Genomic DNA, 57,671 nt, shown 5'->3' with positions numbered 1-57,671 from the left:
CAGCGGCTTGCCTGCCCTGAGTTCCGGTGGCGTGGCCCTGGTCTATAGCGTGGTGGGCGACACCTTGACCGCCAAGGCCGGTGCAGTCGATGTGTTCACCTTCAGCCTCAGCGCCGCGGGTGCCTACAGCTTTACCCTGCTGCAGCCCCTGGATCACCCAGCGGGCAACGACGAAAACGACATCACCCTTAACCTGGGTACGCTATTGCAGGCCACGGATAAGGATGGCGATACGGTGACGGCTGCCGCCGAGAAACTGGTGATTACCGTCGATGACGATACGCCCACCGCAACCGGCGTCGCCGAGGCCGGGACCGTCGATGAAGACGGCCTGGCCAATGGCATCGCCGGCGGTGTCGGTGACGTGCCTGGCGAAGCCACCACGGCCAGCGGCAACGTGACGGGTATCTTCCAGTCCGGCGCCGACGTGCCACTGAGCTATTCCCTGTCGAGCGATACCAGCGGCTTGCCAGCCCTGAGCTCCGGTGGCGTGGCCCTGGTCTACAGCGTGGTCGGCGATACCCTGACGGCCAAGGCCGGTGCAGTCGATGTGTTCACCTTCAGCCTCAGTGCCGCGGGTGCCTACAGCTTTACCCTGCTGCAGCCGCTGGATCATCCAGACGGTAACGACGAAAACGACATCACCCTCAATCTGGGCACGATGCTCCAGGCCACGGATAAGGATGGCGATACGGTCACCGCCGCTGCCGAGAAACTGGTGATTACCGTCGATGACGACACGCCAACCGCAGCAGGAACCGCCGAGGCTGGCACTGTCGATGAAGACGGTCTGGCCAATGGCATTGCCGGTGGTGTCGGAGATGTGGCAGGCGAAGCCACCACGGCCAGCGGCAACGTGACCGGGATCTTCCAATCCGGGGCCGACGTACCGCTGACCTACTCCTTGTCGAGCGATACCAGCGGCCTGCCAGCCCTGAGCTCCGGTGGCGTCGCGCTGGTCTACAGCGTCGCGGGTGACACCCTGACCGCCAAGGCTGGCGCTGTCGATGTGTTCACCTTCAGCCTCAGTGCAGCCGGTGCCTATAGCTTCAGCCTGCTGCAACCGCTGGACCATCCAGCGGGCGACGATGAAAACGACATCAGCATCAACCTCGGTACCTTGCTGAAAGCCACCGACAAGGACGGCGATACGGTAACGGCCGCCGCCGAAAAACTGGTGATTACCGTCGATGACGACACGCCAACGGCGAATGGCACCGCCGAGGCCGGCACCGTCGACGAAGACGGCCTGGCCAATGGCATTGCCGGTGGTGTCGGTGACGTGCCTGGCGAAGCAACGACGGCCAGCGGCAGCGTGACCGGGATCTTCCAGTCCGGTGCCGACGTACCTCTGACCTACTCCTTGTCCAGCGATACCAGCGGCCTGCCAGCCCTGAGTTCGGGCGGAGTAGCCCTGGTGTACAGCGTCGCCGGCGATACCCTGACGGCCATGGCTGGCGCAGTCGATGTGTTCACCTTCAGCCTCAGCGCCGCGGGTGACTACAGCTTCAGCCTGCTGCAACCACTGGATCATCCGGCCGGCAATGACGAAAACGACATCACCCTCAATCTGGGCACGCTATTGCAGGCCACGGATAAGGATGGCGATACGGTGACAGCCGCCGCCGAAAAACTGGTGATCACCGTCGATGACGATACGCCAACGGCGAATGGAACCGCCGAGGCTGGCACCGTCGACGAGGATGGCCTGGCCAACGGCATTGCCGGCGGTATCGGCGATGTGCCGGGCGAAGCCACCACGGCCAGCGGCAATGTGACTGCAATCTTCCAGTCCGGTGCCGACGTGCCGCTGACCTACTCCTTGTCGAGCGATACCAGCGGCCTGCCTGCCCTGAGTTCCGGTGGCGTGGCGCTGGTCTACAGCGTCGCGGGTGACACCCTGACCGCCAATGCGGGCGTGGGTGGCGCCGAGGTATTCACCTTCAGCTTCAGTGCCGCGGGTGCCTACAGCTTTAGCCTGCTGCAGCCGCTGGATCACCCAGCGGGCAACGATGAAAACGACATCACCATCAACCTCGGCACGATGCTCCAGGCCACGGACAAGGATGGCGATACGGTGACGGCCGCCGCCGAAAAACTGGTGATCACCGTCGATGACGACACCCCCACCGCCAATGGCGCCGCCGAGGCTGGCACCGTCGATGAGGACGGCCTGGCTAATGGCATTGCCGGTGGCGTCGGCGACGTGCCTGGCGAAGCCACCACTGCCAGCGGCAACGTCACCGGTATCTTCCAGTCGGGTGCCGACGTACCGCTGACCTACTCCTTGTCGAGTGATACCAGCGGCCTGCCGGCATTGAGTTCCGGTGGCGTCGCGCTGGTGTACAGCGTGGTGGGCGATACCCTGACCGCCAATGCGGGTGTGGGTGGCGCCGATGTATTCACCTTCAGCCTCAGTGCCGCGGGTGCCTACAGCTTCACCCTGCTGCAGCCGCTGGATCATCCAGCCGGTAACGATGAAAACGACATCAGCATCAATCTGGGAACCCTGCTGCAGGCTACCGACAAGGACGGCGACACGGTGACGGCCGCCGCCGAGAAACTGGTGATTACCGTCGATGACGACACGCCAACCGCAACCGGAGCCGCCGAGGCGGGCACTGTCGATGAAGACGGCCTGGCCAATGGTATTGCCGGTGGCGTCGGCGACGTACCTGGCGAAGCCACTACGGCCAGCGGCAATGTGACGGGCATCTTCCAGTCGGGTGCCGACGTGCCGCTGACGTACTCCTTGTCGAGTGATACCAGCGGCTTGCCAGCCCTGAGTTCGGGCGGTGTGGCGCTGGTCTACAGCGTGGTGGGCGATACCCTGACCGCCAATGCGGGCGTGGGTGGCGCCGAGGTATTCACCTTCAGCCTCAGCGCAGCCGGTGCCTACAGCTTTAGCCTGCTGCAGCCGCTGGATCATCCCGCCGGCAATGACGAGAACGACATCAGCATCAACCTTGGCACCCTGCTACAAGCCACGGACAAGGACGGCGATACGGTGACGGCCGCCGCCGAGAAGCTGGTGATCACCGTCGATGACGATACGCCAACAGCGAATGGAGCCGCCGAGGCCGGCACCGTCGATGAAGACGGCCTGGCCAATGGCATCGCCGGTGGTGTCGGTGATGTGCCTGGTGAAGCGACCACGGCCAGCGGCAGCGTGACGGGCATCTTCCAGTCCGGCGCCGATGTACCGCTGACCTACTCCTTGTCGAGTGATACCAGCGGCTTGCCAGCCCTGAGTTCCGGTGGAGTGGCACTGGTGTACAGCGTCGCCGGCGATACCCTGACGGCCAAGGCTGGCGCAGTCGATGTGTTCACCTTCAGCCTCAGCGCCGCGGGTGACTACAACTTCAGCCTGCTGCAACCGCTGGATCATCCGGCCGGCAATGACGAGAACGACATCAGCATCAACCTCGGCACGATGCTGCAGGCCACCGACAAGGATGGCGATACGGTCACCGCCGCCGCCGAGAAACTGGTGATTACCGTCGATGACGACACGCCAACGGCAGCCGGAACCGCGGAGGCCGGTACTGTCGATGAAGACGGCTTGACCAATGGCATTGCCGGTGGCGTCGGCGACGTGGCTGGCGAGGCCACAGTGGCCAGCGGCAACGTCACCGGCATCTTCCAGTCCGGGGCCGACGTACCACTGACCTACTCCTTGTCGAGCGATACCAGCGGCCTGCCTGCCCTGAGTTCGGGTGGGGTGGCGCTGGTCTATAGCGTGGTGGGCGACACCCTCACCGCCAATGCGGGCGTGGGTGGGGCCGATGTGTTCACCTTCAGCCTCAGTGCCGCCGGTGCCTACAGCTTCACCTTGCTGCAACCGCTGGACCATCCAGCCGGTAACGATGAAAACGACATCACCCTCAACCTGGGAACCCTGCTGCAAGCCACCGACAAGGATGGTGACACGGTGACAGCCGCCGCCGAGAAACTGGTGATTACCGTCGATGACGATACGCCAACGGCAGCTGGAACCGCCGAGGCCGGCACTGTCGACGAAGATGGCCTGGCCAATGGCATTGCCGGCGGCGTCGGTGACGTGCCTGGCGAAGCCACCACGGCCAGCGGCAACGTGACCGGGATCTTCCAGTCCGGGGCCGACGTACCGCTGAGTTATACCCTGTCGAGCGATACCAGTGGCTTGCCAGCCCTGAGTTCCGGTGGTGTGGCGCTGGTGTACAGCGTCGCCGGCGATACCCTGACTGCCAAGGCGGGTGCAGTCGATGTGTTCACCTTCAGTCTCAGTGCCGCGGGTGCCTACAGCTTTACCCTGCTGCAACCGCTGGATCACCCTGCAGGTAACGATGAAAACGACATCACGATCAACCTGGGAACCCTGCTGCAAGCCACCGACAAGGATGGCGATACAGTGACGGCCGCCGCCGAGAAACTGGTGATCACGGTCGATGACGATACGCCAACCGCAACCGGAACCGCCGAGGCCGGCACCGTCGACGAAGACGGCCTGGCCAATGGCATCGCCGGTGGTGTCGGCGACGTACCTGGCGAAGCCACCACTGCCAGCGGCAACGTCACCGGCATCTTCCAATCCGGGGCCGACGTGCCACTGACCTATAGCTTGTCAAGCGACACCAGTGGCCTGCCAGCCCTGAGCTCCGGTGGAGTGGCACTGGTCTACAGCGTGCTGGGTGACACCCTGACCGCCAAGGCCGGTGCGACCGATGTATTCACCTTCAGCCTTAGTGCCGCGGGTGCCTACAGCTTCAGCCTGCTGCAACCGCTGGATCATCCGGCCGGTAATGACGAAAACGACATCACCATCAACCTCGGTACCTTGCTGAAGGCCACCGACAAAGACGGCGACACGGTGACCGCTGCCGCCGAGAAACTGGTGATTACCGTCGATGACGACACGCCAACCGCCAATGGAACCGCCGCGGCCGGCACCGTCGATGAAGACGGCTTGGCCAACGGTATCGCCGGTGGTGTGGGCGACGTGGCTGGAGAAGCCACCACGGCCAATGGCAGTGTCACCGGCATCTTCCAGTCCGGGGCCGACGTGCCACTGACCTATAGCTTGTCGAGTGATACCAGCGGCCTGCCAGCCCTGAGTTCCGGTGGAGTAGCACTGGTCTACAGCGTCCTGGGCGATACCCTGACCGCCAAGGCCGGTGCGACCGATGTATTCACCTTCAGCCTTAGCGCAGCCGGTGCCTACAGCTTTACCCTGCTCCAGCCCCTGGATCATCCAGCGGGCAACGATGAAAACGACATCACGATCAATCTGGGTAGCTTGCTGAAGGCCACCGACAAGGACGGCGACACGGTGACGGCCGCGCCCGAGAAGCTGGTGATTACCGTCGATGACGACACGCCCACCGCCAATGGCACCGCCGAGGCCGGCACCGTCGATGAGGACGGCCTGGCCAATGGCATCGCCGGGGGTGTCGGGGATGTGGCCGGTGAGGCCACCGTGGCCAGTGGCAGCGTGACCGGCATCTTCCAGTCCGGGGCCGATGTACCGCTGAGCTATTCCCTGTCGAGCAATACCAGCGGCTTGCCAGCGCTGAGTTCCGGCGGGGTGGCGCTGGCCTACAGCGTCCTCGGCAACACCCTGACCGCCAAGGCCGGCGCGACTGACGTGTTCACCCTCAGCCTCACGGTAGCGGGGGCCTACACCTTCACCCTGCTCCAGCACCTGGATCACGCGGCGGGCAACGACGAAAACGACCTCACGATCAACCTGGGCACACTGCTGCAAGCCACCGACAAGGACGGCGACACGGTGACGGCCGCAGCCGACAAGCTGGTGATCACCGTCGATGACGATACGCCGACCCTGGCCTTCGGCAACCTGATCGGCACCGGGACCCAGCATGCGCAACAAGGCTACTGGAACCTGGGGCCTGGCGCCGACGGGCTGGATGCGAACGGCCTGGATATCTCGCTGGTAAACGGCCAGTTCACCCTGGTCCGGCCGGACGACACGACCACCACCGGCACCGGTACGCTGGTCGAGCAATCGCCGTCACCGGACGCCAATGGCGCTTACCAGTTCGCCGGGGCCTTGACCGGTGATTTCGACAACAACGCGGCCACGGCGGACACCACCGTCCACTACACCCTGAGCGCCTACGCCAACGGCACCTATGCCCTGGACCTGGAGGAAGGCTTCCGCTCGACTATCGTCCTCAGCAGCGCCGACGGCGCGCTGGATGCCGGTGGCCCGGACCCGGTACGCACTCTGACGATCGGCACCGAGGATATCGTGTTCTTCGGCGCCAACCCGCTGGCTCCGGCAAGCGGCGCGAACAGCATCCAGACCGGCATCGGGCTTGGAGCGTCCGACCCGACCGAAGCGCAACTGCAGACCAACCCGCTGCCATCGTTCATCGGCACCGCAGCCTTGAACGTCAGCACGGCCGGCATCGGCATCGCCAACAACCTGTTCCAGGGAGACAACCAGGCGGCGATCGGCGCAGCCGATGAAAGCTTCGTCGTCAATCCGGAAAGCCTGCTGACGAGCATGAAGGTGTTTATCGACAACTCCGTGGGCGGTTACAACACGGCAACTGAGGACCTGTACTACAGGGTCTTCTACGAAGATGGCACCTTCTCCAACCTGATCGAGGTCAACACCCTGACGCCGGAGGCCGGTGGGCAGGTGTCCTTCACCGTCGAGAAGTCGGCCACCTCCTTGATCGATGCCGTTCAGCTGACGATGGCCCGGGGCGAGATCAAGATCCCGACGATCCTGTTCACCCACGAGACCGAGAGCCTGGCCAGCGACGTCAAGCTGGCGTTCAACGCGACGGTGACGGACAAGGATGGCGACACCGCGACCAGCGCGTTCGACGCCAACCTGTTCGCCAACGACCCAGCCGACGCCCTTTTCGACTTCAGGTTGGTGGGCACCACGGGTGAGCGGGATGCCTTCAACATCGACCTGTCGGTCGCCGAGAACCAGTACCAGGTCACCGGCTTCGATGCGGGAGCAGGCCAGCGCGATGCGGTGGTGCTTATTGGTGACCCGGGCGCCACTGTGCAGTCGATCAACAACGCCGGCGCCGACAGCATCGTGACGGTGGCCGAGACCGGCGGGCAGATCACGACCATTACCCTGGTCGGGGTCGATCTGCTTAATACCGATATCGTAATGGGCAGCGTCTGAAACCTTCGCGCATGCGAACCGATGCGAGGGTGGCCTGGAAACCACCCTCGCTTTTTTTACCGGTCCGAAATTCCTCGATCGCATCCGCGAAAAATGCCCAGGCAGCCCAAGGCCCACAGAGCACGGCGACATGCCTGCGTATGCATGGGACAGGAAATGATGAGCACAACATCACCCTCGACCCGGACATCCAGGCCGACGACAAGGACAGCGACAAGGACAGCAAAGGGGCTGCCTTGTCTTTGATCACCTCATTCCAGTTCCACCCAGGTGGAGTCGGGCGGCTCTTCGTTGTCGGTGAGCCCGTGCTTGAGCGCATACATCAGCAAGTCGATGCGGTTGATCAGGTTGAGCTTCTGATAGATGTTGCTGAGGTGGTTGTGCACGGTGTGCTCACTGATGCCCAGGTGCTCGGCGATGCTCATGTATTTGGCGGACGGGTCGCCGACGATGGCGCGAATCAGTTCCCGCTCGCGCAGCGTCAGCCGTGCCTGCTTCGCCTGTTCCAGGTTGCATCGCAAGGGTACATGCCTGCTCGCGGCATAGCCGGAAAGCCCGCCGGACCAGGCCCGGTCCAGCCCGACGTCGTGATGGTGGACCTTGATGATGGCCTGGACGATCGACTCCGTCGGGTCCTCCGCCAGCACGATGCCGCGCGCGCCCGCCTCGATCGCCTGGGCAACCGGGACGGATTCGTACAGGCCCTTGAGCACCAGCAGTTTCATTTCGCTGTTGTGGGTGAGCCCCGCGACGACTTCCAGCGGGTTCAGCGCATCCGGAAAGAAACTGAAGAAAATCACATTGGGACGCAACTGATCGGCAAGGTCCAGCGCATTGGTGTAGGTGGTGGCCTGGCCGCTCACCTCCATCCGGGGCCTCCTCGCATTGATCAAATCATGAAGCCCCATGAGCACCAGGGGGCGGCAATCGATCAGCATCACGCGTATCGTTTTTTTATGGTCTGGCATGTCTTCCTGCCTCCCCTTGAAAAACGATGACCTTCATACGCGTTGGCCTTCCTTGATCGGCCACTCGCTCTTGAAGGACGGATGCGAGCGCCGACAGGCTCTGAAAGTGCCCGCCCGGCTCTTGGCGACCCGGGGTACAGGCAGAAGTTGCGGAGGTTTCCCAAAGCCGGACAAATCTATCGAAGCAGCATAAATAAGAATAACTATCAATAGCTTGCACGTACCACAGGGCGTCCGCGAGCCCTCAACTGAGTCTAGGCCAGCCCACTGCGCTGCCTGCCACCCCATCCGTCGGTCTTCGACTCAAGCCTTCCGGGCCGATGTTCCCCAGGGGCGCCCTGCCCCCCACAAATCAAGCTCTTAGGCTCGCCGCGGGCGACCTACGGGCAGAATCGAATCCAACCAGGCTCGTCAATTAACGGACGAATGGCGCGCAGCCAAGTACACAAGCAATGAAAGCGTCAATTTATCGACGAGGCCAGCAGCGCCATGAATCGCCAGCTCAACGTCAATCCCCCGCACAAGCGACTGCCTGTGCCGGACAAAAAAGTCTCGGCAACCTGGCAAACCGGCTGGGTGGACAAAAAACCAATGATCTTCGAGGTGCAGATGTCGTCCCCCTCAGGGGCACCTCATTTGCCGTTGGGCCAGACGCGACCAGCCCCGGATCTCTCCGGCTCCGGGGCTGTAGAACGCAGCAGGCAAATGGCCAGGCGGCCCCGTTACTCCTGGTCCTCGATCCCAACGCCCATGGCCTGGCCGGCGCTACCGGGGCTCAGCCAGGCATTCACATTCTCGACGCTTTCTACCGGTGGTTTGCCCGCCCAGCGATTGAGGGTGAAGACATTGCTGAGGAACTCGTATTGGGTCTTGAGCAGGTCGCGCCGGGCGCGGAACTCGTTGCGTACGCTGGTCAGTACATCCACGGCATTGACCATGCCATAGCTCAGCCCCTTCTCCGCCGCCACCCTGGACAGCTGCGCCGAGGCCAGCGCCGAACGGCTGGCGTCGATCTTTTCGCCGTTCGAATTGGCGGTCAGGTAGGCGCTGGTGATCTCCTTGACCACCCGCCGCCGGATCGCTTCCAGCTCCTGCTCGGCGACCAGCTGGTCCTGGTAGAGCCCACGGACCCGCGCCGAGGTCGAACCGCCGCTGTACAGCGGCACCTGGACGCCGATGCCGGCGACATAGCTGTCGGTGCGTGGCGCCAGGGTATTGTTGTAGCCCTCGTTGGTCTGCTGCGCGCTGAGGTTCAGGCTCACCGTCGGGTAATGCCCGCCCTTGCCGCTGCGCAACGCTGCGTTCGCGGCTTCGGCGCCGCTCTCGCTGGCCTTGAGCGTCGGGTTCAGCTCCATGCCCTCGCGCACCCAGGACTCCAGGCTCTGCGCCGAAACCCGCAGCTGCGCGTCATTGCGAATCCGGTTGAGCTTCTCCTTGACCGGCCGCCCGACCAGCTCCGCCAGCGCCTCGCGACTGATGCTGGCCTGGTTGCGGGCATCCAGTTCCTGGGCCGCGAGCAGGTCCACCCGGGCCTTGAGGTCGAGCTGGTCGGTAATCATCGCCAGCTGCTTTTCGTACAACGCATTGACCCGGTCCAGGCTCTTTTGCGTGGTTCGGCGTTCCGCCCGCACCAGCTCCAGCTCATCCTCGGCCGCCAGGGCAGTGAAGTAGCGCCGCGCCAGCTCCACCGTGGCCTCGGCCTGGGCGTCCAGCGCTTGCGACTCGGACTGCTTGGCCAGGCTCTTGAACTTCTGGTAGTTCTCCCACGCGGCCTTGTTGTAGAGGTACTGGCGCAGCACCAGACTGTAGCTTTCGCTATCGAAGCTGCGCTCTTGTATCAGGTCGTTTTCCTGGTGGATCCGGTTCGTCCCGGCATTCAGCGACAGTTGCGGCAACAGCGCCCCCAGCGCCTCGCGTTGATGCTCCTTGCCCGCCTGCGCTTGCGCATAGGAGGCCAGGACCTGTGGATCCTCCAGCCGCGCCTCGCGATACAGCTGCATGAGGTCGGTGGAATAGGTCGAGGCATTGACCCCGGTTGGCGTTACCGCAGCGGTTTGCGCCAAGGCGGCCCCCGCTGCCAGCATGAATGCACTCCCTAGCAGAACTGACGACTCTCCCACGGTCACTCCTCGATCATTGATTGAGACATCACATCCCGGGCCGGCTGCATCAGGTACTGCAACAGCGTGCGCTGCCCGGTGATGATCAACACGTCCGCCGGCATCCCCGGCAGCAACTTGCGTTCACCCAAGGTGCGCGCACCGTTCTCGGTGACCCGGACCCGCGCCAGGTAATAGGCGGTCCCGGTCTTTTCGTTGGTCAGCCGGTCGCCCGAGACGCTGCTGACCTCGCCTTCGATCACCGGCGTGGTCGAGCTCTTGAACGCGCCGAAACGGATATCGGCGCGCTTGCCGATGCCGATGCGGTCGATGTCCACCGGCGCCACCTGGGCCTCTATGACCAGTTCGGAAACCGACGGCACTATGTCCAGCAGGGGCGTCGCCGAACGCACGACGCCGCCGATGGTGTGTACCGTCATGCCAATCACCATGCCCGCGTCGGGGGCGCGGATGACGATGCGGCTGAGGCGGTCTTCCAGGGCCGAGTTCTTCTCTTGCAGGTCGTAGATCTTGGTCTGCACCTCGGCCAGCTGCTTGGCCACGTCGGAATTGAAATCCTTGTCGACCTGGAGGATCTGCAGCTGGGTTTCGTTGATCTGCAGGCGGGTCTTGTCGATGGTGGAACGGTGATCGGCCACCTCCGACCTGAGCATCCCCAGCTTGCGGTCCTGCTCCAGCAGGCGTTGCTTGTCGACGAACCCTTCCTTGAGCAGCTCGGACAATTCGCCGATTTCACCGCTGTAGGATTTCTCCAGGCGCACCTTGACCGCGATCATCGACTCCAGGCCCTTGATCTGCTGGTGCAATTGGCCGATGCGCTCGCGCAGCACCGAGATCTGGCCCAGCCGCGAGCCGCGCCGAGCGTTGAATACCTGGGTCTCGCCCTGGCGCGCTTCCTCTCCTCGCACACTGGCGGATTCGGGCATCTGCCCAAAGTCGATCGTCGGCAACCCGTCGCGTTCGGCAATCAGCCTCGACTCCATGGCCCTGGCCGCGACCAGCAGGCCTTGGGTCGCCTCGTATTCGGAGCGCAGCTGGGCATCGTCCAGGATGATCAGCGGATCATCCCGCTTGACGATGTCGCCATCGTGGGCCAACACCGATTTGACGATGCCGCCTTCAAGGTGCTGGACCGTCTTGCGATAAGTCTGCACTGTGACCACTCCCGGCGCGTACGCGGCACCGTCCAGGGGCGCGAGCGCCGCCCAGGTGCCGAACAGGCCGAAGGTCACGCCGACAATGCCCATCCCCAGGCGGTGGGCCTTGCGATCGGACACCGGCAGGTCGGAGAAGCTCTCGATTTGACGATCAGGCATAGGATTCACCGCCATCGTCCTTGCGGGCATCGATCGACGCCACATTGGTAGCCACCGGTACGGGCCCGGCGTGTTTCGGGACCGGCGGTTGCTGCCCGCTGAGTTCGGCCAGCACTTCCTCGCGCGGTCCATAGAGCGCGACAACCCCGGCTTTCATCACCAGCAGCCGGTCGAGTTGCGACACGATATTGGTGCGGTGGGTAATCACGAACAGGGTCGCGCCGGTGTGCTTGATCTGCTGGATGGCCGCCGCCAGGGCGCGATCGCCGACTTCGTCGAGATTGGAATTGGGCTCGTCGAGAATGATCAACCGCGGGTTGCCGTACAGCGCGCGGGCCAGCCCGATGCGCTGGCGCTGCCCCGCCGAGAGCATGACGCCCTCGCTGCCGATGACGGTGTCGTAGCCGTCGGGCAACAGCAGAATCATTTCGTGGACGCCAGCGGTCCTGGCGGCCTGGATGACTTTCGCCGAATCGATCTCGGCGAAGCGGGCAATGTTCTCGCCGACGCTGCCCTCGAACAATTCAATGTCCTGGGGCAAGTAACCGATATGCGGGCCAAGCTCTTGCTTGTCCCAGGTGCTGATGTCCGCGCCATCCAGCCGGACCACCCCATGCTGCGGCGGCCAGACGCCGATCAGCGCCCTGGCCAGGGTCGACTTGCCCGAGGCGCTCGGACCTATGATGCCCACCACGCAACCGGCCGGTACGCTGAAGCTGATGTTCTTGAGGATCGGGGTGTTCGAGCCAGGTGCCGCGACAATCAGGTTCTCGACCTGCACGTTGCCCTCAGGCGCGGGCAACGACAGACGCTCGGGTTGCGCCAGTTGTTTGCCGAGGATGTCGTTCAGGCGGTTGTACTGCGAACGGGCCGCGATAAAGCCCTTCCAGCTGCCGATCATCAGGTCGATCGGGGCCAGCGCCCGCCCCAGCAGCACGGCCCCAGCGAACACCAGGCCGGCCCCCACCTGATGGTCCACCGCCAGGTACGCCCCCAGGCCCAGCACCAGGGATTGCACCAGCAGGCGGAAAGTCCGCGACAGCGTCGTGACCAGGCCTCCCCGGTCGCTCGCCAGGGATTGCAGCAGCAGCACGCTTCTCTGCCGACGGCCCCAACGATCCATCAGGGTTTCCAGCATGCCCATGGACTCTATGACTTCGGCGTTGCGCAGGTTCTTGGTGGTATAGAGGCTCGCGCCGATATGCTCCTTGTTGGCCTGGGCCAGCACCGGCGCCGTCAGCTTCTCATTGACGAAGGCGAGCACTATCAACAACAGGGCACTGCCCGTCGCGACCCAGCCGAACCAGGGGTGGAACAGGAACATCACCGCGATATAGATCGGCAACCAGGGCGCGTCGAAAAAGGCGAACAGGCCGCTGCTGGAGAGAAACTGTCGCAACCCCGTCAAATCGTTGAGCGACTGGGCCGAAGCATCCATGCCGCCACTGTCCAAAGCCCGTTTGAAACTGGCCTTGTAGACCTGGCGACTGAGCAGCACATCCAGCCGGGTACTGACCCGCACCATGATGCGTGAGCGAATCCATTCGAGGGAGCCGAGGGTGATCACCAGCATGGTCATGATCAGCGTCAGCATGGCCAGGGTGGTGAGACTGCCGCTGGTCATCACCCGCCCATACACCTGGAGCATGTAGAAGGTCGGGACAAGCATCAGCGCGTTGATGAAGAAACTGAAAAAGCCGACAAAAACAAAGCTGTCTCTGCAGACCTTCAACGCACTTTTCAGACTGTTTTCAGGTGGGCTTTGCATTGAAACCTCTGCTCGAAAGGCCAGCCTTTGTGGAGCTTAGATCATGCCGAACAGCTGCGTGCGGCCATTGGCCGATTCGCCTCGGGCAGCCGCCATCGCGCCGGTAACGGCCCGGCGCGCGAGCGCGCGCAAGAGCCTCGCGACCTAGCGACCTGATGGCTCTAGCACGGGCTTTTTGCGCCATCATTGGCGAGTGGGAGGTGGCTGGAGCAGAAGCGCCGCAGGATGCCGGGACAGGTTTTCCTGGCACGCGACAAGTTCGTCGCGCACCCCGCTTCGCCCGGGAGAATCCGATTGTCGGTAGCGACAGGTGCAGTGCACGCAGCGCCTGGGTATCCCGATTAGTCTAGTTACTGGATTGGCCGGCCGGCCTTGCGATGACCAGCGGTGCGCTTGCAGTGGGTATCGGGTGTGCTGGAGGGCTAGCTTTTGTGCGCACGCGGCTGATTTCGATCGGAGGGTTGTGGGCCAGAGATTGCTTATCTGCCCCATCCAAGAAGCCGCTCTATCGGCAATTTGGTGATGGCAAAGCCTGCCAGCAGCAACATCGAATAGAGGATCAACTGTCGAGAGATTGGCGTGCCTTCGTACCAGGCGCCGATAAGGACGGCAAATACCGGGAAGATGATGAACACGAACGACAGAATTACCGGGCTCAAGCGTTTGAGCAGGAAAAAATAGACAATGAAGCCGCCCACGGAAGCCACCAGACCGAGATAGGTCAATGCCAGCCAGGAACGCTGCGTCACGCTGGCAAGGTCGGGATGTTCCAGCGCCAAGCCAGTCATAAACAGTCCCAGCCCGGCAATGCCGATCGGCAGCGTATTGAATGTGATAACCCCTATCTCGGCTCCTCTCTGCTTGGTAATGACATAGCAGAGGGCGTGCATCACAGCCGCAATCAGGATAGCGATCACTCCAAAAAGCTCCGAGTAATCGAGATGCAGTCCCTGTGTCTTGATAATCATGAACAGGCTGCCGAAGCCAATGGCTATGCCGACAACTTGCGAAAAAAATATCTTTTCTCTCAGGAAGATGGACGAGAAGATCAGGATGAAGACCGGCATGCTGCTGAACAGAAGTGCCGTCAGCCCGGAAGCGACATACTGCTCGCCGTAGTTCAGCAGGTAATACGGCACGCTGAAGTAGCACAGGGTGACGAAGATGAAAAACCCGAAGTTCTTGCGGGGGAAAAATATCGATTCGCGCCGTATCAACGCAAACCCCAGGAACAGCGGAAAGGCGATCAAAAAACGCAAACCTGCAGATGTCAGTGGTGGCACGCTTTCCACCGCTATCTTGATGCCAAGCCATGTAGTCCCCCAACTGAGACAGACCACCAGAAAGAGCAATGTGGTCACCAAGCCCGCCATCCATCTCCCTGCTGCAGGCTGATCCTGCACTTCCATGCTGATTGACATGTTTTTATTCGGCTCTTAAGGTAAATTCTTTAAGATTGATCCGATTCATTTATAAGAATGATCTTATCAACTCAATATATTGATTCAATATCAGGTTAATTTGAGGGAAATATGTCTGTCAAACCCGTTATTGACACCGATTCAATCTTCAAGAATGCCCTGCAAGATGGTCCAGGGCCTAAGTACATGCGACTTGCTCAGGGCATAGAGCAGGCCATCAATAACGGCGCTATCGGACAAGGCCTCAAACTTCCGCCACATCGCATCCTTGCCGATAAGATTGGCGTTACTGCCGGAACAGTCAGTCGCGCCTATTCAGAATTGGAGCGCATGGGACTGGTCATGGCGCGGGTGGGTGACGGCACCTTCGTTCGTGCACGCGAGCAGGAACGCCCTCGCGATGCCGGCTTTCGCAATTTCATCGAGGCACCGGATGAATGCCACGATATGAGTCGCAACATGCATATCCCCGGTATGGAAGCCACGCTACTGGCGCGCACGATGGCGGAGCTGTCGGGAGATGTAGAACGACTGCAGGAATTGATGCTCTACACGCCAGACATGGGTATTCAGCGCCACCGACAAGCGGGTGCCCAATGGCTGGCGCATGGCGACTTCAGGCCATCGCCCGAGCAGATCCTCTGCGTGAATGGCAGCCAGCACGGTCTACTGACCGTCCTCATTGCGATGCTGCGTGCTGGAGACACTCTGGTCACAGAACACCTCACCTACCCGGGCCTCATCAGCGTCACTCGATTTCTGGGTATCAAGGTCCTGGGTATAGAAATGGATGAGGAAGGGTTGGTCCCTGCATCGCTTGCTGAGATTTGCGGCATCAATCGAGTCTCCGCGTTGTACTGCACGCCGACGATACAGAATCCGACTACCGCGATTCTCAGCCCTGAGCGCCGTAAGGAAATTGCGCAGATATGCCGCGAGCACAATGTGCTGATCATCGAAGATGAAACCCATGGCGTGCTGATGCAGGACAGGCCAATGCCAATCGGCATGTACGCACCTGAGCGTGGGATCATCATCAGCAGCTTGAGCAAAGGAGTAGCCGCGGGGCTTCGCACAGGCTATGTCCATGTACCGCAGGCACTGGTAGGGCGCCACGCCGCTGCGATCCGCAACAGCTGCTGGATGGCTTCGCCACTGCCCCATGAGATCGCCTGCCTCTGGATTGAAGATGGCACTGCACACTCACTGCTGCATCAGCAGATAGCGGAAATAGAGCGCCGTAAGCGGACGGTGGAAAAGCTGTTGCAAGGACTGACCTACAGAACCCATCAATACAGCCCACATTTCTGGATCGAGGTACCTGCTCCCTGGCGCGCATCGGAAATCGAGCACTCGCTACGCCAGCGCAATCACCTGATCTCGATCGCCGATGCATTCAGCATCGGTAAAGGCACAGTTCCACAATTCGTCCGCGCGAGCGTCAGTAACGCCTCTGGCGGTGATCAGGCCCTCCATGATGGGTTCGCGATGCTCGCCCAGGTGCTGCGCCACGGAGTCACTCAAGAGTCGCCAATGCTCCTATAGGGTGATGCCTGGTTCCAACCGGGCGATCAACGTGACGAGACAAATACCTGCTGGTGATGAACATAGGCAGAACCTCCCCGCTCCCCTCTCTCCCATCAGGCTTTCGAGCAAGCAGGCGGTGCCCAGTCCCCCATGTCGGGATTGCTGCACACGTCGTTGACCATGGTCTGGCCACGAGCAGCGACTTTCTGGCCTTCCGCGCGCTTGGCCGAGGCTTGCTGCAAGGTGCGCTCAGTGGTGACGGCTTCTTTGGGCACATTCGTCTTCGTCGCCGGCTTGGCGCTAGCCTTCTTGCTGGTCGACGCCTTCTTGTCGGTGGCGGCTGGAGGCTTCACGGCGGCCACCTGGGCGACGTCCTGGCGTTGCACGCCGACCGTCTGCAGGTCTTTCTCATAGGCCTGGGTGTAGACATCGATGCTCTCGCCGGCACGCCCATCCGCGGCGGCCATCAGCGCGTTGGTTTCCTTCAGGCCGCTGACGATCTCGGCCAACCGCAGGCGCCCTTCGCTGTCGCTGATCTTCTTCGCCTTGCGCGCATTGAGCAACGAGGTGAATTCACGCTGGTAGCAGTTCTGCGCGGTACTGGTGTAGCTGATGCTGCGGTCGATTTCGCCGGTACTGTGGTCGATGTCGCTGGCGTAGGAAGCAATGCGCGCACGGTCGTCGCTGATCTGTTTCTGGCGTTCGGTGTAGTAGCCGGTCGCCCCGCCGACCAGGGCCCCGGCGGCAGCGCCTATCAGGGCATTGCGGCCGGCATCGCCGCTATTGCCGACGAAGGCCCCGGCCAGGCCGCCGAGCAGGCCACCAGTAATGGCGCCGGTGGCCACCGACTTGGTCATCGACTTGTCGGAACTGCGCAGCTGGCTGACCGGCTCATAGCATTGCGGGTAGTACTCGACCTTGGTCTGGGCCGCGACCTTCGAGCTTGGAGACCCGAAACTCGCGCAGCCGCCCAGCAGTAGCGCGCAGCAGATCGCGGTAGGTAACGGCAGGATACGAGCCGAAATGGAAGCGCAGTTCTTGAGTGAAATATCCATGGTCGTGTCTCTCCTTTTTTGTGGGTCAATTCCGTTTCGGCTGCTGCGCAGAGCGGGCTCCGTCCGACGTGACCAACCTCAGCTGCCGCTACATCCAGCCTAGCTGGTCTGCGCTGCCGCCGACGGCCATTCGGCAGCCTGTTCAGGGCGCAAGCAGCTCCTTCAGGATCGTCTCCGGGTCTGCCCGGCGCTGCTGGCGAAACTGCCCCACATGCCTGACGAAAACCGTGGCACGGGCTACCAGGCTTTTTCCCAGCACCGGTTTGTGATTGAGCTCTTCCCGGGTCCGCTGGAACTGCGTCTGGATCACCTCGTCGGTGTAGCGCGTTCCGGTCGCCAGGTTGTCGATGTAGATCGCCAGGGCGCCATCGAGCGCACTGCGCCCATTGGCGATGGCCGTTTCATAGAGCTTGGCGGTGGCTTCGTCCTGGGCGGCCCGCGCTTGATCGCGGTCCTTCTTCAGGTTGGTCAGGCGAATGTTGTAGTTGTTGACGGTCTCGGCCACCAGGGCCGCCGACTGGATCAGGTTGCCCGCGGCCTCCTCGCGCTGCCGGGCGATCAGCGACACATTGCGCTTGAGCTCTTCGTTCACCCGCGCCAGGCGGGCCTGCAGGTTCGGGTCGGTGCTGCTGGCGATAAGACTGTCCAGTAGTTGGGTCGGATCTTCGGCAGCGTTGATTTCATCGGTCAGGCCTGCCAGGCGGCCCTCCTTCTGCCACTGCTCGAACAGCTCCTCGTAGCGTGAGCGCGGTGCCGACAACGCGCCCAGGGCCACCCGGAAACCGGTGGTGGCGTTGCGCTGTTCGCTGCCGTCGGCGGCGAACAGCGGGTACTCCCGACGCATGCCGGTGAACAGCGTCAGCTCGCCCTCCAGGTAGTTGCCGCCCTTGACCACGAAGCCGCCGTAACTGCCCTGGCGGCGACCGGCGTGGACCAGCTGGAAGGACTCCTGGACCATCTCCGCGGCATTGCCGATCACATCGAACAGTCCCAAGGGATTGGGGTTTTTCAGCCCGACCGGCAACAGCCGCGCGCCCTGCCCGGTGCCCCCGGCGACCTGGCTGAACACCGCCCAGTCCCCTAGCGGGCCATCGCTGTCGCTGCCTTGCACCTTGCGCGGGAACAACCGCGCCTCCAACGCCTGGCGGCTGACCGCCTGGCCACCGCGGGCGGCGAATTCCCACTCCACTTCGGTCGGCAGGCGGACGAAGCCCATCCCGCCGTCCTCGGCCGCTTTGCCGCGGCCGCTGACCGGCAAGCGGTCGCGGTGGTACTTGAGCAGCCAGGCGCTGTACACCGCGGCAAAGCGCTCAGCCTCCAGGCGTGACAGCTTGACCTTGGGCAGGCGCGCAGCCATGTCGCTCATGGGGGCGCAGGCCGGGGCCTCGCCCTGCCCCGCCAATGCCGCCTCCTGGGCCATGACCAGGGCGTATTGGCGTTCGGTGACCTCGTATTTGCCGACGAAATAGAACATCGGCTTGAGCAGGCTGTCGGCCCCGCTCTTGGGCAGGGCTGGGGCGATTCGAGCTTGCCAGTCGGCCGGCAGGTCGTCGAGGACGAACTGACCGTTGATGTAGTCGCGCCGGTAACCGGAGATAAAGGACTGCCGGTAGCCCGGATCCTCGTCGCTGAAGGGATAGCCGAGATTGACCTCACGGTCGTCCAGGCTGCCCTTGGCGAGGACATAGACGTAGCGGAACACCAACTCGCCTTCGCAGGGCAGCGGCAGGCTGAGGTCATCGGGCAGCGGTTTCGGGTTATCCGCGGGGGCAGCACTCTCCGCCTGCACGGTGCCGGCCAGCGCCAGCATGACTAGAGCCTTCAGCCAGATTAGAGCCCTCAGCCAGACCAGAACCCTCAGCCAGTTAGACATCGCGCAGTCCTTCCGATGCTTCGATCCGCGCCACGCGCCAGCCACCGGAGGCCGCCGCCAGCAGGCAGCAGAGCAGCGTCAGCAGCAGCGCCAGCAGGTAGTGGCTCGGCAGCAGCCGGCAGGCGTACTCCCCCGCCGCCGCTGCAAACAGCCGGTTCAACCCGGTTTCGGCGATGCCGTACAAGCCCCAGGCCAGCAGCAGGCCGAACACCCCGGTGTACAGCGCCTGCAGCACGACGAAGGCGACCAGGGCGCCTGTCGAAAAGCCCAGCAGGCGCAACACCGACAAGGCCCTGCGCTTGCGCTCGACGGCGGCCAGGGCGCTGGCGGTCATCGCCGCGAAGGCCCCGGCCAGCGCCAGACTGGCTATGATCCAGAACACCAGGGTCAGGTTGCGGCTGAGGGAGCGCACCTGGGCGATGGCGTCGGCCTGGGTCGCGACCTCCAGCCCGTGCTCGGCGAAATACCGGCGCAGGCGCTCCACGCCGTCCAGGTCCGCGGCGTAAAGACGAAACCCCGGATACACCCGCGCCGTGTTCGCTTGTGGCTCATGCCCGGGCCACGCCAGGCCGTCGCGGTAGTCTTCGGCGGCTTCCAGCAGGGCCAGGGGCGCGAACAGCGCATCGCGCTGGAAGGCCGCGAGCGGCAAGACCCCCTGCACCCGCAGGCGGGTGCGCTGGTATTCCTGTCGCCCGGCTACCTGACGGCCGAACGCGGCGCTCAACACGTCTCCGCCCTGGACCCCGAGTTTCTCCGCCGCCCGCTGGCTGAGCAGTACCTGGTCCGGTGCCTGGAGCAGCAGCGTGGGCGCCACCAGCGGGTCGCCCGCGGCGGTGGGGATCATCTCCACCGTCAGCGCCTGGCCGGCCGAGTCCGGGTAGAGGTCAGCGGTCGCGGCGATCTGTCGGGTACGGGGCACGACGAAGGCCACTTCGGGACGAGCAGACAGTTCGGCGATGGCCTGGGCGCTGAAGCGCCCGCCGCCCATGGGCACGACTTCGCGCACGGTGGGGTCGCGCTCCAGGCGTTCGGTCAGGGTGGTGACCAGGCCGAACTTGAGGCCGAACAACACCAGCAAGGGCGCGAGCACGGCGACCAGAGCCAGGACCGCGCACGCCGACAGGCGCACCTCGGCGCGGTAGTCGTGCCAGGCCAGCAAGGCCATCAGGGTAAGGCGCATCAGCCACCTCCCGCCAGCGTCGCGGTGACCCCGCCATCCGCGCCGCGCTGCACCTGCAAGGGATGCAGCTGCAACCCGGCGCGCCGGGCCAGCGCCTCGTCATGGGTGGCGACCAGGATGCACACGCCGCGCTCCTCGGCCTGAGCCACCAGCAGTTGCATGACCCGTTCGGCGTTCAGCGGGTCCAGCGAGGCGGTGGGCTCGTCCGCCAGCACTATGCTCGGCCCATGGGCCAGGGCCCGGGCGATGCTGACCCGCTGGCGCTGGCCCACCGACAGTGCTGCCGGCAGCTTGTGCAGTTGGTCGGCGATTTCCAGCTGCTCGGCCAGGCGCCTGACCGTGGCATCGGCCGGCAGGCCGAGCAGCGAGCGCGACAAGCCGATGTTGCGCTGCACGTCGAGAAAACCCAGCAACCCGCCCGTCTGCAGCACATAGCCCATGACCCGGCTGCGCAGCCCGGCCAGCACATCCTGGCGGCCGCTGCGCCAGAGCCCGGCGACATCCAGCACAGGGTGGTCGACGCTGCATTCGAAGACCCCGCCCGGGTCCGGCGACAGCACCAGGGCCAGCAGGTCCAGCAGGGTGCTCTTGCCGCTGCCGCTGGAGCCCACCAGGGCCAGGCGCTGGCCCGGCCGCAGGTCGAGCTGGGGCACCACCAGGCTGTAGCGCTGTGGCCCCTCGCCGCGGGTCTTGCGGATATCCCTGAGCTTGAGCATCAGGGCAGCGTCGCCAGGGGCACGCGATACAGCGCATCGCCCGGCTGGGCCTCGCCGAAGCGGACCCAGTTGGCCATGTCGTTGTGGAAGGTTTCGTACAGGCGGATCTTCGACTCCAGCTCGTCGATGAAGTCCTGCTGCTCGGCCACGCTCAGGGACAGCCAGAGGTCCTGGGTCATGGTCAGCGATTTGCTGCGATACGGCAGGCCCTCCAGGTACTCGCCGAGGATGCCGCCTTCGACCAGGTTGCCGCCCTGCTTCAACCGCGTCGGATCGCGGCTCATGTGGGCGCTGGCGCTGGCGATTTCCTGGAAGAAATCCTTGGGCGAGGTCTGGGTCCGGCGGGCCGCATCGACGATCAGTTTCAGCGACTGCTGCAGGTCGTTGAGCTGCAGCTTGGTCAGCAGCACGCAGACCTGGAAGGCCGGCAGCGAGGGGTTGGTCAGGTCGTGGTCGGAAGTCCAGGCGGTGATCAGCTGCGGTGCGCGGACGGCTGACCGGCGGCCGAGAAAGTCCATCTGCATGGCGTAGCCGATGGCCGTGGCCTTGCTCGCGACGCTCGGCGCCCCCTGTGGCGGCGCCAGGCTGGGCACCTGGTTGTTGCGCGCCTGATGCACCTGTTCGGCGAATACCGAGCCGATCTCGGTGACGGTGTCGCCGAAGCGACCGACATCGCCGCCAGCCACCGGAATGTAGAGGTCGCCGATCTGCGGGTTGGCGTCGGCGGTCAGGCTGCGGTACTGCTGCTCGGCGAAGTCATGGTTTTTCCGCCCGGCCTCGGTGCGCAAGTGCAGCGCATAGATCTTGATCCGTTTGCTGAGGGCTGCCTCGCGTACCTCGGCTTCGTTCATCTGGGTGCGCCCCAGCGGATCGTTCTTGCGCAGGGCACCGGCGTCGGTGACCAGCAGGATCAGCCGCCCGGCATAGGGGCTCCAGTCCATGCCCTCGACCGCCTCCATCACACCGGCGAAGGCATCCTCATTGAAGGCGTGGCTGGACACATTGGTGGCCTTGACCTGGCCCGCCAGCTCGAGGAAGCGCTGTGGATCGCGGCCCTCCTCCAGGCTCACCAGGGGTCGCGCCACATATTCCAGGCCCGGGGTCTTCTCGACATTGCTGCGAAACCCCACCAGGCCGAAGCTGACGCTGTCCAGGTCGCCACGGCTGGCGATCTGCTGGTGCAACGCCTGCACCACCTTGCGCACCCGGTCGATGTAGGGCTGCATCGACACCGAGGTATCGACCACCAGCACTATCGCCGTGCGGAAGGCATCGCTGCTGGCTTTGCCCGCCCCCTCGGCCTTGCCCGGGGCCGTGTCGCCGGGGTCGATGGAGGCCACGTTGAGCAGTTGCACCGGCTGGCCGTTGGCATCGAAGCTCTCCCGGGCCTCGAAAATCGGCAGCAGGTAGAACTGGTCCTGGGGAATGGCGCTGGCCGCAGGCTCCAGCGCGACGATCTGCGGGTCCACGCTGCCTTGGTTCTGGGCCTTGAGCAGTGCGCTACGGGCCTGGGCCGTGTCTGCCAGAAACCGCTCGAGGGTGCTTGCTTCGCGCAGGAACATGACCGGCGAACGACCGGAGCGCTCGGTGAACTTCAGCACCAGGCTCTGCTTCCAGTCGCTGACCTGCTCGGCCGGCAACCAGCCATCGCGCTGGCCATCGCTGGCGGCGCCGACCTCCAGCCAGCTGCCGCCCGCCACCGCCTTGCGCTGATAGACATACAGCACCGAGAACGCCGGCAGCGCCGCACCGCTGGCCGCCGCCCCGGGCTGGCCGGACAGGTGCGCGCCGGGCTTGCTCAGCACCCGTTGGAACAGGGTTTTCTTGCCCGGCATCAGCAGCGGACGGTCGCCGCCATCGGCGTTGGTCGCCAGCGGCGGTTGCGCTGCGCTGGCCGTCTTGGCGGGCGAGTCCTGCACCACGCCAGCCGGCGTTTTTTTGGCCTCGACCTGGCCGCCTTGCGGTTCCGCCGGCGGTGCCGAGCGCAGCCACCAGTAGCCCCCGCCAGCCAGGGCCAGTGCGCCGGCCACCGCCACACCGAGCAGCGCCAACGACGGCCTGCGCGACCCGGCCGGCGACTTGGCGTCGAGGCTTGCGGCCGGTGCGGGCCTGGCCGTGGCGGCCGGCTCGGGCTCGGGCTCCGGCGCGGCGAGCGGCGGCATGTCGAGGGAAACCGGCGTCAGCCCGCCCAGGTCGGTCGCCCCGGATTGGCCGGCCGCCGCAGCAGGCGGCAACGGCAGCGGGCGGATCTGCGTCGCCTCGGTATCGGCCGGCCCGGCGGGCGGCAGATGGTCCAGCGCGGCGATCAGGGCATCGGCATCGGCAAAGCGCTCGGCCGGGTCCTTGGCCAGCAGCTTGCGCAGAATACCCTGGTAACGGCCGTGGGCCATGGGCAGTTCGGGCAGCGGCTCGGTCAAGTGGGCCAGGGCCGTGGACAGCGAGTCGCTGCCGGTATAGGGCAGCTTGCCGGTGAGTATCTCGTAGAACACCACCCCCAGGGCGTAGAGGTCGGCGCGGCCGTCGATCTGCTGGCCGCGGGCCTGTTCCGGACTCATGTAGCTGGGTGTGCCCACGGCAAAACCGGCCTGGGTGAACTGGGTGCGGTCCTCCAGGGACTTGGCGATGCCGAAGTCCGAGAGCACCGCCGAACCGTTGGCGCGAAACAGGATATTGGCCGGCTTGACGTCCCGGTGCACCAGCCCCTGGGCATGGGCATAGCCCAGGGCCAGGGCAATCTGGCGCAGGTAGACCAGGCCCTGCTCCGCGCTGAGGCCCTCGGCAATCCGCTCCTTCAGGGTGCCGTTCGGCAGGTACTCCATGGCCATGTAATAGAAGTGGCCGACATTGCCGATGTCGTAGATGGTCACTGTGTGCGGGTGGGAGAGCCGCGCCAGGGTCTTGCCCTCGCGCAGGAAGCGCTCGCAGAAGCTGCGGTCGGCGGCCAGCGCGGCGGCCATGACCTTGAGCGCCACCTTGCGCTCCAGCGAGCGCTGGGTCGCCAGGTAGACGGTGGCCATGGCGCCCTCGCCCAGCTCACGCTCGATCCCATAGCCCGGAATGTCCATGTCCAGACTCGAGCGTTCTTCAGTCGATGCGTTCTCAGTGGGCATTGACGACTACCGCCGTGATGTTGTCGGGAGCGCCCCGGGTCAGCCCCAGGTGCACCAGGCTGCGGACCACCTCATAGGGGCTCGCGTTGCCCAGCACCTCGCGCAGTTCATGGTCCTCGACGGTCTTGGTCAGCCCGTCGCTGCACAGCAGGAAGCTGTCGCCGGGACGCACCTCCAGGTCCACGGCCGAGAGTTCCAGCCAGTCCTGGGTGCCCACGGCGCGGGTGACGATGTTGGCCATGGGGTGCTCGCGCGCCTCGTCCTCGCTGAGCAGCCTGCTGTCCAGCAACTCCTGGACATAACTGTGGTCGTGGCTGATGACCTCCAGCTGGCCCTCGCGCAGGCGATACAGGCGGCTGTCGCCGGCCCACAGGCAGGTGGCGTTGGCGCCGCGGGCGGCCAGCAGCACCAGGGTGCTGCCCATGATGCCGACCCCGCGCTGTGCGGTTTCCTGGCGAACCGCCGCGTTGGCCTGCTCCAGCCCCGCCCGCAACGCCTGGACATAGGCCGGCAAGGAGGGCTCGGGCGGGATGGCGCGCAGCGTATCGACGATCAGGCTGCTGACGAAATCGCCCGCCGCATACCCGCCCATGCCATCGGCCACCACCCAGAGGCCGGCTTGCACGGCATCCAGACAGGCGTCCTCGTTGACCTGACGCACCATGCCGACATGGCTGTGGCTGGCGGATTCGTAACGCGTTACGGCTGACGACATGCCCTGGCTCCCGAAATGGTCCTGCTTCCCAAAATCAGCTCCAAAAATCAGCTCCCGAAATCGAACTGCAGGGTGTGCGCAAGCGACGCGCAGCCGCCCTCGCCCAGCAGAAAACCGCTGAAATCCTGCGCCGCCGGCAACCCCTGGCAACGCAGCAGGCCAGCGGCGACCCGTCCGGAGCCCTTGCCCCACCAGAGGCTCGCGCCCTCGCAGGCGTGCTGCATCAGCACCGCCCCCCGCGCCGCCGCCGTAGTGGCGACAAAGCGCATCTGTCCCTCCTGCGCCTGCCTGCACAGCGCCGGCGCGCTACACACCGGACTGCCGAGGGCCGGCACCGCGGCCTCGAAGGCCTCGACGTCGGCCTCAGGCTCCAGGGTCGAAAGCAACAGGACCTCGGCGGCTTCGAACCAGTCATCCGGGCCGGCCACCAGCGCGCCCAGATCGGTGTCGGCCTCCAGCAGCAGCGCTATGGTCAGCGGGAAGTAGCGCCCGACCCGGTCGACACTGGGCATCATCACCCCCACCGCCGCCTCACTACCGAGCAGGCCCGGCGCCACGGCAAAGCGCCACAGCGGGCTGACCAGGTAGGCATCCAGCCAACCCGGCCCCAGCTGCGCCTGGCTGGTGGCCATGCCGGCGGAAAGCCAGGCATCCCAGCGCTCGATAAAGGTCGGCGACAGGCCGCGGTGGATGAAATCCCCGCGGCCGGCCAGCTTGCCGTAGAAACCCGGGCTGCTCACAAGCGCTCCGGCAAGCTGAAGCCGGACACCAGCCGGCCCTTGAACGGGTTGAACGCACTGCTGGCGCGCAGTTCGCAGGAGATGCTCGCCGTGTCGACGCGCATGCGCAGGGTGAAGCGGTCCGGGGCGTTGCCCTGGGTCAGGTCGGACTGTTCCAGCAAGCGAAACCAGGCCCAGGGCCCCTCCAGGGTCAACCCCGAACGGCCGGTGCTGGTAGGCGGCGTAACGGACAGGCGCACCACCCCCAGGCTGTTGGGGCTGGGCCATTGCATCGCCATCGGCCGGCTGGGGCCATGGTCGTAGCTGAGCTGCTGGCCGTCCAGGTCGAGCAGGAACTGGCTGATGGAGGCGTCCATGGCCACGGGCTTGAGTTCGAAGCGCACCGTCGGCTGGGTGCCTCCAGAGCGGAAGTAGGCATCGCGAATGGCCGCGGCGCGTTGGAAGGTTTGCAGCACGCCCGGGCCTATGCCGAGCTTTTCCGCGGCCCCCGGCTGCCAGCGCCAGTTGCTGGTCGAGGTGTTGACGTAGGGCTGCAGGTACTTGCGAAAGTAGTTGTCCATCACCCCGCCCACGCCGAAGAAGTTGCCGAAGTCCTCCAGGGTGGCCTCCCGCGAACTGGAGTTGACCAGGGGGTAACGGCCGGCCAGGGACTGGCGGTAGACATTCACCACCTCGCTGACCCAGGCCGCGTTCAGCTGGGTGCGGATGCTGCCCATCATGCTGCCGGTGGTGGCGCTGACCACCGAGTTGACCAGCTTCTGTACCAGTGGCGGCTGGCGTTCGGCGCCAAGCTTGACCCGCGATGCCGTGGCCACCGCCTGGTTCTTCGCCTCGCCGAGCAAGGCCTCGCCGCTGGCGCCGCTCATGGCGCTGGCCTGCACATAGAGCTCATTGAGCTGGGCCAGCAGATCGTCGATCGGCGCTGGCCCATCCCCTTGGGTGGCCACCAGGCTATTGAGCTCGGCGAAGCGCGCGGTGATGGGGTCGACCTGAGAAGTTGCCGACGAATCTTCCTCGGCCGTTTGGCCGACCAGCGAGCCGAGCTGCTGCTTGAGTTTGTCCACGGTGCCGTCGGCGGCCTTGAGCTTCTCGGCCAGCAGGCGATCCTCTTGTTGCAGGTTGGTTTCCCTGGCCACCGCATCGAGCAGTTTCTTCAGTGGCGAGTTGGGCCCGGAGAGCACCCGCAGCACATCGGCGGCCTGGGCGATGCTGTTGATCGCGACGAAGTCGAGATCGCCGAGCAGGGTTTCCCATTGGTTGAGGAAATCCTGGAAGTACAGGGCACGCACCTCCAGGGCCAGGCTGGCGACATCCTGGTTGTCGTTCAGTGGCCGGCCGAGTACCCATTGTTCCTCGGCCAGGGCGCCGGACTGGCTGAGGCTGGCGACCATGAACGCCTGACGGTAGCCGCGGTAGGTATAGAAACCGGACAACGGATCGTTCAGCGGCTTGCCGCTCTTGCGCGTGAACACCAGGGCGGCATCGCGCCCGGCCGCTTCGCTGAGGCGGAAATCCGCGATGCCCTCGGGCAGTTTCTGGCGTTTCACCCGGTTGTAGACCCGCTGCGCCACGGACATCTGCTGCAACTGCCGACGCAGGTCGGCCAGCAGTGCTTCATCCAGCCTCGCCGGTGGCGGCTTGTGGGCGAACAGCGCATTGAGATGCTCCGCCAGGGCCAGCCGCTGTTCCGGGGCCAGGTCGCGCGGCAGGCTGTGGTCCCAGTCGAGGTTGATCCAGGTCTTGATGGCATCGGCGTCATAGTGCTCGGCGCTGGCCAGCATCAGGTAGGCCTTGAGGCCTTCGTAGAGAAACTCGGTGTTGCCGCCGCTGCGCAGCTGTTCCTCGATACGTGTCAGCAGACGCGGCGCCAGCACCGCGATCAACAGCTTGCGGTACACACTGGCGGCTTCGGCGCCGAGCATGTCGCCCTGGTACAGGCCAAAGCCTTCGGCCCAGGACAGCGGATAGTCGGCGACATGGCGGATGGCGTTGAGCAGTGGCAGCACGGCGAGTACCTCGCGCTGCGCCGGACTGAGGGATTCGACCTGCCCCTTGAGTGGCGCCAGGCGAGAGTCCACCTCGGCGATATAGGCCTGGTTGGCGCGGTAGCTGGCGACCCAGACGGCCGTCACCGCAAGCAATACCACGGCACTGGCGGCCAGTACCCCACGGGTGATCCAGCGCTGCCGGCGCTCGACCTTGGGGTTGCTACCGACCAGGCCACGCTCGCCGAAGGCGACATCGCGGAACAAGCGGGTGATGAAGTAACTGCGACCTGTGCCGGTCTGGCGCGCCAGGTGCTGGCGATCCAGGTTCATGCTTTGCGCCATGCTGCCGATCAGGCGGTCGATGGGGCTGCCTTCCTGGGTGCCGCTGGTGAAGTAAAGCCCGCGCAACAGCGCACGCTCTTCATAGGGATTGGGCTTGAACACCCCCTCGAGGAAGGACGACAGGTTGTACCGCAACGCCGCGAACTGCTGGATGAAGCCGTAGATCAGATCGCGTCGGCTGGGGTCGCGCTCCTGTTGCAGGCGCTCCACCAAACGTTCGGTAAGACGCGCCTCGAGGGCGGTGAACTCCTCGTCGAAACGGGCCAGCGGGCCCTGGGGACTCTTGCCATCGTCCAGGGCGAAGGTGACGCCCCAGACCTGGGCCCGCTCTTCCTTGCTCAGCGCGTCGAAGAACTCCATGAACCCCGGCACCAGGTCGAACTTGGTGAGCATCACGTAGATCGGGAAACGCACGCCGAGCTGGCTGTACAACTCCTGCATCCGCGCGCGGATGGCCCGGGCATGGGCGCTGCGCTCGGCCTCGCTGCCCAACAGCAGGTCGGACAGGCTGATGGCGACGAAGGCGCCATCGATCGGCCGGCGCTTGCGCTGGTTCTTCAACAGGTCGAGGAAGCCCAGCCAGGCCGCCTTGTCCACCGCCGCATGGCTGTCCTGGGTGGTGTAGCGCCCGGCGGTGTCCAGCAGCACTGCTTCGTCGGTGAACCACCAGTCGCAGTTGCGCGTACCGCCGACGCCGCGGATCGCCCCGCCGCCCATCTGTTCGGCCAGCGGAAAGTGCAGCCCGGAATTGACCAGCGCGGTGGTCTTGCCCGAGCCCGGCGGGCCGATGATCACGTACCAGGGCAGCTCGTACAGGGTGCGCCGCTCGTTACCGCCAAGCTTGCTGCGCTTGAGCAATTGCAGCGCTTCATCCATGCGTTGCTTGAGGGTCGCCAGCTCTTCGGCGGTGGCGACGCTGGCCGCATCCGGCGCCACCGCGGCCAGGCCCTGCATGACCTTGGCGGCGTTGCGCCGGGCCTGGACGATGCGCAATACGCGCATGCCGATCCAGGCCAGGAACAACAGGGCGATCAGCGCCCAGCGTACGGCCGCCGACGCCAAGGGTTCATGGCCGGCAACGACGATCAGCGGGCCGAGGAACCAGATCACCAGGCTCAGGGCAAGCAGGCCGAGCAGCGGCACCACCCAGCGCACCAGGAAATTGAAAAAGGTCTTCACTGGTTACCCTCCGCGAGTACCGTAATCTCCACGCGCCTGTTCTTGGCGCGCCCGGCGGGGCTGTCATTCGAGGCCACCGGCTCGGCGTCGCTGCGCCCTTCGGCGGTGAAGCGCTCGGGTTGCCCGCTGCGCGCGGCGAGGATCGCCATCACTTGCTGCGCCCGATCCTGCGACAGCTTCCAGTTCGAGGGGTAGCGCAAGGTGGCGATCGGTCGGTTATCGCTGTGTCCGGTGACCTGCACCGTGCCCTTGACCTGGCGCAGAGCATCGGCGACCCGTAGCAGCAAGGGCTGCAACTGTTCGGCAATGCTCGCGCTGCCCGAGGCGAACAACTCGTCGCCACGAATGGTCACCACCGAGCGGTCCAGCGCATCCTCCACGGCAACGCGCTGGGCCTTGATGTCCTCGGCGAGGAAGCGCGCCAGGCGTGGGCGTTCGATCAACCTGGGCTGCTGCGGCGGACGGTCGATGCTTTGCACCGGGATCTCGCCCAGGGCGTGGATATTGCGAAACACCGGCTCGGCGTCGGCCGCCAGCTTCAGGCGCAAGCCGAACAGCAGCAACAACAGCAGGGCCAGGCAGATGGCCACGCCGACCCAGGGCGGCAGGAACTGCGACAAGCGATCGCGCGCCACGCTGAGCCCCCGCCAATGCGGCGACAGCTCGCGCTCGAATTCGCCGCGCACGCTGCGAATGGTCGCGCTGGTGCGTTCGCGCAAGGCCTCCAGTTGGCTGCGGCCGTCATTCATCACCCGGTAGCGGCCCTCGAAGCCCAGGCAGATACAGAGGTACAGCAGCTCGAGAATGTGCAGGCGCTGCTGGGGGTTCTGCAGACAGTGTTCGAGCAGCTGGAAGACTTTTTCGCCGCCCCAGGCTTCGTTGTGCAGGGTGATCAGCAGGCTCTGCTTGCCCCAGTCGCTGGAACTGCCCCAGGGGGTGCTGAGCACCGCCTCGTCCAGCGCGGTACAGAGCACATATCGGCTGAGCATCACCTCGTCCTGGGCGACGCCGGCGGCGCGTGCCTGCTCCTCGAACTGGCGCAGGTAGGCCAGCAACTGGGCGCGCAGGCTGGCCGGTTGCGGGTGCGCCAGGGTGCTGCGCAGGCGGGTCAGCAACGCCAATATCGGGCCGGCCGCCCGCTCCAGCGGGTTGAGGCCCTGGGCCAGGCTGCTCGCCACCGGCGCGCCCGGCATCGCAATGTGCGGGTCGGCGGCGCTGGCGCCATCCTTCCTCGGGGCAGCGGCATCGACGGAGCGCCCGCCGGGCCGCGGCATGATCAGGGTATGGTCGTTGCCGCCCGGCGAGGCGCCGCCTGAAGTGCCGCCTATGCCAGAGCTGCCGAAGGGATCATCGATCGGGTGCATGGCGAACTATCCTCGGATGGCCCAGAAGGCCAGGTTCAGGCCCGGGAACTGGCCGGCAATGTGAAAGGCGAAACCACCTGAATGGGTCAACTGCTTCCAGTGCTCGCTGCCACGGTCCAGTTCGAAGTAGCTTGAACCGGCGTGATAGGGAATCTGCCGCGGAGCCACGGGCATGGACAGCAAGGCGATGCCTGGCAACTGCAGGTTGACCAGGTCGCGGATGTGTTCCACCGAGCCGATCTTGGCCTGCAGGGGGAAATGGGTGCGCAGGGTTTCGGCCGGCACGTCGGCCCGCACCACCAGGATGAAGCTGGCCATTTCCAGCAGGCTCTTGTCGGCCAGCATCGCCACATGCACGCCGTAGGACTTCTCGACGATGGGAATCGGCGTGGCGCGGGTATCTATGACCATCGACAAGGCTTGCCGCAGGTCATGCATCACCGGGGCGAAGCTGCTCGCCAGGTCGTCGTGGGCATAGGCCGGGTAATCGCTGGGGCGCCGCCCGGCGGCGGAAAAGGTGGCGAACTCCCCCGCCAGGCAGACCGCCTCGCGGTAGAAGTCCTGCGGATGCAAGGGGCTCAAGCGGGCAAGGTGGCTGAGCAAGGGCTCGGCGCGATTGACCAGTTGCAGCAGTAGAAAGTCGGCGATCTCCGAGGCGCCGCCGGCCCCCGAGGCCACCACCCTGCCTGCCAGGGCCTCGCCGCGCTGGTGCAACAACCCTTGCAACTCTTGGCGAAAGGCCGCCAGCACGTTGGAGGCGGCCACATCCAGCAGCGGCGGGATATAGTCCTCGTCGACTCGCACGGCGTTGTCCGCGCGTTTTTCCAGGACCCGGATCACACCGAGGCAGGCATATTCGCCGAGGCCGTCGCGCTCGGTCAGCAGGCGCAGGGCTTTGCCGCCGATCGCCAGTGACGCCCGGCTCTCGAAGGCAGCGTTGTCATCGCGCACTTCCCGCACCTGGCTGATATAGCGCGCACCGCCCGGTGCCTCGCCCTCCCCCACGGTGTCGCGGCTGCCGGCGCGCTTGAGCGGCAAGCCCAGAAAGACCTGCGCGTCGCGCAGGTTGTCGTTCACGTTCAGTGGCGGCGGCGGCAGATCGTCGCCGGGAATGTCGAAAGGCGTGCCATCGGGCAGCACCCCGCGCGCGCTGACAATCGCCACCTTGCCCTGGCCGAGCAGGGACTCGTCGATGCGCAGCTCGGAGAACCCCCAGCCCCCGGCGCTCAACGGGCGGCAACGGCCATCGATCAGGGCTTCCATGTAGCGATCATGCTGCTGGAGATGCTGCGGCCGCAGAAACATTCCTTCGGACCACACCACACGGTTATTCCAGGACATGGACGGCTTCCTCGACAGAATTAATTCGCGGGTTTCGTGGCTGCCGCGTTGATCGCCCTGGCCGTCAGGGAAACCGTCAATGGCGTGGTTGCATTGCTCGGGATACTGACCATCTGGCGCCACACGGCGCTGTCCAGTTCGCGGTAGGACACCACCAGGCCGAGCAAACGGCTTTGCTCGTCGAGCCTGCGCTCCAGGGTCAGTTGTTGACCCGGCTGGATCAGCAATTCGTCCTGCGCCACCAGGTCCGTGGCCAGGGTCGCGCTGGTGGCATTCACCAGGGAGAAATAGTCGGCGCGACTGAAGACCGCACCGCTCTTCAATTCATACAAGCGCACCCGCACAGGCGTCGCCTGGCCGCCCGCCGAAAGATTCAGATCGGCAGCGGCCTGGATATGCATGACAACGACAGTAGGGTTAGGGGGCGGCGGACTCGAAGCACAGGCCGTCAGCAGTAGTAGTGTTGCGAACAACAAGAACTTTGGCATGTCGTCGTCCTCACTGACATTTATTATTCCAAATCGAAACTACCGATAGCCAAACAAGATCAACTCACTATTTAATAGCCATTAGCCTGCACCCAACTAACTGATGGCACTTAGCCTTCGCATAACTTGGAACTTTGTTCTTCATAAGCACGACTGAATTCGCGCCCGAACAAATCCTCGAAATCATCTTCAGCCTCTCTGGAAATGTTCGCATAGAGTTCCGTGAACAACTCCCAGTATTGCGCTTGACGTCTACCCGGCAGCAAAGCGCCAATCCCCGAAGGTTGACTTAAACGCGCTTCCAGTACCGCCGGCTGAAAACGCTTGAGCAGGTGTTTGATCGAGGCTTGCACGCCCGCCATGACGGCCAGTTGATGCGCTTTCAGGTCGTCGAAGCTTTCCTTGATCGCCTGGTCGGCCGGCATGAAGGCCTGGTTGCCGGAGCGCAGCAACAGCAGCAGCGCTTCATCGACATTGGGGGCGAATTTGAGGGGGTTGTTCTCCACCGGGCGGATCATGGTCTGGGCCATGCGGAACTCACCCTTGAGGCTGGCGCGGGCGCGCAGCACCTCGATCAAGCCCTCGACCATATGCCGGTAACTGCGGCCGATGGCCTCCATCTGGGCGCGGGTTTCGCCTCTGTCGATACGCAATTGCTCGAGCCCCGCGCCCCTGAGAAAGGCTTCCAGCACCTCGTCGCCGCTCCCGGTGGCAGGTGCTGGAGCCGGAGCCCGTGGCAAGGCCGGCTCGGGTGCGCTGCTGGCTATGCTCTCCGGTGCCGCTGGCAATGGTTGCGGCTGGGCCTGCGCGGTGGCTTGCACAGTGGCCGGCGCCACGGGCGCCGGGCCCGCGCCCAGTTCGGCGAAGGGGTCCCAATCCGCCGGAATCGCTGCTGCCGCGCCGGTTTCGCTGGCCTGGGGGGCGCTGGGCCGCTGGGGTTCAGGCGGGCGAAAATCATGGCGTTCGGGCGGCACGTGGTCGGCCTGGGCCGGTGGCGGCACCGCCGGGGCCGCGAGAAAGTCGAACAGGTCGGGCTTGGTGTCCAGGGGCGAACCGCCCGCCTGGATCTGTACCCTGCTAGGGGGCGCCGCAGCCGCGCCGGGAATCTCGCCAGGCGCCTGGCGCTGCATCAGCGCATCGAAGCCGGTAAAGGGATCGCTCGTCCCGGGCGCGCCGTTGATGATCTGTGGCGCGCCGTTGATCTGCACCAGGATGTCGTACTCGCCGACGCGCAGCAGTTCGCCGTCCCGTAATGGCTCGCTGTTGCCGCGATGCATGCGCACGCCGGCATTCACCAGATGCACGCCGTTGGTGCTGGTATCGGTCAGGTAGTAGGTGCCGTCACGCAACTGAATGACGCAATGCTGGCCGGACACCAGGCGCTCCGGGTCTGGAAGTATCCAGTCGTTCTCGGGGTTGCGGCCGATTTTCAGCTCACCGCGATCAAGCTCGAACTCCGCGCGTTGGCCGGGAGTCAGCTTGTGATAACTGGTGATTGTCAAACGCAGCGGCATTAGAACTCCTTGTAAGGTATTGCTCAATAACAACAACTCGGGTATGCCAGCGAGTGCAAGCCGAGTATAGCCCCCTAAAAGATTTCGGTGTCGTCAAAGTTCCTGCGCTTATATTCGCTTTTTTCAAATAAGCCCTATAGCCAAAGAAACTAAAAAATAACCTGCGACCACCTATCTTCAAACATCTCAGTGTTCACCCCACTGGTCGGAGAGTTTCTTGACAACAATTGAACTGGGCTAAAACTTCAGTTCAATTGTCGAGTTCAGAGATAACTCTAAAAAGTGGCTCTGGATAGAACACTGATCCGCAGGAAATGGATTGAGTCGTGCGCTCGCCCTGACCGGGCGCCGATTGCCGGGCCGATATGGAGATCACGTCCGTGGTGGATGTACAGCGCTTGTTGGAAACCATTTCCCCCGACTCCCCCTGTGGCGGCGACCTCGAGTACGACGCCGCATTTCTTGAGCTTGAACGCGCGGCGCAAGGCCAACCCGAACGGCAGATGGGCGATTCCGTGTTGCCCGCCACACCGCCGGAATGGCGCCAGGTGCGCGACCTCTGCGTCGAGCTGTTCAAGCGCAGCAAAGACCTGCGCATCGCCAACTACTTCCTGCAAAGCGCCATTGCCCTGCAAGGCTTGCCCGGCCTGGTGCAAGGGTTGCAGCTGATCCAACAGTTGCTCGCGCAGTATTGGGACAACCTGCATCCCAGGCTGGATGCAGAGGATGACAATGACCCCACTTTCCGTATCAACGCCCTCGCCGGCCTCAACGCCGAGTCGGTCATTCACCTGCTCTGGGGCATGCCGCTGCTCAGCTCGCGGGCCTTTGGCAACGTCGGCCTGCGGGCCGCGCTGAATGCCGCGGGCTTGCAGCGCTTCGCCAGTGAAAGCCTGAGCTCGGACCAGCTCGGCGCGGCCTTCCAGGACTGCGCGGGCGAACAGCTCGAGGCCTGCCGCGCGGCCCTGAACGATGCCCATGGCACGCTGTTGACCATAGAGCGCGAGGTCAACGAACGGGTCGGCTCCAACCGCGGCGCGGACCTGGGCACGATCAAGCAACTGCTTCGGCATGCCGTGCAAATCATCGCCGAGCACGCCCCTCAGCCGGGCGTTTCCAGCCCTGTCGCGGATGCCGGCGAGGGTATCGATGCCACCACGTCCGTAGCCGCCGTCGCCGTCGCGCCGCGCATCGCTGGCGAGATCGGCAACCGTGACGATGTGCTGCGCAGCCTCGAACGCATCCTCGGTTATTACGCCAGGCACGAGCCCTCCAGCCCGGTGCCCGTGCTCTTGAACCGCGCCAAGAGCCTGGTCAGCGCGGATTTCGCCACCATCGTCAGCAACCTGATTCCGGACGGCTTTTCCCAGTTCGAAAAATTGCGCGGGCCCGAGGGTCAACAGTCCGAGTGAAAACGCTTAACCGACGCCCATCCAACACAGCCGCATAGGCAGCGCAGGAGGAAAAATGGCTAACACCAGCAGCCAGAAATTCATCGCCCGTAACCGTGCTCCCCGGGTGCAGATCGAGTACGACGTAGAGCTTTACGGTGCGGAGAAGAAGGTGCAGTTGCCCTTCGTCATGGGGGTGATGGCCGACCTTGTCGGCAAGCCCGCCGAGCCGCTGCCGGCAGTGGCCGACCGCAAGTTCCTGGAGATCGATGTCGACAACTTCGACTCGCGGCTCAAGGCGATGAAACCGCGGGTGGCGTTCAACGTGCCCAATGCCCTGACCGGTGAAGGCAACCTGAGCCTGGACATCACCTTCGAGAGCATGGACGACTTCAGCCCGGCCGCGGTGGCGCGCAAGGTCGATGCCCTCAACCAACTGCTTGAAGCCCGCACCCAGCTGGCCAATCTGCTGACCTACATGGACGGCAAGACCGGCGCCGAAGACATGATCATGAAGGCGATCAAGGACCCGGCCCTGTTGCAGGCCTTGGCCAGCGCGCCGAAACCGACCGAACCCGAGCCGCAAGCCTGACAGAGGACGCAGACCATGGCCGATTTGATGAAAGACCAGCAGGCCCAGGAAGGCGCCGCGACCGGACAACCGAGCGACTTCGCCGCCCTGCTCCTGCAAGAGTTCAAACCCAAGACCGAGCACGCCCGCGAGGCGGTGGAAAGCGCCGTGCGCACCCTCGCCGAACAGGCCCTGAGCAAGACCGAGCTGATCTCCAACGACGCAATCAAATCCATCGAGTCGATCATCGCCGCGATCGATGCCAAGCTCACCGCACAAGTCAACCTGATCATGCATCACGCCGACTTCCAGCAACTGGAAAGCGCCTGGCGCGGCCTGCACTACCTGGTCAACAACACGGAAACCGACGATCAGCTGAAGATCCGCGTGATGAGCATCGCCAAGGGCGACCTGCACAAGACCCTGAAGAAGTTCAAGGGCACCGCCTGGGACCAGAGCCCGATCTTCAAGAAAATGTACGAAGAGGAATACGGCCAGTTCGGCGGCCAGCCGTTCGGCTGCCTGGTGGGCGATTACTACTTCGACCAATCGTCGCCGGACGTCGAGCTGCTCGGCGAGATGGCCAAGGTCTGCGCGGCGATGCATGCGCCTTTCATTAGCGCGGCCTCGCCGACGGTGATGGGCATGGGCTCCTGGCAGGAGCTGTCCAACCCGCGCGACCTGACCAAGATCTTCACCACGCCGGAATACGCTGCCTGGCGTTCGCTGCGCGATTCCGAGGACTCGCGCTACATCGGCCTGACCATGCCGCGCTTCCTCGCCCGCCTGCCCTACGGCGCCAAGACCGACCCGGTGGATGCCTTCGCCTTCGAAGAGCAAACCACCGGCGCCGACAGCTCCAAGTACACCTGGGCCAACTCGGCCTATGCCATGGCGGTGAACATCAACCGCTCGTTCAAACTCTATGGCTGGTGCTCGCGGATTCGCGGCGTGGAGTCCGGCGGCGAGGTGCCGAACCTGCCGACGCACACCTTCCCCACCGACGACGGTGGCGTGGACATGAAGTGCCCGACCGAAATCGCCATTGCCGACCGGCGCGAGGCGGAGCTGGCGAAGAACGGCTTCATGCCGCTGCTGCACAAGAAGAACACCGACCTCGCCGCCTTCATCGGCGCGCAATCGCTGCAGAAACCGGCCGAGTATGACGACCCCGACGCCACCGCCAACGCCAACCTGGCGGCACGCCTGCCCTACCTGTTCGCCACCTGCCGCTTCGCCCATTACCTGAAGTGCATCGTTCGCGACAAGATCGGCTCGTTCAAGGAAAAGGACGACATGCAGCGCTGGCTGCAGAACTGGATTCTCAATTACGTCGACGGCGACCCGGCCCACTCCACCGAAACCACCAAGGCGCAGCACCCCCTGGCCGCGGCGGAGGTGGTGGTCGAGGAAGTCGAGGGCAACCCCGGTTACTACAGCTCCAAGTTCTACCTGCGCCCGCACTACCAGCTCGAAGGGCTCACGGTATCGCTACGGCTGGTATCCAAGCTTCCATCCGCCAAGGCGGTTTGATCCATCCCAGGTGGCACTCGCCGTGGTGGCGGGTGCACTGCAACACAGCGTGGCCAATCGCTGGAGCACAGTGGTGTAGACCACTCAAGGAGGCATGATGGCTGTTGATATGTTTATCAAGATCGGCGACGTCAAGGGCGAGTCCCAGGACAAGAACCACAAGGAGGAGATCGACGTGCTCTCCTGGAGCTGGGCCATGGCCCAGTCCGGCAACATGCATGTGGGCGGTGGCGGCGGTGCCGGCAAGGTCAATATCCATGACCTGACGTTGACCAAGTGGGTGGACAAGTCCTCCCCCAACCTGATGATGGCCTGCTCCAGCGGCAAGCATTACGACGAGGCCAAGCTGACGGTGCGCAAGGCCGGCGGCGACGATCCAGTGGAGTACCTGACCATCACCCTCAAGGAGGTCCTAGTGTCCTCGATCGGCACCGGCGGCAGCGGTGGCGCGGATCGCCTGACCGAAAACATCGCGCTGAATTTCGGCCAGGTGCTGGTCGACTACCAGCCGCAGAAGCAGGACGGCTCCAAGGACGGCGGCCCGGTCAAGTACGGCTGGAATATCCGCCAGAACGTCAAGGTGTGACGACAGCCACCCTGCTGCCATGGCGCAGGGTGCTCGTCTTGTAGCAAGGCCAGGGCGCAACAGGAGGTTCGATAATGGCCAGACCCGCATTCATCAATCTGTGGAACAACTATCCGACTGAAAGCCAGCCTTGCGATGGCGGTTGGGAGAATCAATGCGCGATCCGCATGAGCATTACCCTCAACGCCGAGCGCAGCATCCAGGTGGATGCCCACACCTATTCCGAACCGCGCTGCAGCCACGGCCACGCCCGCGGTGCCGAGTCGCTGGCGAACTGGCTGTGGCGACAGCATCTGGGCCGGCCGAGCATCTTCACCGACGCCGCCAAGGCCAAGCTGCAGCTCACGGAGAAGAACGGCATCATTTTTTTCAAGGATTGCTTTACCCGCAGTGGCGAGACTCGCGCGGTCGGCGACCATATCGACCTGTGGAGCCGCGGTTTCACCAAGACCTACGACGACCCGGCCAACCATTCCGCCCAGGTGTGGTTCTGGGAGCTGTCATGAGTCGACACCTGCTGCCCCTTGTCGCCGCGGGCTTGTCGTATCTGATTCTTCCGGCCTGCGCGCAGAACCCGGTCGATAACCCCACCCAGGCGCGCTTCCTTGCCCGGGATCTGCAACTGGAGGAGCGCAATGGCAACTGTCGCGTGCGGGTCCCGGAGCAACCCGGCATCGACCTGAGCCTGAAATGGCCTTGCCAGTTCCACCGGGATGCCAGCGGCGCGCTGCGCACCAAGCAGGTGGGTGCACGCCAGGTGATCCTGGTGGAAAGCAGCGAGCCGATGCCCGCGCCCAGTCGGGATTGCCGCACCGAGATCCAGGCGATACGCGGCGGTTCCGGGCAGGGTCTGGAAGCCTCGTCGGCGGTGAGCCGGGTGGCCGCCTGCCCGCCATTCCAGTGGGATGAGAAAGTTTTTATCGGCTTGTTCGAACCCGACGTTTGAGCGCACGCAAGGGCTCGGCTCGAAGCCTGCGAATAAGGAGATCGCGATGAACGTCGACGACGGCGAAATCGGGCTGTTCGAGTTGCGCAGCCTCGGCTGCGCCGACAGGGATAACTGAAGATGGCCGAGCTGACCCTGCAAGAACGCCTGCAACCCTCGTTGCTCGATCGCCTGACCGACGAGGATCCGCACAACCCGAAAGAAGCCGCCGAGCGCCGCGTCATGTCGATGAACCAGCTCAAGGCTTCGGTGCTGCGCGACCTGGCCTGGCTGTTCAACACCTGCGTGCTGTTCGATCCGGAGCAGGCCGCGCAGATGCCAGCGGGCAGCTCGGTGCTGAATTTCGGCCTGCCGCCCCTGGCCGGGCATACCGCCTCGAGTGTCGATGTACAGGCCATCGAAGCCTTGTTCAGCGACACCATCGCCGCGTTCGAACCGCGCATCCTCAAAGGCTCGCTGAAGGTTCGCGCGCAACTCGACGGCAATGACATGAGCCACAACGCCCTGAGCTTCGAGATCGAGGGCGATCTGTGGGCCGAGCCGGTGCCCCTGCGCTTGCTGCTCAGCACCGCCCTCGACCTGGAAACCGGGCACGTCAAGGTGACGCCGGCCGAGCCCGCCAGGAGACGCCAATGAACCCGCGCATGCTCGAGTATTACAACCAGGAGCTGCAGCATATCCGCGAGAGCGCCGCCGAGTTCGCCCAGGAATTCCCCAAGATCGCCAGCCGCCTGACCCTGTCCGATATCGAATGCGCCGACCCCTATGTCGAGCGTCTGCTGGAGGGCTTCGCCTACCTGAGCGCGCGGGTCCACCTGAAGCTGGACGCCGAATACCCGACCTTTACCCACAATCTGCTGGAAGTCGCCTACCCCCATTACCTGGCGCCAACCCCTTCGGTGGTGGTGGTGCAGCTGGTCGCCGACCCCAACGAGGGTTCGCTGACCAGCGGCTTCAGGGTCGAACGCCAGGCCGCCCTGCGCGGCCAGCTGGGCCATGGCGAGCAGACCGCCTGCGAATACCGTAGCGCCCATGCGGTGACGATGTGGCCGTTGCAGGTCAGCCATGCCGACTACTTCGGCAACCCGGCCGCGACCCTCGGCCGACTGGCCGCCAGCGAACCCAAGGCCAAGGCCGGGCTGCGCCTGCGCTTGCGCTGCGGCGCCGGGTTGCCGTTCAACGCCCTGGCGCTGGACAGCCTGCCGCTCTACCTCAACGGCGCCGACGAGCAACCTTTCCGTCTGTACGAGCAACTGCTCGGCAACGCCTGCGCGGTGTTCATCAAGAGCCTCGACGGCGACTGGGCCGAGCGCTTGCCTCTGGAGAGCCTCAAACCCCGCGGCTTCGACGATCAGGACGCGGTGCTGCCGGTGGTGCCCCGGGCCTTCCAGGGGTATCGCCTGCTGCAGGAATATTTCGCCCTGCCCAACCGCTTCCTGTTCGTCGACTTCACCGGGCTGAGCGCCGGTGTGCAGCGCTGCAGCGGCCAGGAACTGGAGTTGGTGGTGCTGTTCGATCGCCTCGACAGCACCCTGGAAGGCACGGTGTCGGCGGCCCAGTTCGTGCCCTTCTGCACCCCGGCGGTGAACCTGTTTCCTCGCCGCGCCGATCGCATCCACCTGAGCGAACGGGTGCATGAGCACCAGGTGATCGCCGACCGCACCCGGCCGCTGGATTTCGAGATCCATTCCCTGACCCAGGTCACCGGCCATGGCAGCGGCCCCGAGCAGCCGTTCCAGCCGTTCTATGCGATCCGCGATCCGCTGCGTTATGGCCGCGAGCAGGCCTACTACATCGTCCGCCGCGAGCCGCGTCGCTTGTCCAGCCAGCAACGGCGACGCGGGCCGCGCTCGACCTATATCGGCAGCGAAACCTTCGTCTCGCTGGTGGATGTCAACCAGGCGCCCTATCGCTACGACTTGCGCCAGCTCGGTCTCGGCGTCCTGTGCACCAACCGCGACTTGCCGCTGCTGATGCCGGTGGGTACCGGCAAAAGCGATTTCACCCTGGAAGACAGCGCCCCGGTGCTGGCCGTGCGCTGCCTGGCCGGGCCAAGCCGGCCGCGGCCGAGCCGCGCCCACGATGCCAGTGCCTGGCAGTTGATCAGCCAGCTATCGCTGAACTACCTGTCGCTGAGCGAACAGGGCCAGGGGGCCGCGGCGCTACGCGAATTGCTGCGCCTGTACGGCGATCCCGGCGATGCGGCGCTGCAGTTGCAGATCGAGGGCCTGCGCCAGGTGCGCAGCACGCCCTGCACCCGCAGGTTGCCGATGCCGGGACCGATTGTGTTTGGCCGTGGCCTGGAGATCAGCCTGGAGTTCGACGAAAACGCCTTCCGCGGCACCGGCGTGTACCTGCTGGGCGCGGTGTTCGAGCGCTTCCTGGCCCGTTACGTGTCGATCAACAGTTTCACCGAAACCGTACTGCGCACCACCGAGCGCGGCGAAATCATGCGATGGCAGGCGCACCCCGGATGTCGACCGAACCTCTGAAACCGCTGCACAGCATCGCCCGGATGGCCGACGAGCCCTGGGCCTACGACTTCTTCCAGGCGCTGCGGCGCATCGAGTGCGAGGCCAGCGACCGGCCGCGCATCGGCCATTCCCTGCGCTTGCACGACGACCCGCTGCGCCTGGGGCAGAAACCCGACTGCGGCTTCGCCCCCTCGACCCTGGCCAGCATCCAGGTCGACCCCGAGGGCGCCGCGCCGCGCATCGAACAGTTGTTCTTCGGCATGACCGGGCCCAACGGCCCCCTGCCGCTGCACCTGACCGAATACGCCCGCGATCGTCAGCGCAACAACGACGACGCCACCTTCACGCGCTTTCTCGACGTGTTCAATCACCGCTTGCTGTGCCTGTTCTACCGCGCCTGGGCCGAGGCGCGGCCGACCGTCAGCCATGACCGCCCCGACCACGACTACTGGTCGATGCGCCTGGCCGCGCTGTCCGGACGGGGCATGAGCAGCCTGCTCGGCCAGGGCCCGATCGCCGACTCGGCGCGTTACCACTTCACCGGCCACCTGGCGGCACAGACCCGCTACCCGGACGGCTTGCGCGCCATCCTGGAAGACTACTTCGGCGTGCCGGTAAGCATCGAGGAATACATCGGCCAATGGTTGGAGTTGCCGCAGCGCAGCCAGCTGGGCGTGGCGCTCTGCTCGCTCGGCAGCGACCTGAGCCTGGGCACCCACGTCTGGGATCGCCAGCATAAATTCCGCATCCGCCTGGGGCCTTTGAGCCTGGAGCAATACCGACGCCTGCTGCCCGGCCAGGCAAGCTTCGGCGAACTGGCCGCCTGGGTCGCCGAGTACCAGGGCGAGGAGCTGGATTGGGAAGTCAATCTGCTGCTGCGGCACCAGGAAGTGCCGCGCATCGATCTCGACGGCCAGACCCGCCTGGGCTTCGACACCTGGCTCGGCAGCCCGTCGACGGATGCCGGCGACCTGCTGCTGGCCCGCGAATACGCCAGCCATACCACCCCTTCAAGGAGTTGCGATCATGAGTGAGATCAGCCGCGTCGCGCTGTTCGGCAAGTTGAACAGCCCGGCCTACAAGGCCATCGAAGCCGCCACCGTGTTCTGCAAACTGCGCGGCAACCCCTATGTGGAACTGGTGCATTGGCTGCATCAGCTCCTGCAATTGCAGGACTCCGACTTGCATCGCCTGGTCCGCCAGTTCAGCCTCGACCCGGCGCGCCTGTCCAGGGATATCACCGACGCCCTGGACCGCCTGCCGCGCGGCTCGACCTCGATCACCGACTTGTCCTTGCAAGTCGAGGAAGCCGCCGAGCGCGGCTGGGTCTATGGCAGTCTGCTGTTCGGCGAGAGCCAGGTGCGCAGCGCCTACCTGGTCGTCGGCATGCTCAAGACGCCGAGCCTGCGCCACGCGCTCTCGGCCATCTCCCGCGAGTTCGACAAGATCAAGGTGGAGCACCTGATCGAGCGCTTCGACGAATACCTCGGCGACTCGCCGGAAAACGGCCTGGCCGCCAGCGACGGTTTCAACGCTGCCGCCACGCCGGGCGAAGCCAGTGGCGCCATGGCACCCAGCGCGCTGGGCAAGCAGGAGGCGCTCAAGCGCTTTACTGTGGACCTCACCGAACAGGCCCGCAGCGGCAAACTCGACCCCATAGTCGGGCGCGACGAGGAGATCCGCCAACTGGTCGACATCCTGATGCGCCGCCGGCAGAACAACCCCATCCTCACCGGCGAGGCCGGAGTCGGCAAGACCGCGGTGGTCGAGGGCTTCGCCCTGCGTATCGTCGCCGGCGACGTGCCGCCGAGCCTCAAGGACGTCGAGCTGCGCAGCCTGGATGTCGGCCTGTTGCAGGCCGGCGCGAGCATGAAGGGCGAGTTCGAGCAGCGCCTGCGCCAGGTCATCGAGGATGTGCAGGCCTCGCCCAAGCCAATCATCCTGTTTATCGACGAGGCCCATACCCTGGTCGGTGCCGGCGGCGCGGCCGGTACCGGCGATGCCGCCAACCTGCTCAAGCCGGCCTTGGCCCGTGGCACCCTGCGCACCGTGGCGGCAACCACCTGGGCCGAATACAAGAAGCACATCGAGAAGGACCCTGCCCTGACCCGGCGCTTCCAGGTGGTGCAGGTCGACGAGCCGTCCGAGGCCAAGGCGATCCTGATGATGCGCGGCGTCGCCTCGACCATGGAGCAGCACCACAAGGTGCAGATCCTCGACGAGGCGCTGGAGGCCGCGGTCAAGCTGTCGCACCGTTATATTCCGGCCCGCCAGCTGCCGGACAAGTCGGTGAGCCTGCTCGACACCGCCTGCGCGCGGGTCGCCATCAGCCTGCATGCGGTGCCGGCGGAGGTGGACGACAGCCGTCGACGCATCGAGGCGCTGAGCACCGAGCAGGCGATCATCGGCCGCGAGCAGGCCATTGGCATCGACATCGGTACTCGCCAACAGGATGTCGAGGCGGCCCTCGGCGAGGAACGCCAACGCCTGGCGACCCTGGAGGCGCGCTGGAGCGAAGAGAAAGCCCTGGTCGATGAACTGCTGGCGACCCGCGCCACCCTGCGTGCCGCCGCCGAACCGCTGGACGACACCAGTAGCGAGGCCGCTGTGCCAGCGCCGCGCCTGGATGAAGCCGAACGCAAGGCATTGCGCGACAAGCTCCATGACCTGCAGAGCCGCCTGGCGGCCTTGCAGGGCGAAAGCCCGTTGATCCTGCCAACGGTGGATTACCAGGCGGTCGCCGCGGTGGTCGCCGACTGGACCGGCATCCCGGTGGGGCGCATGGCGCGCAACGAAATCGACACCGTGCTCAGGCTCGACGAGCACATGAAAAAACGCATCATCGGCCAGGACCATGCCCTGGCGATGATCGCCAAGCGCATCCAGACCTCCCGCGCCGGGCTGGACAACCCCAGCAAGCCGATTGGCGTGTTCCTCCTCGCCGGCACCTCGGGCGTGGGCAAGACCGAAACCGCCCTGGCCCTGGCCGAGGCCCTGTACGGCGGCGAGCAGAACATCATCACCATCAACATGAGCGAGTTCCAGGAGGCGCACACCGTCTCCACCCTCAAGGGCGCCCCGCCCGGCTATGTCGGTTACGGCGAAGGCGGCGTGCTGACCGAGGCGGTGCGGCGCAAACCCTACAGCGTGGTGTTGCTGGACGAGGTGGAAAAGGCCCACCCGGACGTGCACGAAATCTTCTTCCAGGTGTTCGACAAGGGCGTGATGGAGGACGGCGAAGGCCGCCTGATCGACTTCAAGAACTGCCTGATCCTGCTCACCACCAATGCCGGCACCGAAATGATCGCCAGCCTGTGCCGCGACCCGCAACGGCTGCCCGATCCCGATGCCATCGCCAAGGCCCTGCGCGAGCCATTGCTCCAGGTCTTCCCGCCGGCCCTGCTCGGGCGCCTGGTGACCGTCCCCTACTACCCGCTGAGCGACGAGATGCTCAAGGCCATCACCCGCCTGCAACTGGAACGGATCAAACGCCGCGTGGAAAGCGGACACAAGGTGCCCTTCGCCTACGACGACAGCGTGGTCGACCTGATCGTCTCGCGCTGCAGCGAGATCGAGAGCGGCGGACGGATGATCGATGCGATCCTGACCAATACCCTGTTGCCGGACATGAGCCGGGAATTTCTCTCCCGCATGCTCGAGGGCAAGCCGCTGGCGGGCGTGCGCATCAGCCAGCGGGACAATGCGCTGCATTACCTGTTCGACCCGCATAGTTCCGAGACGAGCGACTGACGCCCGAACGCGAGCCAGAGGAAGCCGTTTATGGCAATCACGCAAAGCACCCGCCTGGTGCAGGTCGACAGCCCCCTCGGCGGCGAGGTCCTGCTGCTGCAGGGCATGGAAGGCAGCGAGGAGCTGGGGCGGTTGTTCCATTATGAGCTGGACCTCACCTCCGAAGACCGGGCGATCAAGTTCGACCAGTTGCTGGGTAAGCCGATGGGCCTGACCCTGGAGCTGCACGACGGCGGCAAACGCTACTTCCACGGGATTGCCTGCGGCTGCCGGCAACTGACCGGCCACGGCCAGTTCGCCGGTTATCGGGTCAGCCTGCGCCCCTGGTTCTGGCTGCTCACGCGTACTTCGGACTGCCGGATTTTCCAGAACAAGACGGTGCCGGACATTATCAAGCAGGTGTTCCGCGACCTCGGTTTCTCCGACTTCGAAGACAACCTGAGCGGCAGTTACCGCGAGTGGGAATACTGCGTGCAATACCGCGAAACCAGTTTCGACTTCATCAGCCGGCTGATGGAGCAGGAAGGCATCTACTACTACTTCCGCCATGAGAAAGCCCGTCATGTATTGGTGCTGGCCGACGCCTACGGCGCCCACTCGACGGTGGCGAACTACGCCTCGGTGCCCTTCTACCCGCCCGATCAGCAGATGCGCGAGCGCGACCACTTCTACGACTGGCAACTGGCGCGGGAAGTCCAGCCTGGCTCGCTGGCGTTGAACGACTACGACTTCCAGCGCCCCGGCGCCAGCCTCGAAGTGCGCTCCAGCGTGTCGCGCAGCCACAGCAACGGTGACCATCCGCTCTACGACTACCCGGGCGAGTACGTGCAGAGCAAGGATGGCGAGCATTACGCACGCACCCGCATCCAGGCCATTCACAGCCAGTTCGAGCGTGTGCAGTTGCGCGGTCGGGCGCGTGGCCTGGGTTGCGGGCATCTGTTCAAGCTGACCGGCTACGAGCGCGCCGACCAGAATCGCGAATACCTGGTGGTGGTCGCACGCTATCAGATCCGCCAGGAGCTTTATGAAAGCGGGCAACTGGACCTGGCCGAGCAGTTCATCAGCGAACTGGACTGCATGGATGCCAGCCAGGCCTTCCGGCCCCTGCCCCTGACGCCCCTGCCGATTGTCCGCGGGCCGCAGACCGCCAGGGTGGTAGGCCCCGCTGGCGAGGAGATCTGGACCGACCAGTATGGCCGGGTCAAGGTGCATTTCTATTGGGATCGCCACGACCAGTCCAACGAAAACAGCTCCTGCTGGATGCGCGTGTCACAGGCCTGGGCCGGCAAGAACTGGGGGTCGGTGCAGATCCCGCGGATCGGCCAGGAAGTGATAGTCGGTTTCCTCGAAGGCGACCCGGATCGCCCGATCATCACCGGCCGCGTCTATAACGCCGAACAGACCGTGCCCTACGAGCTGCCGGCCAATGCCACCCAGAGCGGGGTGAAAAGCCGCTCGAGCAAGGAGGGCTCGCCGGCCAACTTCAATGAAATCCGCATGGAAGACAAGAAAGGCGCGGAGCAGTTGTTCATCCACGCCGAGAAGAACCAGGACATCGAGGTCGAGAACGACGAGACCCACTGGGTCGGCCACGACCGCAGCAAGACCATCGACAACGACGAGACCGTGCACGTCAAACACGACCGCACCGAAACCGTGGATAACAACGAAACCATCACCATAGGCGTGGATCGCAAGGAAAAGGTCGGCAATAACGAGACCATCTCCATCGGCGTGAACCGTACCGAGGATGTCGGCAGCGACGAGAAAATCACCATCGGCGCCAATCGCACCGAGGACGTGGGCAACAACGAGCGCATCACCATAGGCGCGGATCGCACGGAAAAGGTCGGTGCCAACGAGACCATCACCATCGTCAGCAACCGCACCGAGGACGTGGGCGGCAACGAAACCATCGGCATCACCGGCAACCGCAACGAGACGGTCAAGGGCAACGAAGGTATCGAGATCAACGGCAACCAGAGTACCCAGATCGGCCAGAACGAATCCCGCGACGTCAACCAGAACCGCACCACCAACATCCAGCAGAACGACAGCCTGGACGTCGGCAAGAACTTCTCCCTCACCGCCGGCGACTCCATCACCCTGACCACGGGCGCGGCCAGCATCACCATGAAAAAGGACGGCACCATCATGATTCGCGGCAAGGACATCACCATCGACGGCTCCGGCGCCATCAACATCAAGGCCAACAGGAACGTTGTGGTCAAAGGCCAGAAGATTCTGCAGAACTGAGCATGGAGCACAGACCATGAGCGTCAAACAGCACCTTCCCGTCAAAATCCCCGCGCGCTTGGATGGCGTGGTCATCGGCATTCTGCTGGACGTTCCCCAGGCCGGCGCGCCGGTGGTGGCATTTCCCGGCTGCCCCAGCGAAACCGGGATCGCCGCCCGCACCACCACCGAGCTCAGTCGCGACGACATCGGCGCCCAGGTCGCACTGATGTTCGAAGCCGGCGACCCGAGCCAGCCGCTGGTGATCGGCCGCATTCAGCGTCTCCCTGAAACGACCGTCCCCGCCATTGCCCATCTGGATGGCGAACGCCTGGAATTCACCGCCGAGCGGGAAATCGTGCTGCGTTGCGGCAAGGCCAGCATCACCCTGACCCGAGCCGGCAAGGTGATTATCCAGGGCGCCTACCTGTCCAGCCGCTCCAGCGGGGTCAACCGCATCAAGGGCGGTTCGGTGCAGATCAACTAGACAGGTATCCGGCCTATGGAACTGCTCAACGCCAGCAAACTGCTTGCGGCCTATACCCAGGGCCTGGAGCCCGATGGCCGCGAATCCCTGGTGGTGGTGGCCAAAGGCACGTTCAACCTGCCCCTGGACGGCCGCGCGGCCACCCTCGCCGACACCCAGCAACCGCTGCTGATGGCCGACACCTTCCTCGGCGAGCCGGGCCTCAGCGCCCCGCTGCAGGAAATGGACTTCGCCCCGGTCAAGCCATGCTGCGATGTCCTGGTCCGCGGCAAGGCCTACGCGCCAGGCGGGCGACCCGTGACGCAGCTGACCGCGGGCATTCGCGTCGGGCGGATGAGCAAGGCTTTTTCCGTCCTCGGTCCACGGCAATGGCAATCGGGGCTGTTGGGCGTTGCTCCCGGCTTGCCGCAGCCCTTTACCGAGCAGGACATCTCCTACGCCCGGGCGTTTGGCGGCAGCCATCCGATCGCCAACGACCCCCAATTGCGTCACTGCTACCTGGACAATCCGATCGGTTGCGGCTGGTACCCACGCAGCGCTGACAGTGCCGACATCGTCGGTATGCCGATGCCGAGCACCGAGGAGTTGGGCAAACCTATCGACAGTCCCTCTGGCGACTTCCGCCCCATGGCCCTCGGCCCCATCGGCCGTGGCTGGCCACAACGCGCCCGCTTCGCCGGCACCTACGACGAGGCCTGGCTGGCCGACTGTTTTCCCTTTCTGCCGGCGGATTTCGACAACCGCTACTTTCAGGCGGCCCCTGAGGATCAGCAGACCCACTACCTGCGCGGTGGCGAGGATGTGCTGTTGCTCAACCTCACGCCCCAGGAGCGCGCGGGCTTTCGCATTCCCGAAATGGAGGTGCCGGTGACCTTCTTTCTGAAAAAAGGCGGTCATGAAACCGTGCAGGCAGTGATCGACACCCTGCTGATCGACACCGACACGCGCCAGGTGCAGTTGACCTGGCGTGTCTCCCGTCCGCTACGACGCAACCTGTTCGAGATCGCCCAGGTGCTGGTCGGCACTATGTCCACGGGCTGGTGGCGCGCCCGCGAACTGGGCAAGGATTACTACCCGTCGCTCTCCTCCCTGGTGAAAGCCAAACGCGCGCCCGAGGAGGCGAGCTGATGACCGCGCTTTGCATCATCGGCTCCGGCATGGTCAGCGCTGTCGGCCTCAGCGCACCCGCGAGCTGCGCAGCGATCCGCTGCGCTATCGATAACTTCCAGGAGACCCGCTTTATCGACCGCGGCGGCGAATGGCTGATCGCTGCCAGCGTGCCCCTGGAACAGCCCTGGCGTGGGCGCAGCAAGCTGATCAAGATGGCCGCCCGGGCCATCGCCGAGGCGCTGCAGAGCACGCCGGGCCTCGCCCCGGAGAAAACCCCGCTGCTACTCGGGGTAGCGGAGGCCGACCGCCCCGGCCGTCTCGACGGCCTGGATCTCAGCCTGCTGCACGACATTGAGCATGAACTGGGCGTGCGTTTTCATGGCAGCTCCAATGTCATTGCCCGTGGCCGGGTCAGCGGCGCGGTCGCCCTGCTCAATGCGCGCAAACTGATTTACCAGCAAGGCCATCGCCACGTGCTGATCGCCGGCGTCGACTCCTTCCTCAGCGGGCCGACCCTGGCCGCCTTCGAAGAGCGCGAACGCCTGCTCACCAGCCAGAACTCCAACGGCTTTATTCCCGGCGAAGGCGCAGCCGCCGTGGTGGTCAACGCCCCGACCGCCAGCGAAACACCGCAGCTGGCCTGCATCGGCCTGGGGTTCGGCGTGGAGAAAGCCACGGTGGAGGCCGAAGACATTCCGCTGCGCGCCGACGGCCTGACACAGGCCGTGCGCGCGGCCCTGAGCGAAGCCGGCTGCGGGCTGGAGCAGATGGATTATCGGCTCACCGACATCTCCGGCGAGCAGTACTACTTCAAGGAAGCCTCCCTGGCCCTGAGCCGCACCCTGCGGGTGCGCAAGGAGTTCTTCCACCTCTGGCACCCCGCCGACTGCATCGGCGAAACCGGCGCCGCCATCGGCCCGGCGATGCTCGCCGTGGCCCTGGCCGCCAGCCGCAAGGGCTATGGCGAAGGCCCGAATATCTTCTGCCACCTCGGCAACGACGCCGGGCAACGCGCTGCTGCGCTGCTCAGTTATCAGACTGTGAGGGCTGCGTGATGGGCAACGAGGTCTTTGCCAACAATATGGAGATTTCCTGCAAGGCAGCGGATGGCAAGTCAGTGGCCTGCTTCCCTGATGTCTGCTTCACCCCGCCCCAGGCTCCGCCGACACCGACAGGGGTGCCCATTCCCTACCCCAATACGGGTATGGCCAAGGACACCACCAAGGGAAGTCGGACGGTGAAGATCACCCGTAAAGAGGTGATGCTGAAGAACAAGAGTTACTTCAAGACCAGCTATGGAGACGAGGCCGGTTGCGCGCCGAAAAAGGGCGTCATCACCAGCAAGATCAAAGGCAAGGTGTATTTCAATTCCTGGTCGATGGATGTGAAGTTCGAGGGAGAGAATGTGGTCAGGAATATGGATCTGACCACCCATAATCATGCGTCGCAGCCGGGTAATAGCCCAACCTGGCCCTATATTGACACGGCCGCGGCGGCCAACAGTTCCCATCCCTGCCACAACGTAGTGAAGGGGCTGAAGGATAACAATTGCCAGCGTCATGTCGATGCAAACACCTATTCCACAGACGCGATCAATCGGGCCGGAGCATCAGAGGCCTTGTGTGGCGATCCAAAATGCAAAAAGGCGATGGAGTGCGTGCTTACACCCTATGAACCATCGAACTGCTGCGATGGGAAAACACCACACCATATAGTGCCTAAATCACAATTCAAGGAGAGAGGGAAAGGTGGCAAGGCGCTCCTGCTCGATGCACAAGGAGCCAATAAGTACGACCCCAACAAGGCGCCATGCATTTGCGAAGATGGCCATAGCCATTCCACTGGAACGCACGGCGACATTCATGAAGAGACGAACCTCCTCACGGTGAACCATCCGACCGTTAAGCCAAAAGTCACCGGCAAGACCATTGCATCGGATGCACGATGGAGTGTTGCCGAAGCCGAAGCAGTTGGAGCGGAAGCCGCCCAGAAAGGGGGGAGCAAATGCGATAAGGAGTGCACGAAAAGCCAAGTAAGAGAAAGCCATCAAAAGATGAATATCGGCCCGACCGAGCAAATCCGTCCGTCAACGGCCGGACGCGTTCCAGAACCTTCAAATCCGACAACTTTCTGATATTGCCCTCTACTTATGAAGGATATCTAAATGCCAAACACTCCATTGAATGGTCTTGTCATACGCACGGCTATAGCTCGCCAGCCTGGGATGGGTTTCATTTATGCAGCCGATCCTCAGAAAGAAGCCGATGAGGTTCCCCATGCCATTATCTTCAAATATAAGGATGGCGAATTTATTCGAACCGACGCCAACTACGACGCCCATTCGCTAGCCATAGTTTCGCAGCCTGGACCTGGTCTCATTGACGTATCCGGCTCCGGCTATTATTCAGCGATCATGGCAAGCGGTACGAGTAGCGGCGACATCTTCGACGACAGCACACCCGCGCCTCAAAACCCTAGAACGGGCGGCATCCGCTCCGTGGCAGAAATTGGCGGCGTTGCCTTCGCCGTTGGCCTGAGGGGAATGGTGTATCGCTTCGAGGGCCCTAAACACTGGACACGTATCGATGATGGCTTACCGGAAACTTTCAATGCGCAGGCAATTCACGGCTTCTCTGGTAGTGAAATCTATGCAGTTGGCCGCGAGGGCGCGATATGGCGATTCGATGGTCATCATTGGCATCCTTGCGAGTCACCAACATCGGTGACTCTCACATCGATCAAATGCGCGCCTAATGGCATCGCTTACATAGCGGGCCATCGCGGTGTACTGCTGCAAGGGCGCAATGATATGTGGAGCGTCGTAGATCAAACGGAAACTTCCGATGACATCTGGGATTTGGAATGGTTTATCGATGCTCTTTACGTATCAACCATGTCGAATGTCTATCGTCTGAAACAATCGCAATTGGAACCTGTGGATTTCGGTGATGATCGTCCAAAGTCCTGCTACCAACTGAGCGCTGGCAAGGACGTCATGTGGTCGAATGGTGAGTTCGATCTCATGTCTTTCGATGGAATTGAATGGACGAGGATCGTTTGAGCAATTGCCTGGTTTTGAGCACGGGCGTTCCCCCGACAGGTTTCTTACGATGTCTTCAATTGTGAATATGATTGACCAACATGCCGAAGAAGCCGCCTTCCTCGCCGGCCTGCGCGACTACGCCGTGCGAGCGCCCCACTATGACCTCCAGCACTTGACCACCCTGGACAACCGCATCGAAGCTCACCTGGATGGTCTGCGCATAGCGGGTTTGCCCGGGCTGGAAGCCTTGTCGCAGCAACTGAGCCCCAACGCACGGGGCGAGGTATTTGCCGCCACGGTGCTGTCCTTCGAGACAAACAATGCGACAGCCATGGGCATCCTGGCCGAGCATGTACGCGTGCATACGGGCAGCGAGCGCTTTATGGCCGCGGCCTTGGGTTGGCTCGACTGGGAGCGGGTATCGCCCTGGATCGAGCGCCTGCTCGCCTCCCCCGAGCCCCTGTTCCGCCGCATCGGCCTGGCCGCCTGCGGCATGCACCGCCACGACCCAGGCCCCGCCCTGCTGGCCGGACTGTCCCATGCCGACCCCAGCGTGCTGGCACGTGCCGCTCGTAGTGCCGGCGAGCTGCGTCGTCGTGACCTGATGCCGGCGATTCGTGCCCACCGGCAGCATAAGGATGCAGCCCCACGCTTCTGGGCCAACTGGGCCACCGCGCAGATGGGCGACGAGGAAGCACTGGAGCCGCTGCGCCAGTTCGCCGAGCAAGCGGGCGAATTCCAGTACCGCGCGCTCTGCGTATTGCTGGCCTGGCAAAAGCGCGAGCACAGCATCGCCTGGATCCGCCAGTTGATGCAGAACCCCGAGCAGCGGCGCATCGGCATCCAGGCTGTTGGGCTATTGGGAGATCCGGTCAGCGTGCCCTGGCTGATCCAGCAGATGAGCGACCTGCCTCATGCCCGTGTCGCTGGCGAGGCCTTCAGCCTGATGACTGGCGCCGACCTGGCGCTGCTCGATCTGGAGTTGCAGGACCTGCCGGATTTCGATGCCGGCCCGAACGACGACCCTGAAGATGCCAATGTCGTCATGGACCCCGATGAGAACCTGCCCTGGCCCGACCCGCCGTTGATCGCAGCCTGGTGGCAAGCCCATGGAGGCGATTTCCAGGCGGGCGTGGGCTATGTGCTGGGGCTGCCACAGAGCGAAAGCAGTTATCGGCAAGCGCTGATCCGCGGCCAGCAACGCCAGCGTATCGCCGCAGCCTACGGTATCGCTCGCTTGTGGCCGACCGAAGCGCTTTTCCCCACCAGCGCGCCCGCCTGGCGGCAAAAGGCATTGTTGGGGGAGCCGGCGGGGTTCGGGCGATGATGAGCAGGCGGCTGCCCCGGATTGCGCCGGACTACCCCCGCTCCGGTAGACATCTCACCGACCTATGCTTGGATGACTATGCAGACGGTTCATGGCAATGGCTTCCCTCGCCGACTTCAGGTTTTGTCGGCCCATACACGCTGATCACCAGTCACACCCCGTACATCTTCCAGGCCGATAAGAAGGGCTGAGGTTCGAATCGAATTGTTCACAACGCGCATGTCATCCCACTCAAGGGCGAATCGATGCGCAGACTCAAGAACAGGAAGCGCTGAAGAGCAACGACCACTCCGCCTACCGGAGGGATGGTCAAATCGACTCCAATGTGCATAAACCTCATTTGTGGACTCCTTCTCGAGGTTGACTACGTTCGCACCGTCAGTCTGGCACTCAAGACGCCGAAGTGAGGTCCATCCCATTGCTATTGGCCGATTTGCGGACTTTAGACTAGCCTGATGGAGCAACTGTCCAGCAAATACCACTTACATGTTGGTCGGTGTCAGGCTGTCGAGGAACTCTTAATGTTAAGGGTTTACAAAGAGTTATGGATGGCGGTGCCGAACAGTTTATTGGCTTGAACGCGCCGACACGCTGAACACAGACAACATTCACAACAAAAGAATCGTGGAGTAGCAGTGTCGTAGCCGGGGGACTCCGATGCGTTCTGAGCCCCTAAGCGGGGCATCAGCATCCAGCTCGGAACTCTGTAATGTCCCTCCCATCCGCCGCGCGAGGAAGAAATTTTTCCAGCAGGCTCCGTTCATAACTTAAACCGGAGTCGGAGTTGCTCCAGCCCGTACAGCCAAGGAGGCAAAGATTGGCTAACGAAGTTTTCGCCAACGGCCGTGAAATTTCCTGCAAGGCCGCCTCTGGCAAGGCAATCTGCGCCTTCCCCGACGCCTGCTTCACACCACCGCAGGCACCGCCAACCCCGGCGGGAACCCCTATTCCCTACCCCAATACAGGCATGGCCAGGGACACCAGTCGGGGCTCGCGCACGGTGAAGATAACTCGGCGAGAGGTCATGCTGAAGAACAAGTCCTACTTCAGGAAAAGCACCGGCGACGAGGCGGGATCGGCCCCGAAGAAAGGCATAGTGACCAGCAAGAACAAGGGCAAGGTGTACTTCGTCAGTTGGTCCATGGACATCAAGATCGAAGGCGAAAATGTGGTCCGCCACCTGGATATGACCACCCATAACCACGCTTCCGATCCAGGTAATACCGTACCTTGGACCTACCAGGACCGCATGGCGCTCGGCATGAAGACGGGCCAATGCAACGACGAGATCGACGCTGCGAAGACGGCCTGCGGGGACGACCTGAACCTGAAGGCGACATGCCCGCCCGAGAGCTGGCAAGTGGCCAGTGAACGCAAGAAATTTGACAGCGAGCGCAAGGCCGGGGCGGACAAACAGACGCGGAATAATATCCGCAAGGAAATTAGGCGACTCGAAAGGCGGCTGTTCGGCGCGTTGCAGAAGACCCCCTGCCAACGGACACTGCGCTGCTTTCTCACCCCCTACGACAGCGACCATTGCTGTCCCGGCCAGACGCCCGACCACCTCATCGAAGTGAAATGCATCGTCGAAGCCGGAGGACACCGTCGGAAGGGTGGAAAAAGAACTGGCTGGGACGATTACGACTCCAACAAGGCACCCTGTCTGTGTGCCGAAGGCGAAGCAGCCACGGTCAGCAGCCATGGGGTGCTCTCGGCGAGACGCAAGGTGGCGATGAACGCCCACGGTTCGAGCGCCATGAGCCTCGATGACGCCGCAACCATAGGCGCAAAATCGGCCTCCACCACCTTCAAGGGCTGCTCGGAAAAATGCCTCAAAGCACAACTCATGGACTACCACCAGAAGGCACGAACCGACCCGAGCGCAACCTTGCGCCCTTCCTCTCACGGGATGGGGAAGAAAGACAATGTGAGGAGACGCTTGCTGGCACAGTCCGCCGAGTTAATGAACGGTTAGACGGGAGATCCCCCATGCCACCACAGGCTCCAAGACAGATTCCTGGCATGACGCTTGTCGATGCACGGCCCGTCGCACCAGGCAGTGGTGCCCTTATCGTTTCCGTTGATGAGCTGTTTCAACAGGACGAACCCAATGCAGTGCTCAGCTGGCTGGAGGCCGGTAAGCTGACCTCTATTCCCGTCGAATGGAACGCCTGTTCGGTCGATATCCGCCAGATCCATCCCTATCCACAGGCTATCTATCTGGGAGAAGCTGGCCAGCTCGTTCGGTTCGACGGCCAGGGCTTCCATGAGCTTCCGTCCATTGAGGGGGTGGAGCAGCGGGGCCCGCTGCGCTCGATCAGGAGCATAGGCATGGACTTCACGCTGGCGGTGGGTACGGTGCTACAGGTGTATTGCAGCCGGGACTGGACCCTCTGGGAAGCGGAAACAATTCCCTTGCTATCAGGCGAACAGGCCGTGGATTTAGCTGTGGAAGCAGTGGCAGCCTTTTCCAGCGATGAACTGTATGCCGTCGGCTGGCAGGGATTGCTCTGCCGGCGGACAGCAGTTGGCTGGGAGCGCCTGAACGCCCCTACCAACCTGGACCTCTTCGACCTTGTCTGCGCCGAAGATGGCTCGGCATATGCCGTGGGAGACGAGGGCATTATTCTCAAGGGGCGCGGCGATGCCTGGGCCCTGATTGAGCAAGACAAAACGTGCGAGAAGCTGTGGGGTGTCGCCTCTTTCGCCGGGCGCGTGTTCGTATCCGATATGCATCTGCTCTATGAGATCGTCGACAATGACCTGATTCCCCTCACGCCACCTGATGACGAGGTATTCCCCTCCTCCACTTACCGCCTGAGAACCACCGAAGGGGTGCTCTGGTCGGCCGGAGGCAAGGAGCTGTTCGAGTTCGACGGCCAGCGCTGGAAACCACTGCTGAGCTTCTTCGACCGGGGCTGACGGCCGAGCGCGGTAATGTGCAGGTCAATGGCGCCCTGAACGCCAGCGGTGCCAACGCAGGTGTGCAACTGAATGCCAAGCAGGCAGCATCCAGGTCCACGATAATATAGCCCTGACTGGGGCTGGCTCGAGCCTGGAACTCAACCAGCGCCTTATCGCGCTCCCGACGCCACACCGCGATTCAGCTGTTCGCGCAGGAACTCGATAAACACCTGCACCGGTCGCGATCCCTGGCGGTGCTGCGGGTAGACCGCCGACAAGGCCAGGGGCTCGGGGTGGAAGCCATCCAGCACCGACACCAGTCGCCCGTCCTTGAGCGCGGCCTCGACGATAAAGGTCGGCAGGTAAGTGATGCCCATGCCGGCGATGGCTGCGTCCTTGAGCAATTCGCCGTTGTTGACCCGCATCCTGCCGGTGACGTTGACCAGCAAGGGCTTGTGGCCCTGCCCTTCGAAACGCCACTGCACCTGGCGGCCGTGGCCGTAAGGCAGGCAGTCGTGGCCTTGCAGCTCCTCGGGCCTGAGCGGGGTGCCGCGCTCGGCCAGGTAAGCCGGGCTGACGCAATACACCCGCTGGATCGAGGCGATGCGCCGGGCGATCAGCGTCGAGTCTTCCAGCACGCCGATGCGCAAGGCCAGGTCGTAGCCCTCGCCGAGCAGGTCCACCGGGCGGTCGCTGAGATCGACCTCGACCGTGACGTCGCGATAGCGCTGCAGGAACAGCGGCAACAGCTCCCCCAGATGGGCCATGGCGAACGACAGCGGCGCGCTCAGGCGAATGGTGCCCCGGGGCTCGACGGTCTGGCCGGCGATGCCCTGCTCCACCTGCTCGACTTCGCTGAGCAGGCGCAGGGCCGACTCGTAGTAGCTCTGCCCCAGGGGCGTCACGTCCAGGCGCCGGGTCGAGCGATTGAGCAGGCGCACGCCCAGGCGTTCTTCCAGTTGCATCAAGCGCCGGCTGACGAACTGCTTGGACAGGCCCAACTGATCCGCCGCCGCGGTGAAGCTGCCGGAGTCCATGACCTGGCAAAAAATACGCATGTCTTCGAAGGGGTTCATTGTCACTCTCTGGTTGACAGCTGAACGCTTTATAGCGGCTTTTTCGCGTTCCGGCACCTCATTCCACCTGGAAAACCACATCGCCCGGTTTTACGACGGCTGCGCCGCCGATCGCAGGCTACGCCAGCGGCTACAGGGACCGCGATGCCTGTGTAGCCGCTGCCGAGCTTGCGAGGCTGCGAACGGCAACGCAGTTGCCGCAAAACCTGAGTCCGCGATCTGCCTGGAAAACCACATCGCCTGGTTTTACGACGGCTGCGCCGACGATCGCAGCCTGCGGCAGCGGCTACAGGGACCGCGATGCCTGTGTAGCCGCTGCCGAGCTTGCGAGGCTGCGAACGGCAACGCAGTTGCCGCAAA

At 63.9% G+C, this 57,671-nt stretch carries 39 protein-coding genes (1 of these 39 running past the window's edge); 21 read left to right on the top strand and 18 right to left on the bottom strand.

Going from position 1 to position 57,671, the window contains the following annotated elements; all coding sequences use genetic code 11:
- Positions 1 to 7,153, top strand: partial view of a T1SS-143 repeat domain-containing protein gene (locus ACTJKT_RS29430; protein WP_440789972.1) — the 3' portion only. Its footprint begins 1,658 nt before the window's first position; only the last 7,153 of its 8,811 coding nucleotides appear in the window; its start codon lies beyond the left edge, outside the window; its stop codon occupies positions 7,151 to 7,153.
- Between the two features lie 251 nt (positions 7,154 to 7,404).
- On the opposite strand, the gene ACTJKT_RS29425 is transcribed toward ACTJKT_RS29430, so the two are convergent.
- The 5 genes from ACTJKT_RS29425 to ACTJKT_RS29405 all read right to left on the bottom strand — a co-directional run bounded on the left by ACTJKT_RS29425 (position 7,405) and on the right by ACTJKT_RS29405 (position 14,698).
- The gene (locus tag ACTJKT_RS29425; protein WP_440789970.1) at positions 7,405 to 8,121 is read right to left on the bottom strand and encodes a response regulator transcription factor; all 717 of its coding nucleotides are present in this window, start codon (positions 8,119 to 8,121) and stop codon (positions 7,405 to 7,407) included.
- A gap of 722 nt (positions 8,122 to 8,843) precedes the next feature.
- Complete coding sequence (locus tag ACTJKT_RS29420) at positions 8,844 to 10,205, bottom strand: TolC family outer membrane protein (protein WP_440789968.1); 1,362 nt, start codon at positions 10,203 to 10,205, stop codon at positions 8,844 to 8,846.
- 38 nt (positions 10,206 to 10,243) lie between these two features.
- Complete coding sequence (locus ACTJKT_RS29415; protein ID WP_440789966.1) at positions 10,244 to 11,557, bottom strand: HlyD family type I secretion periplasmic adaptor subunit; 1,314 nt, start codon at positions 11,555 to 11,557, stop codon at positions 10,244 to 10,246.
- Positions 11,550 to 13,325: a type I secretion system permease/ATPase gene (locus ACTJKT_RS29410; RefSeq protein WP_440789964.1), complete on the bottom strand. Its 1,776-nt coding sequence runs from the start codon at positions 13,323 to 13,325 to the stop codon at positions 11,550 to 11,552. Before ACTJKT_RS29410 ends, ACTJKT_RS29415 begins: the two co-directional genes overlap by 8 nt.
- 479 nt (positions 13,326 to 13,804) lie before the next feature.
- Positions 13,805 to 14,698 carry a DMT family transporter gene (locus tag ACTJKT_RS29405; protein ID WP_440789980.1) on the bottom strand — a complete coding sequence of 298 codons (894 nt, stop codon included), beginning with the start codon at positions 14,696 to 14,698 and terminating at the stop codon, positions 13,805 to 13,807.
- 159 nt (positions 14,699 to 14,857) lie between these two features.
- Between ACTJKT_RS29405 and ACTJKT_RS29400 the strand changes: the two genes are divergently transcribed.
- Positions 14,858 to 16,291, top strand: coding sequence for a PLP-dependent aminotransferase family protein (locus tag ACTJKT_RS29400; RefSeq protein ID WP_440789962.1), 1,434 nt, complete (start codon positions 14,858 to 14,860; stop codon positions 16,289 to 16,291).
- 95 nt (positions 16,292 to 16,386) lie between these two features.
- On the opposite strand, the gene tagQ is transcribed toward ACTJKT_RS29400, so the two are convergent.
- From tagQ to tagH, 12 genes are all read right to left on the bottom strand, one after another.
- On the bottom strand, positions 16,387 to 17,328 hold the full coding sequence (gene tagQ / locus ACTJKT_RS29395) for a type VI secretion system-associated lipoprotein TagQ (RefSeq protein WP_440789959.1): 942 nt from the start codon (positions 17,326 to 17,328) through the stop codon (positions 16,387 to 16,389).
- 142 nt (positions 17,329 to 17,470) lie between these two features.
- Positions 17,471 to 19,138 carry a formylglycine-generating enzyme family protein gene (locus ACTJKT_RS29390; protein ID WP_440789957.1) on the bottom strand — a complete coding sequence of 556 codons (1,668 nt, stop codon included), beginning with the start codon at positions 19,136 to 19,138 and terminating at the stop codon, positions 17,471 to 17,473.
- 55 nt (positions 19,139 to 19,193) lie between these two features.
- Positions 19,194 to 20,381 carry an ABC transporter permease gene (locus ACTJKT_RS29385; RefSeq protein WP_440789955.1) on the bottom strand — a complete coding sequence of 396 codons (1,188 nt, stop codon included), beginning with the start codon at positions 20,379 to 20,381 and terminating at the stop codon, positions 19,194 to 19,196.
- Positions 20,381 to 21,097, bottom strand: coding sequence for an ABC transporter ATP-binding protein (locus ACTJKT_RS29380; RefSeq protein WP_440789953.1), 717 nt, complete (start codon positions 21,095 to 21,097; stop codon positions 20,381 to 20,383). The genes ACTJKT_RS29385 and ACTJKT_RS29380 overlap by 1 nt, the downstream gene beginning before the upstream one ends.
- On the bottom strand, positions 21,097 to 24,162 hold the full coding sequence (locus ACTJKT_RS29375; RefSeq protein ID WP_440789978.1) for a serine/threonine-protein kinase: 3,066 nt from the start codon (positions 24,160 to 24,162) through the stop codon (positions 21,097 to 21,099). Before ACTJKT_RS29375 ends, ACTJKT_RS29380 begins: the two co-directional genes overlap by 1 nt.
- A gap of 34 nt (positions 24,163 to 24,196) precedes the next feature.
- On the bottom strand, positions 24,197 to 24,922 hold the full coding sequence (locus tag ACTJKT_RS29370) for a PP2C family protein-serine/threonine phosphatase (RefSeq protein WP_440789951.1): 726 nt from the start codon (positions 24,920 to 24,922) through the stop codon (positions 24,197 to 24,199).
- A gap of 47 nt (positions 24,923 to 24,969) precedes the next feature.
- The gene (gene tagF / locus ACTJKT_RS29365; protein ID WP_440789949.1) at positions 24,970 to 25,662 is read right to left on the bottom strand and encodes a type VI secretion system-associated protein TagF; all 693 of its coding nucleotides are present in this window, start codon (positions 25,660 to 25,662) and stop codon (positions 24,970 to 24,972) included.
- Positions 25,659 to 29,171 carry a type VI secretion system membrane subunit TssM gene (gene tssM, locus ACTJKT_RS29360; RefSeq protein ID WP_440789947.1) on the bottom strand — a complete coding sequence of 1,171 codons (3,513 nt, stop codon included), beginning with the start codon at positions 29,169 to 29,171 and terminating at the stop codon, positions 25,659 to 25,661. The genes tagF and tssM overlap by 4 nt, the downstream gene beginning before the upstream one ends.
- Complete coding sequence (locus tag ACTJKT_RS29355; RefSeq protein WP_440789945.1) at positions 29,168 to 30,535, bottom strand: DotU family type VI secretion system protein; 1,368 nt, start codon at positions 30,533 to 30,535, stop codon at positions 29,168 to 29,170. The genes tssM and ACTJKT_RS29355 overlap by 4 nt, the downstream gene beginning before the upstream one ends.
- Positions 30,536 to 30,541: 6 nt before the next feature.
- A complete protein-coding gene (gene tssK, locus ACTJKT_RS29350; RefSeq protein ID WP_440789943.1) occupies positions 30,542 to 31,876 on the bottom strand; it encodes a type VI secretion system baseplate subunit TssK in 1,335 nt (444 codons plus the stop codon).
- 20 nt (positions 31,877 to 31,896) lie between these two features.
- A complete protein-coding gene (tssJ, locus tag ACTJKT_RS29345; protein ID WP_440789941.1) occupies positions 31,897 to 32,364 on the bottom strand; it encodes a type VI secretion system lipoprotein TssJ in 468 nt (155 codons plus the stop codon).
- Between the two features lie 110 nt (positions 32,365 to 32,474).
- Positions 32,475 to 33,878, bottom strand: coding sequence for a type VI secretion system-associated FHA domain protein TagH (gene tagH / locus ACTJKT_RS29340; protein ID WP_440789939.1), 1,404 nt, complete (start codon positions 33,876 to 33,878; stop codon positions 32,475 to 32,477).
- A 365-nt stretch (positions 33,879 to 34,243) separates the two neighbouring features.
- On the opposite strand from tagH, the gene tssA reads away from it, so the two are divergent.
- The 19 genes from tssA to ACTJKT_RS29245 all read left to right on the top strand — a co-directional run bounded on the left by tssA (position 34,244) and on the right by ACTJKT_RS29245 (position 56,253).
- Positions 34,244 to 35,290, top strand: a complete 1,047-nt coding sequence (tssA, locus tag ACTJKT_RS29335) for a type VI secretion system protein TssA (RefSeq protein WP_440789937.1) — start codon at positions 34,244 to 34,246, stop codon at positions 35,288 to 35,290.
- A gap of 55 nt (positions 35,291 to 35,345) precedes the next feature.
- On the top strand, positions 35,346 to 35,861 hold the full coding sequence (tssB, locus tag ACTJKT_RS29330; RefSeq protein WP_009049566.1) for a type VI secretion system contractile sheath small subunit: 516 nt from the start codon (positions 35,346 to 35,348) through the stop codon (positions 35,859 to 35,861).
- 15 nt (positions 35,862 to 35,876) lie between these two features.
- A complete protein-coding gene (tssC, locus tag ACTJKT_RS29325) occupies positions 35,877 to 37,373 on the top strand; it encodes a type VI secretion system contractile sheath large subunit (protein WP_440789935.1) in 1,497 nt (498 codons plus the stop codon).
- 97 nt (positions 37,374 to 37,470) lie between these two features.
- Entirely contained in the window at positions 37,471 to 37,959 is a 489-nt protein-coding gene (locus ACTJKT_RS29320; RefSeq protein WP_009044340.1) for an Hcp family type VI secretion system effector, read from the top strand.
- A 74-nt stretch (positions 37,960 to 38,033) separates the two neighbouring features.
- Complete coding sequence (locus ACTJKT_RS29315; protein ID WP_440789932.1) at positions 38,034 to 38,465, top strand: type VI secretion system amidase effector protein Tae4; 432 nt, start codon at positions 38,034 to 38,036, stop codon at positions 38,463 to 38,465.
- Complete coding sequence (locus ACTJKT_RS29310; protein WP_440789930.1) at positions 38,462 to 38,905, top strand: hypothetical protein; 444 nt, start codon at positions 38,462 to 38,464, stop codon at positions 38,903 to 38,905. Before ACTJKT_RS29315 ends, ACTJKT_RS29310 begins: the two co-directional genes overlap by 4 nt.
- Before the next feature lie 120 nt (positions 38,906 to 39,025).
- Positions 39,026 to 39,541 carry a type VI secretion system baseplate subunit TssE gene (gene tssE / locus ACTJKT_RS29305; RefSeq protein WP_440789928.1) on the top strand — a complete coding sequence of 172 codons (516 nt, stop codon included), beginning with the start codon at positions 39,026 to 39,028 and terminating at the stop codon, positions 39,539 to 39,541.
- Positions 39,538 to 41,397, top strand: a complete 1,860-nt coding sequence (tssF, locus tag ACTJKT_RS29300; RefSeq protein ID WP_440789926.1) for a type VI secretion system baseplate subunit TssF — start codon at positions 39,538 to 39,540, stop codon at positions 41,395 to 41,397. Before tssE ends, tssF begins: the two co-directional genes overlap by 4 nt.
- A complete protein-coding gene (tssG, locus tag ACTJKT_RS29295; RefSeq protein ID WP_440789924.1) occupies positions 41,379 to 42,413 on the top strand; it encodes a type VI secretion system baseplate subunit TssG in 1,035 nt (344 codons plus the stop codon). Before tssF ends, tssG begins: the two co-directional genes overlap by 19 nt.
- Entirely contained in the window at positions 42,406 to 45,129 is a 2,724-nt protein-coding gene (gene tssH / locus ACTJKT_RS29290) for a type VI secretion system ATPase TssH (protein ID WP_440789922.1), read from the top strand. Before tssG ends, tssH begins: the two co-directional genes overlap by 8 nt.
- Positions 45,130 to 45,159: 30 nt before the next feature.
- Positions 45,160 to 47,385 carry a type VI secretion system Vgr family protein gene (locus ACTJKT_RS29285; protein ID WP_440789920.1) on the top strand — a complete coding sequence of 742 codons (2,226 nt, stop codon included), beginning with the start codon at positions 45,160 to 45,162 and terminating at the stop codon, positions 47,383 to 47,385.
- A gap of 16 nt (positions 47,386 to 47,401) precedes the next feature.
- Positions 47,402 to 47,851: a DUF6484 domain-containing protein gene (locus ACTJKT_RS29280; protein ID WP_169914167.1), complete on the top strand. Its 450-nt coding sequence runs from the start codon at positions 47,402 to 47,404 to the stop codon at positions 47,849 to 47,851.
- Between the two features lie 15 nt (positions 47,852 to 47,866).
- Positions 47,867 to 48,979, top strand: a complete 1,113-nt coding sequence (locus tag ACTJKT_RS29275) for a DUF2169 family type VI secretion system accessory protein (protein ID WP_440789918.1) — start codon at positions 47,867 to 47,869, stop codon at positions 48,977 to 48,979.
- Positions 48,976 to 50,016 (top strand): hypothetical protein, encoded by a 1,041-nt coding sequence (locus ACTJKT_RS29270; RefSeq protein WP_440789976.1) that lies wholly within the window; start codon positions 48,976 to 48,978, stop codon positions 50,014 to 50,016. Before ACTJKT_RS29275 ends, ACTJKT_RS29270 begins: the two co-directional genes overlap by 4 nt.
- Entirely contained in the window at positions 50,016 to 51,095 is a 1,080-nt protein-coding gene (locus ACTJKT_RS29265; RefSeq protein WP_169914169.1) for an HNH/endonuclease VII fold toxin-2 domain-containing protein, read from the top strand. Before ACTJKT_RS29270 ends, ACTJKT_RS29265 begins: the two co-directional genes overlap by 1 nt.
- A gap of 30 nt (positions 51,096 to 51,125) precedes the next feature.
- Positions 51,126 to 52,022 (top strand): hypothetical protein, encoded by an 897-nt coding sequence (locus tag ACTJKT_RS29260; protein WP_025810237.1) that lies wholly within the window; start codon positions 51,126 to 51,128, stop codon positions 52,020 to 52,022.
- Positions 52,023 to 52,071: 49 nt separating this feature from the next.
- On the top strand, positions 52,072 to 53,331 hold the full coding sequence (locus ACTJKT_RS29255) for a TIGR02270 family protein (RefSeq protein WP_440789916.1): 1,260 nt from the start codon (positions 52,072 to 52,074) through the stop codon (positions 53,329 to 53,331).
- 817 nt (positions 53,332 to 54,148) lie between these two features.
- Positions 54,149 to 55,306 carry a PAAR-like domain-containing protein gene (locus tag ACTJKT_RS29250; RefSeq protein WP_440789914.1) on the top strand — a complete coding sequence of 386 codons (1,158 nt, stop codon included), beginning with the start codon at positions 54,149 to 54,151 and terminating at the stop codon, positions 55,304 to 55,306.
- Between the two features lie 47 nt (positions 55,307 to 55,353).
- Complete coding sequence (locus ACTJKT_RS29245; RefSeq protein ID WP_440789912.1) at positions 55,354 to 56,253, top strand: hypothetical protein; 900 nt, start codon at positions 55,354 to 55,356, stop codon at positions 56,251 to 56,253.
- A gap of 152 nt (positions 56,254 to 56,405) precedes the next feature.
- Here ACTJKT_RS29245 and ACTJKT_RS29240 read toward each other — a convergent pair whose 3' ends face one another.
- A complete protein-coding gene (locus ACTJKT_RS29240; protein ID WP_440789910.1) occupies positions 56,406 to 57,311 on the bottom strand; it encodes a LysR family transcriptional regulator in 906 nt (301 codons plus the stop codon).
- Positions 57,312 to 57,671 lie beyond the last annotated feature (360 nt).

It is taken from the genome of Pseudomonas sp. 22526 (genome assembly GCF_052044735.1).
GTDB lineage: Bacteria > Pseudomonadota > Gammaproteobacteria > Pseudomonadales > Pseudomonadaceae > Aquipseudomonas > Aquipseudomonas piscium.
Note: the sequence above shows the minus strand (reverse complement) of the source record. Positions and strands in the feature narration are given on the sequence as shown.

What these genes read in the sequence shown, in the direction of transcription:
- ACTJKT_RS29425 (WP_440789970.1), bottom strand. Translation starts at nt 8,121, where the DNA reads ATGCCAGACCATAAAAAAACGATACGCGTGATGCTGATCGATTGCCGC.
- ACTJKT_RS29420 (WP_440789968.1), bottom strand. Translation starts at nt 10,205, where the DNA reads ATGCTGGCAGCGGGGGCCGCCTTGGCGCAAACCGCTGCGGTAACGCCA.
- ACTJKT_RS29415 (WP_440789966.1), bottom strand. Translation starts at nt 11,557, where the DNA reads ATGCCTGATCGTCAAATCGAGAGCTTCTCCGACCTGCCGGTGTCCGAT.
- ACTJKT_RS29410 (WP_440789964.1), bottom strand. Translation starts at nt 13,325, where the DNA reads ATGCAAAGCCCACCTGAAAACAGTCTGAAAAGTGCGTTGAAGGTCTGC.
- ACTJKT_RS29405 (WP_440789980.1), bottom strand. Translation starts at nt 14,698, where the DNA reads ATGGCGGGCTTGGTGACCACATTGCTCTTTCTGGTGGTCTGTCTCAGT.
- ACTJKT_RS29400 (WP_440789962.1), top strand. Translation starts at nt 14,858, where the DNA reads ATGTCTGTCAAACCCGTTATTGACACCGATTCAATCTTCAAGAATGCC.
- tagQ (WP_440789959.1), bottom strand. Translation starts at nt 17,328, where the DNA reads ATGGATATTTCACTCAAGAACTGCGCTTCCATTTCGGCTCGTATCCTG.
- ACTJKT_RS29390 (WP_440789957.1), bottom strand. Translation starts at nt 19,138, where the DNA reads ATGCTGGCGCTGGCCGGCACCGTGCAGGCGGAGAGTGCTGCCCCCGCG.
- ACTJKT_RS29385 (WP_440789955.1), bottom strand. Translation starts at nt 20,381, where the DNA reads ATGCGCCTTACCCTGATGGCCTTGCTGGCCTGGCACGACTACCGCGCC.
- ACTJKT_RS29380 (WP_440789953.1), bottom strand. Translation starts at nt 21,097, where the DNA reads ATGCTCAAGCTCAGGGATATCCGCAAGACCCGCGGCGAGGGGCCACAG.
- ACTJKT_RS29375 (WP_440789978.1), bottom strand. Translation starts at nt 24,162, where the DNA reads ATGGACATTCCGGGCTATGGGATCGAGCGTGAGCTGGGCGAGGGCGCC.
- ACTJKT_RS29370 (WP_440789951.1), bottom strand. Translation starts at nt 24,922, where the DNA reads ATGTCGTCAGCCGTAACGCGTTACGAATCCGCCAGCCACAGCCATGTC.
- ACTJKT_RS29355 (WP_440789945.1), bottom strand. Translation starts at nt 30,535, where the DNA reads ATGCACCCGATCGATGATCCCTTCGGCAGCTCTGGCATAGGCGGCACT.
- tssK (WP_440789943.1), bottom strand. Translation starts at nt 31,876, where the DNA reads ATGTCCTGGAATAACCGTGTGGTGTGGTCCGAAGGAATGTTTCTGCGG.
- tssJ (WP_440789941.1), bottom strand. Translation starts at nt 32,364, where the DNA reads ATGCCAAAGTTCTTGTTGTTCGCAACACTACTACTGCTGACGGCCTGT.
- tagH (WP_440789939.1), bottom strand. Translation starts at nt 33,878, where the DNA reads ATGCCGCTGCGTTTGACAATCACCAGTTATCACAAGCTGACTCCCGGC.
- tssA (WP_440789937.1), top strand. Translation starts at nt 34,244, where the DNA reads ATGGAGATCACGTCCGTGGTGGATGTACAGCGCTTGTTGGAAACCATT.
- tssB (WP_009049566.1), top strand. Translation starts at nt 35,346, where the DNA reads ATGGCTAACACCAGCAGCCAGAAATTCATCGCCCGTAACCGTGCTCCC.
- tssC (WP_440789935.1), top strand. Translation starts at nt 35,877, where the DNA reads ATGGCCGATTTGATGAAAGACCAGCAGGCCCAGGAAGGCGCCGCGACC.
- ACTJKT_RS29320 (WP_009044340.1), top strand. Translation starts at nt 37,471, where the DNA reads ATGGCTGTTGATATGTTTATCAAGATCGGCGACGTCAAGGGCGAGTCC.
- ACTJKT_RS29315 (WP_440789932.1), top strand. Translation starts at nt 38,034, where the DNA reads ATGGCCAGACCCGCATTCATCAATCTGTGGAACAACTATCCGACTGAA.
- ACTJKT_RS29310 (WP_440789930.1), top strand. Translation starts at nt 38,462, where the DNA reads ATGAGTCGACACCTGCTGCCCCTTGTCGCCGCGGGCTTGTCGTATCTG.
- tssE (WP_440789928.1), top strand. Translation starts at nt 39,026, where the DNA reads ATGGCCGAGCTGACCCTGCAAGAACGCCTGCAACCCTCGTTGCTCGAT.
- tssF (WP_440789926.1), top strand. Translation starts at nt 39,538, where the DNA reads ATGAACCCGCGCATGCTCGAGTATTACAACCAGGAGCTGCAGCATATC.
- tssG (WP_440789924.1), top strand. Translation starts at nt 41,379, where the DNA reads ATGTCGACCGAACCTCTGAAACCGCTGCACAGCATCGCCCGGATGGCC.
- tssH (WP_440789922.1), top strand. Translation starts at nt 42,406, where the DNA reads ATGAGTGAGATCAGCCGCGTCGCGCTGTTCGGCAAGTTGAACAGCCCG.
- ACTJKT_RS29285 (WP_440789920.1), top strand. Translation starts at nt 45,160, where the DNA reads ATGGCAATCACGCAAAGCACCCGCCTGGTGCAGGTCGACAGCCCCCTC.
- ACTJKT_RS29280 (WP_169914167.1), top strand. Translation starts at nt 47,402, where the DNA reads ATGAGCGTCAAACAGCACCTTCCCGTCAAAATCCCCGCGCGCTTGGAT.
- ACTJKT_RS29275 (WP_440789918.1), top strand. Translation starts at nt 47,867, where the DNA reads ATGGAACTGCTCAACGCCAGCAAACTGCTTGCGGCCTATACCCAGGGC.
- ACTJKT_RS29265 (WP_169914169.1), top strand. Translation starts at nt 50,016, where the DNA reads ATGGGCAACGAGGTCTTTGCCAACAATATGGAGATTTCCTGCAAGGCA.
- ACTJKT_RS29260 (WP_025810237.1), top strand. Translation starts at nt 51,126, where the DNA reads ATGCCAAACACTCCATTGAATGGTCTTGTCATACGCACGGCTATAGCT.
- ACTJKT_RS29255 (WP_440789916.1), top strand. Translation starts at nt 52,072, where the DNA reads ATGTCTTCAATTGTGAATATGATTGACCAACATGCCGAAGAAGCCGCC.
- ACTJKT_RS29245 (WP_440789912.1), top strand. Translation starts at nt 55,354, where the DNA reads ATGACGCTTGTCGATGCACGGCCCGTCGCACCAGGCAGTGGTGCCCTT.
- ACTJKT_RS29240 (WP_440789910.1), bottom strand. Translation starts at nt 57,311, where the DNA reads ATGAACCCCTTCGAAGACATGCGTATTTTTTGCCAGGTCATGGACTCC.